We start from the raw sequence: 56,416 nt of genomic DNA, 5'->3' as shown, positions 1-56,416 counted from the left end.
GGGTAAGCAGCGCGCCCATGGCGACATTCGAGATGATCAGACGGGCTCCGAAGCGGCGCCAGGATGCGTCCGGCCTATAGGTGCCATCGGCAAGCAATTTGCCGAACAGCAGCAGCGCATTGAACGAGGCCGCCGCCGCGGTCGCGCCAGCCAGGCCGGCATGGCCCCAGCCATGGGGAGCCAGCAGGAAGGCCAGGACGGGCGCCAGCACGCCATTGGCTGCGATCGCGCGGAGGCCGTACCGCAAAGGGGTGCGGACGTCCCGGCGGGCACTGAATCCAGAGGCCAGCGCCTTGACGGCAATGGCGCCTGGCAATCCGGCTGCATAGGCGATCAGGCTGCGGCTCGCCATTTCCGCGTCGTAGTCGGAAAATTCGTCGTGCTCGAACAGAGTGGATACCAGCGGTTTGGCGAGAATCATCAATCCCACGGTGGCGGGCAAGCCGAGCAGGGCCACCCAGCGCAGGGCCCAGTCCAGCGTCCGGGAAAAACCGTCGCTATCGCGGCCGAGATGGACGGCGGCCAGATGTGGCAGGATGGCCGTTCCGATGGCCACACCCAGAAGCCCTTGCGGCAGTTCCACCAGCCGGTCCGAGTAATATAACCAGGATACGCTGCCGGAGGCCAGGAACGAGGCCACCAGCGTGTCCAACAGCAGATTGATCTGGTTCGCGGACACGCCGAGGATCGCCGGTCCCATTGATCTGAACATGCGCAGGACCTCCCGGTCCCGCCGGGCCGGGCGCGGCAGGGATAGCTGACGAATACCCCAGAGCGAGGGAAGCTGAAATACTAGCTGCAGGATGCCGGCGGTGAATACGCCCCAGGCCAGCGCCTCCACAGGTTGCTTCAATAGCGGCGCCAGCCACAGAGCGGCGGCGATCATCGCCAGGTTGAGCAGAGCCGGGGTGAGCGCCGGGACAGCGAACTGTCCCCAGGTCTGCAGAACACCCCCGGCAAAGGCCGTCAGCATGACGAAGAACAAGTAAGGGAAGGTGATGCGCAGCATGTCCACTGCCCAGCCGTATTGGAAGGGCTGGGCATGGAAGCCCGGAGCGAACAGCAAGGTCAGGATGGGCGCGGCAGCCATGCCCAGGCCGGTGAGCAGGGCCGCAACTAGCCCCAGCGTTCCGGCCATGTGCGCGATGGTTTGCCTCGCAGCCGCAGCGTCTTTGGCCGCGCGCAGTTCCGAGAGGATAGGTACCAGCCCTTGCGAGAAGGCGCCTTCGGCAAAAAGCCGGCGCAGGAAATTAGGTATCCGGAATGCGACGAAGAACGCGTCCGTCGCCGCGTCGGCGCCGAAGGTCCGCGCGATGATCAGGTCGCGGACGAAGCCCAGCAGACGTGAAATCAGTGTCATGGAAGCCACCATCGCGGTGGATTTCAGCAAACGTCGGCTCAGCGTTCAGCTCCGGCTAAAAAAGCTCAGTATAATCAAACGGTGGGTCGAATGCCTCGCCGACGCAGAATTTATGGTTGACACCGGCAGGAAAGCTGAGCACAATCCTTGGCTTTTCTTACAGTTGCAACCCAGAAGAGGTCGACCTTGGCTAATATCGCTTCCGCGAAAAAGCGCGCTCGGCAGGCGGAGAACAACCGTGCACACAATGCCGCTCTGCGCAGCCGTCTGCGCACCTACATCAAGAAAGTCATTCTGGCGGTGGATTCCGGCGATCTGACAAAGGCGCAGGAAGCATTCCGGCAGGCGGTACCCATCATCGATTCGTCGGTGAACAAGGGTTTGATCCATCGTAACAAGGCCGCGCGCAGCAAGAGCCGCCTGAATGCCCGCGTTAAGGCGCTGGCGCTGCAGGCTGCTTCCTGAACCCAAGAAGTACGGGCAGGGGCCGGGCCCGGCCCGTCGCTGCGAGGTCAAACTCGCAGCAACCGGGCTCCCCTCTCGGAGAGGGTCGGGGCAAAGGGCGTTCATTGCCGATAGACGCATCCACCGCCCAGGGTGGATGGCCACCACTATCGTTAGCTCAGTACCAGATTATCGCGGTGGATGAGTTCGGGCTCATCCACATATCCCAGAATCTCCTCGATACGTGTGCTCGGCTGACGCATGATGAGACGGGATTCATCAGAGCTGTAGTTGGTCAGTCCACGTGCGATTTCCCGTCCCGCCTGATTCACGCAGGCCACCAGGTCGCCGCGCCGGAATTCGCCCTCCACTGCGGTCACGCCGATCGGCAACAGGCTTTTCCCGGCCCCCCGCAACACCCGTTCGGCACCCTCGTCGATCACGAAGCTTCCTTTCAACTTGAGTTGTCCGGCCATCCAACGCTTGCGGGCGATCAGGGGGGAAACGTCCGGGATCAACAGTGTGCCCAGGATCTCTCCATCGAGGATGCGCGGCAGTACTCCGCTTTCCCTGCCGCTGGCGATCACGGTGGCCGTTCCCGACCGGGCCGCCAGGCGGGCCGCACGCAGCTTGGTGATCATGCCGCCCCGGCCCAGACCGCTCAGACTGTCGCTGACCATGCCATCCAGGCGGGGGTCGTTGATACCGGCTTGTGAGACCAGCGGCGCGGAGGGGTCGAGCGAGGGGTTGCGCTCGAACAGTCCAGCCTGGTCGGTCAGAATGACGAGCAGGTCGGCCTCGACCGCGTTCGCCACCAGCGCGCCCAGTGTGTCGTTGTCGCCGAAGCGGATTTCTTCTGTGGTGACGGTATCGTTTTCGTTGATGACCGGGATGACGCCGAGCTCGAGTAGTGTGAGTATGGTGCTGCGCGAGTTGAGATAGCGCTCGCGGTTCGACAGGTCGTCATGGGTCAGGAGGATCTGTGCGGTCTGCAGGCCGTGCCGCTTGAACAGACTTGCGTAAGTCTGCACCAGCCCCATCTGGCCGACCGAAGCGGCGGCCTGGAGCTCGTTCAGCCGGTGCGGCCGGGTTTTCCAGCCCAGCCGCGACATGCCTTCGGCGATTGAGCCCGAGGAGACCAGCACCACCTGCATCCCCCGCCGGCGCAGCTCGGCGATCTGTTTTACCCAGTGCGCAATGGCAGGTTGGTCCAGCCCTTTGCCGCCAGCAGTCAATAGGGCGCTGCCGATCTTGACGATAACACGCCGGCTACCCGGGAGCTCACTCCGGCTCTGCATCCGGTCTCCTATCCTGCTGCTCGAGGAAGTGCATGACGTCGTGGGTCAGGCGGTCGAGCCCTTCGCCCTGGATGGCGGAGATCCGGTAGACCCGATCGGTCCAGCCCAGGCTGTCGATGATTTGCCGGCAGCGGCTTTCCCGGACTTCCGGCGCCAGACGGTCGATCTTGTTCAGCACCAACCAACGCGGTTTGGCCTCCAGCCCGTGGCCCCATTTGCACAGCTCGGCGATGACCTTGCGCGCCGCAGTGACGGGATCGAGTCCCGTTTCGTAAGGTTCCACGTCGACCACGTGCAACAGCAGATGGGTGCGGGTCAGGTGCTTGAGAAACTGTATGCCAAGGCCGGCACCTTCGGCGGCACCTTCGATCAGACCGGGAATGTCGGCCATGACGAAGCTGCGCTGATCTCCGACTCGCACGACGCCCAAGTTGGGGTGGAGGGTCGTGAACGGATAGTCGGCAACCTTCGGGCGGGCGGCGGACACTGCGCGGATCAGGCTGGATTTGCCGGCATTGGGCATGCCGAGCAGGCCGACATCGGCGATCAGCTTGAGTTCGAGGTGGAGGGTGCGGCGCTCGCCAGGGGTTCCGGGTGTGGCCCTTCGCGGTGCCCGATTGGTACTGCTCTTGAAGCGGGTGTTGCCGATGCCATGGAAGCCGCCGCGGGCGACCAGGAGGCGCTGGCCGGAGCGGGTCAGGTCTCCCAGGTGTTCGCCGGTGTCCGCGTCCGTCACGATCGTGCCGGTGGGGACCTGGACGATGCAGTCCTCGCCGCTCCTTCCGGTGCAGTTGTTGCCGGAGCCGTTCTCGCCGCGCTCGGCGCGGAAATGGGAGTGAAAGCGAAAATCGGCGAGCGTGTTGAGATTGTTCGAAGCGATCAGGTAAACGCTGCCGCCGTCGCCGCCGTCGCCGCCGTCGGGACCACCGAACGGAATGTATTTCTCGCGCCGGAAACTGATGCAGCCGTTACCGCCGTCGCCGGCGTCGACCCGAATTTCGGCTTCGTCAACGAATTTCATGGAAATCAACTAAAAGGCCCAGACGAGCTGGGCCCAAGCGGTGTTGCACGCCGGTGTCGCTCAGGCGGGAATCACCGAGACATACTTGCGGCCTGCCGGCCCTTTCACCTTGAATTCCACGCGGCCTTCGGTCAGTGCGAACAGCGTATAGTCGCGACCACAGCCGACATTGTCGCCGGGGTGGAAGTGGGTGCCGCGCTGGCGGACGATGATGTTGCCGGCCCGGACGATCTGTCCGCCGAAGCGCTTCACGCCCAGTCGCTTGGATTCGGAGTCGCGGCCGTTGCGGGAGCTGCCGCCTGCTTTCTTGTGCGCCATGGATGTCTCTCCTTAGAATGAGGTGATTACGCCGAGATCTCGTTGATCCGGACTTCGGTGTAGTTCTGGCGATGGCCGGCCTGCTTCATGTGATGCTTGCGGCGGCGGAACTTAATGATCCGGATTTTTGGATGACGGCCGTTAGCGACGACGGTGGCGGTCACCTTGCCGCCCGACACGAAGGGCTGGCCGATCTTGATCCCGTCATCGGACTGGATCATCAGGACATTTTCGAAAGCGATTTCTTGGCCGGCTTCAGCGTCGAGGGACTCGACCTTCACCTTGTCGCCGGGTTGAACGCGGTATTGCTTGCCGCCAGTCTGGATAACAGCGTACATGTTCAGGTGCTCCTGAGATGGATTCGCGTAAACGCGCAATTCTATAGAAGTATGGCGACACCAGTCAATTGCACTGGCGACTTCGTTCGCGCTGTCCTGCGGTGTTCGATGCCCGTTTCCGGGGCTTGCGTTTTTCAAAAATGTGCTTTATAAAATCAGCCGTGCTAACGGCACCAACAATAAAAGTACAACTCTAACCCATTGTTATTTGAGGAGGATCTATGAAGAAAGTACTGTGCGCCCTCGGCGTTGTCATGATGTCTTTGGTCGTTGTCGGCTGCGGCAACTCGCCGGACGGTGACAAGCAGAAGATCTCCAGCACCATCGCTTCCCCGACTCTGTAAAGTTCGTCAGCCCGACCCTGATCCACAATACCCAATAATACGGGTCGGACGCGTACGGAGCGATTCGTCTTTCAAAACCCGGGTGCCGACACCCGGGTTTTTTGTGTTTCTAAGCCGGTTTCTTCCTTGGTTGAGTCGTTTTTCTTGACAGAAGATGAAGGCAAGGTAACATTACGGGCCGGTAGCTTTCAGACCCAATCTGATATCTATTTCTTTCAAATCATTACACTACAAGGCAGGTACATACATGGGAGCTATACTTGATCTGGTTGAAAAGATGAGGTCGCCGACGGGCATCGTCGTCACCATCGCCATCGTCGCGATCGCGTTCTTTTTCGTTCGTTGGGTCTTCAAGGACGAAGACGGCAGCAATCAATAAGAGGTCTCCCCTTGGTGTGGCAAGCTTGGGGCGCGAACCGCTGTTCCTTTCTTGCCACGCGCATATCGATCGCTTTTCTTATCTCACGTGACATGGCGAAAATCCATAATGCGTGAGTCTTCTCAGGGGTGCTGCTAGAGCCCCCGATACAGGTCGGGGATAGCTTGATAAGCTCGGGCCTCGCATTTTCGGCAACTATCCTCCGGCAGGAAGGTGTTCCGATCCAATGATCGGTCATACCATGAGTCCAGCCTGCGAGGGTGCAGGATGCGGAGGGCGTGATGCGAATCCTTGTGACGGGCGGTACCGGTTTCCTTGGCAGCCAGTTGTGCCAGGATCTGGGTGGCAGCGGGGCCAGGCTGGTCGTTCTCAGCCGGCGGCCCGATTGCGTTCGGGACCGTTGTGGTTTGGGGGTCGCCGCCATCACCGCGTTTTCGGACCTTTCTCCTTCTTTGGCATTCGACGCCGTCATAAATCTTGCAGGCGAACCCTTCATTGGTCCGCGATGGACGGAAGCGCGCAAGAAGCTTCTGTGGGACAGCCGGGTCGGCTTAACCCGTTCTCTGGTCGATTACATCGGGCGCGCCGAGGTCAAACCGAAATTGCTGATCAGTGGTTCGGCGATCGGTATCTATGGCGATCAGGGGGATCGTGTTTTGGACGAATCCTCGGTTCCTGTCGATGGCTTCGGGCATCAGTTGTGCTATGCCTGGGAGTCGGCCGCCCTGCGCGCGGCCGAGTTCGGTGTTCGTGTCTGCATCTTGCGCACGGGCATGGTGATGGGGGCCTCGGGCGGTTTTCTTGCGCCCTTGTTGCCGCTGTTCCGTCTGGGGCTCGGGGCCCGCATCGGCAGCGGCGACCAGTGGATGTCCTGGATCTGTCTGCGTGACTACGTTGCCATCGTCCGGTGGCTGATCGCCACACCGGAGCTTTCTGGAATTTTCAATGTCACGGCGCCGAATCCAGTGACCAACCGCCAATTTACCGAAACCCTCTCGGCCCTGCTCCGTAAGCCCGCATTCCTTGTCATTCCCTCCAGAATTCTCCGAGCGCTGATGGGAAGGGAAATGTGCGGGTGGTTGCTGGGCGGCCAGCGGGTTGTGCCGGCCCGTCTGTTGGAGTCCGGCTTTCGGTTTAGATGTCCGGAGCTGGCGATGGCCTTGCGGGATGTGTTGAGCCGGCCACCGGGTGTCACGGGCGTGTCGCCTTAGCCGTTTTGCCTCTTCGCGCCGGTTCCGTTCCGAGGCCGTGCCAGCCGGCGAGTCGGATTCCCCTGAATGTTGGCGGCTTGTAAGGGTATTGCCTGTGGCGGGGCGCTTCAAAGGGTCCGCTAAAAAAGAACCCGTCCGAGGACGGGCTTACACAAGACTTGGTCTCAAGAGGTTGAGACGACTTAGCTCGAAAAGTACTTTAGCGTTCAGGAATGACAACGAAATGACGCTTTCGTTTCCATCCGATGAATTATCACCGCTCATCGGTGCTCAGAATTCAGAATACTGAAACTGTCATCAAATCATGACGGCTTTGTAATACACGGTGGTTACCTTGTGACCGTTTACCGATCCGGCTGAATGAGGTGGCCTTAATGAGTCTGGATTACAGAACGGTGTGGATTTCCGATGTCCATCTGGGTACCCGCGGCTGCAAAGCCGAGTATCTGGTGGATTTTCTCAAGAATGTCCGCTGTGACACGCTCTATCTGGTCGGTGATATCCTCGATTTGTGGAAACTGAAATCGGGATGGCACTGGCCGCCGATGCACTCCGAAATTCTGCGTACGGTCATGGATCGCGCCAAGCGCGGGGTACGGGTTGTCTATGTACCCGGCAACCACGACGAAATGCTGCGCGATTACACCGGCAGCCTGTTCGGGGGCGTGGAGGTCGTCGATCGCGCCGTGCACGAAACGCAAGATGGACGCCGCCTGCTGGTATTGCACGGCGACGAGTTCGATGGTGTGGTCTGCAGCACCAAGTGGCTGGCCGTGCTCGGCAGCGAGGCCTACGAGGTGCTGCTGGCATGCAACCGCTGGTTCAATTGGGGGCGCCGTAGGCTCGGTTTCCCCTATTGGTCGCTTTCCGCTTTCATCAAGCACAAGGTGAAGAATGCTGTGAACGTCATCTGCCGCTTCGAGGAGGTACTGATGCACGAAGCGGCGAGCCGGGGGCTGGATGGTGTGGTGTGCGGGCACATCCATCATGCCGCTCTGCGCGAGATTGACGGTCTGACCTATGCAAACTGCGGCGACTGGGTGGAAAGTTGCACCGCACTGGTGGAAACGGCGGCCGGCGAGCTGAAGGTTGTGCGTTGGGTCGAGGAAAGCGCCTTCCTGCTCGAGGATACCAAGCGTGAAACTGGCACTGATAAGCGACGCCTGGCGACCGCAGGTTAACGGTGTTGTCACGACGTTGAGCCGGATATGCGAGGGGGCCCGACAGCGAGGTTACCAGGTTGAGATGTTCACGCCGGATCGCTATCGGAGCTGGCCTTGCCCGGGGTATCCGGAGATTCGGCTGGCATTGGGCTGTGGCGCCAAGCTGCCGGTCCAGCTTGAGGCATTCGCGCCGGATGCCATCCACATCGCGACGGAAGGTCCGCTGGGAATAGCGGCGCGCCGCTATTGCCTGCAGCGGCGGTTGCCGTTTACGACTTCGTTTCACACCCGGTTTGCGGAATATCTGAATCTGCGAACCAGATTTCCCCTCCGCTGGGGCTATGCGGCCTTGCGCTGGTTTCATCGTCCCAGCGTGCGGGTGATGGCCCCGACGCCGACTCAGGTCAGCGATCTCGGCGCTAGGGGATTCCGCAATCTGGTGCTATGGTCCCGCGGCGTCGATACCGAGCTTTTCGCGCCGCGCGGCAAGGGGCGGATCGACGACATCCGCCCCGTGTTCATGTACGTAGGGCGCTTGGCGGTTGAGAAAGGTTTGGACGACTTCCTCAGTCTCGATCTTCCTGGCGTCAAGTACGTGGTGGGGGACGGCCCATCGAGAGCTGAGCTCCAGAGGCGCTATCCGGAAGTGCGCTTCCTGGGCTATCGCAGCGGCCTGGATTTGGCCGAAACGATCTCGGCAGCAGATGTCTTCGTCTTCCCCAGTCGGACCGACACCTTCGGCTTGGTGATGCTGGAGGCCTTGGCCGCAGGTGTCCCCGTCGCCGCCTACCCGGTACCGGGGCCGCAGGATGTCATCACCGATCCCTCTGTCGGGTGCCTCGACCGCGATCTGCGTGCCGCCGCCTTGCGTGCATTGAAACTGCGGAGTGAGGACTGCCGGAGGTTTGCAGAGCGGTTCACCTGGGACCGTTGTATCGAACAGTTCCTGGGCTACCTCGCACCGATTTCACGCTGATCTGTCGACCAGCATTCTTCAAGGATGCGGAAACCCTGGCAGGGGAGGTGGTGCAGGGAGGGCGATGCGTGGAAGGGGTGGAGGAGCCGGAAGCGTGATCGTCGGCATGGGAATCAGCGGGACCTGGATGACTGGCACCTCCTGTCCGACGTAATGATGATGATAGTAGTGGTGCTGGTGGAAACCAAAATCATGATCATGGCCATGGTGATGGTAATGGTGACCATGGCCGTGGTGGCCCCCTCCGGCCAGAGCGCCATGGCTTTCGATAAGGGAAGCCCAAAGGAGGGCGGCCGAGATAACGGTCTTTTTCATGGTGGCACATCCGAAGGCCTAAGGATGTTCTTTGCTACCCACTTTTCGTGCCACGGCTATCGCGAACGGAAACCTCTGCAGGGTTCCCCCGCCCAAAGCGTATAACCCATCCCCGGGCTGGCGTGGTCCCATGGATTTGCAGTCCAGCGATTGCTCAAGGGTGTCGCATGGGCGCGACAGCATGAATGACCCATGCCGCGGATCGGGAAGGTGTGCCTTGTCCGAGCCGCCGGCAGGCTTGTCCTAGCGGCGAGTCGGGGCCATCGTATCGATCCGGCGACATTCATTATTGTCACGCTACCGGGTTTATTCCTTCGTTCCGGACAATTGGCGCTGGTCCAATCCCGCCTTCTTTGTGCCGATCCCCGATCCTTCCCACAGTCGGGCCCTTCTCTCCGGGATCGCCGCCGGCTGATAGCGGGGTAGCGTGGCAGCCCTTTCGCTTTGCGCGCGAACGGCAAAGCCAACGGTTTTGCCCTCGTTTCTACGGCAGGACCCGATCGGGCAAATTTGAAATCACCTCATGATTCGATCGGTATTCATCCGCGGGGGTTTGGTTTTTTTGCCCTGTCTCTTGGTCGGTGTTGTCACGGCCGAAGCGAAAGTGCGCCTCCAGCCCAGGCTTTCGAGCTTCGTCTTCGTTTTGACCGACGATCTCGACGTACAGGCGTTCCAGGAACAGGACGTCATCGATTCTTTCTTGGTCAAATTCGTCAACATATCCGCGAGCTGTCCTTCCCGGCTGACGACCTTGTGGGGCAGTACGCTCACAACACCAGGATCTGCGGCAACAGTCTTCCGCTGGGCGGGTTCGACAAGGTATACGCCAGAGGTTTGGAAAGCGCGACCATCGCCACCTGGCTGCAGGCGGCCGGATACCGTACCGCGCTGTTCGGAAAATACCTCAACGGTTATCCGGCGGTCGGCGCGCCCGCTATGTTCCGCAGGGCGGGTCGTATTGGCTCAGCCCCAACGGCGGCGATCCTTATCAGGAGTACGACTACTCGCTGAACGAGAACGGCAAGAGCCGAAAATACGGAAACGCAACTCAGGATTATCTGGTTGACGTCCTGTCGGAAAAGGTCAAGGCGTTCATCAAGGACACGGTCAAGTACTTTCCGCGCCAGCCGTTCTTCATCCATCTCGCTCCCTATATTCCGCACGGGCCGGCCACCCCGCGGGTCCGTGATGGAGACTCCCTGCCGGACGCTCGAATGCCGCGCACTGCGGCCTTCAACGAAAAGGACATGAGCGACAAGCTGGTCTGGCTCAAAAATAAACCCGAGCTCACCGCGGAACAGATCGCTGACATGGACGCGGCATACCGCAGGCGCTTGCGGTCCATGCAGGCGGTGGAGGACATGGTAAAGAGCCTGATCGATACCCTGCAGGCGCAGGGGCGGTTGGAAAACACCTATATCTTCTTTACCTCCGACAACGGTTTTCACATGGGCCAGCACCGGTTGCCGATGGGCAAGAACACCGCATTCGAAGAGGACATCCATGTGCCGCTGGTCGTGCGGGGACCTGTGGTTCCGGCGGGGCGGACAGTCAAGGCGATGACCGGCAACGTGGACTTTGCGCCGACGTTCGCGGCGATTGCCCGTCTGCCCGCGCCGCCCTACGTCGACGGGCGCTCGCTGATGCCTTTCCTGAACGGTACGCCCCCCAAGCGCTGGCGCCGCGTCTTCCTGCTCCAGCGCAAGCAGGAGGATGCGGTCACCGCGGCGGCCCGGAAGGTGCTCGAGCCGCGACCCTCAAGAAATTCACGCACAAGCGGCGTCCGGGGAAGTCGCGCCCAACTTCGAGGGGTTGCGCACGGCGGAGGGTTTGACCTATGTGGAGTACGACACCGGGGAGCGTGAACTCTACGACTTGAGGACCGATCCGGAACAAGTTACCAATGCGTATGCCAGTGCGGATCCCGCGCTGACAGCTCGGATAGCGGCTTGGCTCGAGTCCTTGCGCAAGGCAAAAACGAAGGTGCTGCGCAAGGCGGAAGCCGGACCGCCGCAATAACGGGACACCTTGCAGCCACCGCCGGTGCTCTCGTGGCACGGCCTGATCCGGTCGTGTATCCGGCTCGAGGTGGCAACATTACCGCGTCAGGATCTGCCGACATCAGGGTGGGGGATGGGGCGACAGCTCCTTGCAACCAGAGCCCGATCGGCGCTTGGCCGTCGAATTGGCCCCCTCTCGCCGCTTTAGTGCCCGACATCGCTTCATTGGACGGGCTTGATCAGCGAAATTACTCAGTGTGTATACCAATCCTGAATCTTTGGTCAGACTTCATTATGTTAGCATGAACATATCGACGCGCCAGCGACAGCCGATTTGCCGGGTTCACATTTCAGGATCGCGCGATCTGCTCGACCGCCCTTTTTGCGGATTCGGATGTCCCATCGTGTTCGTAACGTTTTCGTAACACGTGTGTAATACGATGAAAGTAATCCCATTAAACACTACGCGTTTCACGGCGCGGCGAGAGATATGAAGACATTGAGGCTGATCGTATTGGTATGCCTGGCCATGGCGCCGGCCATCGCGCTGCCCTGGTGGAACGATGACTGGCGGTCGAGAAAGCAGATTTCCGTGGATGCCAGCATCACGGGGGCGGACACCCGCGACCTGGTGGTCGACTTCCCGCTCCTGATACGCCTCCATACGGGGAATTTCAGCTATTTTGGCGAGCTGGCCGAAGGTGGCAAAGACCTCCGCTTCATGGCGGACGACAAAACACCGCTCAAGTTCCACCTCGAAAAGCTCGATCCGGTCAACGAAATGGCGCTGATCTGGGTCAAGGTGCCGCGCATTCCCGGCCAATCGGCCGACGAGTCGTTCTGGATGTATTACGGCAACGAGGAAGCCCAGGACGGCAGCGATGCCAAAGGAACCTACGATGTCAACCAAGCACTGGTTTTCCATTTCGACGAAAAAGATCCCGTGCCCAGGGATGCCACGGCATACGGCAACGACGCGGCCAGGTCGGCGGCCCTGCCGGAACCAGCGGGCTGGATCGGAGCCGCGGCCCGGTTTACCGGCACCGGGGGCATCGAGATCAACCCCTCGCCGTCACTGCAACTGGACCCGGCGAAAGGTTGGACCTTTTCGAGCTGGCTCAAGCTCGAACCCGGTGCCAATGAAGGCTACGTATTCCGTGCCGCAGAAGGCGAGGCGAGCGCCATCGAGCTGCTGGTGCGCGGGGGAGCGCTGACGGCGCGCTACCTGGCTGCGGGCAAGGTGGTCGAGACGGCGCCGGTGGCGATAACCACCCCGGATCGCTGGCAGCACGTGGCCTTGGTGTTGCGGCCGGACAAGCTGGAGCTTTATTTGAATGGCGACCCTGCGGCTCAGGCTGCCGCCGTACCGTCGGCCATGAATCCGTCGATCACGTTGGGAAGCGCGGCAACGGGAGGCTTTTTGATCGGCCTGCTCGACGAGGTCCAGATAGCGAACACCGCCCGCAGCGCGGAATGGATCAAACTGTCGGCGCGCAGCCAGAGCCAAGATTTCAGCGTCGTTAGTTTCGGTCAAGACGAAGGCAAGGGCAGCGCGGGAGATGTCAGCTCATTCGCAGTCATCATTCAGAACGTGACGGTGGACGGCTGGGTGGTGATCGCTCTGACCGGCGTCATGTTCGTGGTTTCGGTGCTGGTCATGATCATCAAGGCCGTGGTGATCTCCAAGATCAAGAAGGACAACAAGGCATTCCTGGCCCAGTACGAAGCCTTGAGCCCCGATGCCGATCCCGGTCAACTGGATCGTGAGGAAACCGAGGACGAAAAGGAGCTGGCCGACTCGGAGTTCCTGTCGGCCCTGGTGGGCAAGCACGACCATTTTCAGAGTTCGCCGCTCTATCACATCTACCAAGCCGGTATCCGCGAGATGAAGAAGCGCATGGGTCCTGCGGCCAAGCCATTGACTCCGGAGGCCCTCAACGTCGTGCGGGTCAAGCTGGACTCCATCGTGGTGCGGGAGAGCCAGCGCCTCAACAGCAAGATGGTGCTTTTGACCATCGCCATCGCCGGCGGCCCGTTCCTCGGGCTGCTGGGCACCGTGGTGGGCGTGATGATCACCTTTGCGGTCATCGCCGCCACCGGCGACGTCAACATCAACTCCATCGCACCCGGTATCGCCGCTGCGCTGCTGGCTACGGTGGCGGGGCTGGCGGTCGCGATTCCTTCCCTGTTCGCCTACAACTACCTGCTGACCCAGATCAAAGACGTCATCGCCGACATGCGGGTGTTCTCGGACGAGTTCCTCGCCATGCTCTCCGAGCGTGTGGCCGACCGCTATAGGGAGGCTTCGTCGTGAAAGTCGAATCCGAAGAAAAGGTCTACGATGACATCAACATCACGCCCATGCTGGATGTGGCGTATGTGCTGCTTTTGATCTTCATCATCATGACCACGGCGACGGTGCAAGGCATCACGGTGAACCTGCCCAAGGCCAGCAGTACGCCCAGCCTGTCCAAGCCTAAAACCAAAGCGATTTCCATCACTCAGGACGGCACGATCTACCTGGATACCTATCCGGTGTCGCTCGAGGAGTTGGAAACCCGCCTGGCCCAGTACAAGGCGGCCACGCCGGATTTGCCGGTGGTGCTCAAGGCGGACGCCTCGATCCAGTACCAGAAGGTTGTCGAAGTGCTGGATATCGTTACCCGGCTGGAAATCAGTCAGTTGGGTCTGGTGACGCAGAAGTTGGTGAAGTAGGGGCGGACGCGTTCCATGAACATCAAGCTGATACGCCGATATCTGCCCGTCGCTGTCGGTGTGATGTTGGCCCTGCTGGTAGCGCTCGGCGTCTACCTGGCCAGGGATCTGTTTGACAAGCCGGCACAGACCAAGAAACAGATCCAGCAGATCACCGTGGTTCAGCCGCCTCCTCCACCGCCGCCCCCCCCTCCGCAGGAGAAGCCACCCGAACCGGAGGTCAAGGAAGAAAAGATCGAAGAGCCGGAGCCCGAGCCGGAGCCGGAACCCGAGCAGGCCGAGGAGCCGCCGCCGGGCGAGGACCTCGGCGTGGATGCCGAAGGTGGTGCGGGAGGCGATGCTTTCGGTCTGGTTGGTAAAAAAGGCGGACACGGGCTGATCGGAGGCGGAGGCGGCGGTAATGCCATCATTTGGTACGGCCAGCAGTTGCAGCGGACCGTTTCCAGCGAGTTGCAGAAAAAGCTCAAGGACCAGGCCCGTAACAGTCGGTACGAGGCGGTGCTCCACATCTGGATCAGCCCCCAGGGAACCATCAGTCGGGTCGAACTGGGAAAGTCCAGCGGCATCGAAGAGATCGACGAAGCGCTCAAGGCCGCGCTGGCAACCATACACGGACAGCTCGAGCCTCCCCCCGAGCGCATGCCACAACCGGTCAAGATCAGAGTCCGGTCCGAAGGCTAGAGGTCACCTCCTGAAAACAGCCGCACCTTGGATGCGGCGAGGTACATAACTGGGACATTATGAAAAGTGAACACAAATCCCTTGCGCTGCTCGTCTCCTGCGCGCTAGCGGGGATCCCCGCCGCTTACGGCTCGGAGAAAAACGAAAAGGAAGAGTTGCTCAAGCTGCGCAACACTACGCTGAACCTGATCGATCTCTTGGTGCAGCAGGGCATTCTGGACAAAGGCAAGGCTGACCAGATGATCCGCCAGGCCGAGCAGAAGGCAGCCGCCGAAGCCAAAGCCGAGGCACGGCAGGAAGCCGAGCAGCCGGCTGGCGGGGCTGAAAAAAGCGAAAGCGGAGCTTCCGGCAAGGCCGACAAGGGCACCGTGCGGGTCACCTACGTGCCGGACTTCGTGAAGGACGAAATCCGCGCAGAGGTGCGCAAGGAACTCAAGGATGAGGTGGTCAAGGAGGTTAAGGCGAATGCCAGGCAGGAGAAATGGGGCGTTCCGGGAGCCCTGCCGGACTGGGTCAACCGATTCAAGTTTTTTGGGGACTTCATGGTTCGCTCCGAAAACCAGTTCTTCGGCAGCAGCAACCGGCCCAATACCTATTTCAACTGGCCGGCAATCAATGCGGCCGGTGGCATAACCCAGCTTGGTGACCCCTATCGAAATACCACCAGGGATTTCAACCTTTGGAAGCTGCGGGTGCGGCTGGGTTTGGAGGCCAAAATCACTGACGAACTGCAAGCCCAGATCAGGCTGAGCACGAGCAACCAGTACAGCCCCGTTTCAACGAACCAGGTGATGGGGCAGTATGGGACGGGGTACCAAGTGCAGCTCGACCGGGCATTCCTCCAGTACGACTATCTGGACGACAAAGGTCAGGACTGGTTTACGTTGTGGGCCGGGCGGATGGCGAATCCCTGGTTCAGCACTGACAACACGTTCGACCCGGATCTCAATTTCGAAGGGTTTTCTGGCACATTCCGCTTCCCTTTTGGGCATGATTACAATCCTGAAGTCATCGCCTACCATGTGGTCAGCACGGCGGGACGCCAGCAGTTCAACTGGGGTTACACCAAGCCGAACGAGGCCTATCTGACCCTGGGCGCCTTCCCCCTGGAACAGGATACGTTGTTTGGCGCCAGTAAATACCTGTGGGCCGCTCAGGGCGGTATGGACTACCTGTTTAACCGCAACAACCGCTTCAAGTTCGGTATGGCCTATTACGACTACAACAACACCCAGGCAAGGCGTGATCCGCTCGGCAGCACCAAATATGACTGGACGGCCCCCCAATTCTTTACCCAGGGTAACAGCCTGGCACGGATCAGCAACGATCTGAATTCATCGACCGAGCCGCGCCTGGTCGGCCTGGCTTCGAAATTCGAAATTTTCGATGTCACGGCGACTTATGACTATACCGGTTTTTATCCCCATCACGTGATGTTGATCGGAAGTTATTCACACAATTTCGGTTTCGATCAGCAACAAATATTCAACACGTTGGGTGAGGACTTGCAACCTCGAACCAATGCCTTCCAAGCCCGTTTCGAAGTCGGTGAACCGAACATCCAGCGATTCGGGGACTGGAATGTCTGGCTGGCCTACAAATATCTGGAGGCCGATTCTGTTCTGGACGCTTTTACGGATTCCAATTTTCACGCCTATGGTGGCACCAATGCCAAAGGCTGGGAACTGGCCGGCAACTATGCCATCGCCAACAATACATGGCTTGGTGTCAATTGGCTTTCCAGTTCGGTGATATCCGGCCCGACCTATAACGTGAACACCTTGCTGATCGACTTGAATGCCCGTTTCTAGCGTCGCTGTGATGAAGAAAGTAACATCCCTCGCCAAGGACAGCGGAAATGGAGTCAAGGCCACGCCCTGGTTGCCGCTTTCCCTTCCCATGAGGCCCGCCATCGCTCTGTGCTTATGCTCACTGATCTGGAGCGCATCGGTTTTCGCCGAGAAACCGAAGGGAGACGACGGCATCGTCCAGACCTTGCGCAAGGCCCAGGGCATGCTGCGGCAGCTCAGTCAGGAGAAAATCGAACTGGAAGCGAAGAACGCCGCGCTGGAAAAACAGCTCGCCGAGCAGGCCGCCGCGATCAAGGCGCTCGAGGCCAAGGCCGCGAAGCTGGAGCCCCTGGAGGGGGAACTGAAGCAGATCACCGCCGCCCGGCAGAGCCTGGAACAGCAGCTCGGCGGTCAGACCTCGCGGCTGCATGCACTGGCCGAGCAGCACAAGAAAGTTTTGGCGGAATTGCAACGCTACCGCAAGGACAATCAGCTTCTGGTCGATGCGGTCAAGGAGCGGACGCGCTGGATCGAAAGCTGCACAGCCAAGAACCGCGACCTGGTGCGGGCGAACGAGGAAATGCTGGAGAAATTCGGCAACAGCAATTTGTGGGACAAACTGGTGGAATCAGAGCCCTTCACCGGTATCGCCGTGGTCGACAAGGAAAACGCCGTACAGGAATTCCGTTACAAGATCGAAGACCTCCAAGTCACGCCATGGAAGGACGAGCCTGCAACGGTTCCGATGAGCGGCACTTCCCAGATGCCACCGGCGCCTGAAGAAGATGACGAAGAGGAGGAATAGACTCTTTGGCCTTGACGGGCAACCCTTAACGTGAAGTGATGAAGTGACACGAAACGTTCCCTTGCTTCCTCTTCCACTAGCGGAAGCAGGCGCGGTGAGGGAAACGATACTGTGGCGGCAGGGCTGTTCAACGCTATATCCCCTCATAGTCCAAGAGCCGCTGCAGGCAGAGGGCATTGTCGAAAAGGGCTTGTCGGATGTTGGCTTGTCCATTGTGTCGCAAGAGGTTCAAGGCGAAGTGGCGCAGCAGGGCAAAGACGCCGGGATTTCGGCGGATGCGGCTGGAGTCCTCGCCGAGGGAGACGTCGAGCACGTGGTGAAGGCGGTTTTCGATGCCCCAATGGCCGCGGATGACTTGAGCAAACGTGGCCGCCGAGGCGGTGCAGGTCGCCAAATAATAGGCGGGGGGTTCCTGGCGGGGCTCGAAACAGCGGCGGTAGGGGTTGAACACTTCGGTCTGGCGCTGCACCTCGATCACGGTCTGAAAGTGGTCGTGCCAAGGTTCGGTGCCGCTGCCTGGCGGGAGCGGCCACAGGCGCAGGGTGCGCTGTTCGATGCGGTTGCGCCGGCCCAGCTCGACGGTGTAGTGCTGTTCGGCGTGGGCTCGGCTCTGGCATAGCGTCCGCACCGCGGCCAGCCGCTTGGGATGATTGCCTTTGAGCTGCACCAGGAGGTCGTTGCCGGTGGCGATCACGGTTTCAACCGTTTTTTTGAAGGTGGAGGGCATCGAGCGTATAGAGCCGCCCGCTCAATCCTAAGGTTTCGATGAGGCGCTGGGCCGCCTGGATTTCATGGTCCTTGCCCGCATCCTCGATCAGGATCTGGCCCAGCACGATCCGCTCTTCGGTGGCGAAGGCGCTGAGCACCTGGGCGGCCTTGCGGTCCTCGAAACGGTCCAGGCTGCCGCGCAAGGTCTTGCCGTCGAGCGCGATCACCGCCGCCCCTTCGGCCAAGCGCGCGGCATGGGCGCGAAAATGCGGCGCCAGGGCTTGCACGTCCAAGCCCTGCAAGGCATAGCGGATCGAACGGTAAGCCGGCGTGCGGCGCCACCGGCAACCGAAGGCCGCGTTCAAAGCCGCCGGATGGGTCCACAGAAACTGATGAATGCGCCGGTAGGACGTCGCGCCGCTCATGATCGCCAAGATGCTGAACAGGAGCCTATGTGGCCGGTCGAACAGCCGCCCTTGGGCACGGCGATGATCCGGAATGGCCAGCAGGCTTTGTTTCAGGGCGGACAACGGGAACCTCTTTGAAAATCCCGACTTCTTGCAGCAATTTTTTTCAGTGTTGAACAGCACTGACTGCGGCGGGTGGCTGCGCATCATTTGATTCCCCCCGTTCGATTTCCAGCGGCGGCGATACCAGTCCACCCATTCCGCGACTTCGGCGTGGGTCGTCGCTTCGCGGTTGCGGAACAGTCGCCATTCCAACGGTTTTCCCCCGGCGGCGGATTGATCTCCCGCGCCACGATCGCCGTCATCCGGCACTCGCCACTCATTGGGTCGTCTTTATTGGTCGTGTCGGGATTTGCCCGCTGGGCAAAGCCAGCACAAGGTCGGGTTGGGGGAGGGGCCATGAGACAATCTTTTTTTCAGCCCTTGAAAATCCGCCCTGAGCGGTCTGCTTCACCGTTTCAATCCGAAAAGAGCTATCCCCGTGATCAGTGTGGCGATGAACGTCGTGCCGATGAGAAAGGGAAAGAGCAAATCGCGCCGGTGTCGCCGGATATACCGTCTTATTCTTCGTTTGAGTGACTGGGATTCTGCCATGCGGTGGTCTCCCTCCTCTTTGGGAAGATTTCAACAACCATAATCCAGTTGCGGCGAAAGTTATGCGACAATCCAGGGCAATGGTGAGTTTCTTTGATAAGAACAATCACTCTCACGGTACTTGTCCCCGTCGTTTCAGGAGAGCAGGGCGTCTTGTGGCGCGACAAACGTGGCGTGGTCGCCGGATGAGGATTCCAACGCTGTCGAAAGGGGTTTCGCAGTGGGGTCCTGCGGGAGGCGTCACCGGTCGCGGTGCGTGACCTCCTCAGCCAATTTGACCGTGACGATGATGGAGCGGTAGGCGTACGTTGCGCCGGAAGTGGTCAGGGATGCGGTCGCCCTGCTGGAGCGGCAGTCACGATCCGGTCACCTGGAAAATAGAAGGGCTTGCAGGGAATGGCTAAGCCATTGATTAGATTGGTGGGCCATGTAGGGATCGAACCTACGACAAACGGATTAAGAGTCCGCTGCTCTACCAGCTGAGCTAATGGCCCGTAACACGGGGATGGGGTGACCGATGGGGCTCGAACCCACGACAACCGGAATCACAATCCGGGACTCTACCGACTGAGCTACGGTCACCACTGAAATTGGCGCGCCTGGCAGGACTCGAACCTGCGACCCTCGGCTTAGAAGGCCGATGCTCTATCCGGCTGAGCTACAAGCGCTTGATTGGTCGGGGTAGAGGGATTCGAACCCCCGACATTCTGCTCCCAAAGCAGACGCGCTACCAGACTGCGCTATACCCCGGATGAGCTTGCCGAACCTTGTCAATACGCCACTCAAAGAGTAAAAAATTGTATAATTTTAAAACTGGTTCGTCAATCCCGATATCTCTAAAGATTGGTCCTGACCGTTTCGAAAACGGCATTGGCTTTTGCTTCGCCCTCTTTCAGCAGGGCTTCGAGCCGATCCACCCGTTCACGGGCGAAAGCTTCATCTTTCACGCCCTTGGCGTTGACGTAGACATTCAGTGCCGCGCTCTTGAGAGCGGCATGGGCAGCCATGACGGCCACTCCGGCATCGCTGATGAGGTTGCGGTTGCCTTTTTGGGTGGCAATTTCACTCAGCTCGATAATGTCCACGCAGAGCCGGGCGCAAGCCAAGGGGACGTCGGTCGCGGCTTTCAGCGCGTCCTGTATGGCTTGGCTGCGCGTGGCTTTGTCCTCATCCGTCTCACGGGGCAGGGCGTAGGCCGCCATGACGCGGTCGAATGCTTCGATGTCCGCCCGGATCATGCCGATGGACTGTTCCCGCAAGGCATCCGCCCGCGCCAGCACGGCGGCCATTTCGGCTTCGACGGCTTCGTAGTTCTTCTTGCCCACGGTCAGGTTGCACACCATGCCGACCAGAGCCGCCCCCATCGCGCCCATGATGGCCGCCGCACTGCCGCCACCGGGTGTCGCCGATTTACTGGCGAGTTGGTCGAGAAACTGCTGGATCGGCTGGTCCTGGATCATGGCGCGCGCAGTGCTTGAGAAAACGATAGCTGATCATTATAAGCAAGCCTTGCCGCTGGCGTAAAATCACATGTCGACGCGCTGCGTACCGATCACCGGAAACAATCCCTAAAGTACGAACCTCAGACCATGAAAAAACTGCTGTTTCAATTCGATACCGACCTGCATCCGTCCGTTTTCGACACCATCGTGGGCTATGACGGTGGCGCCGATCAGGTCATTGCCCATGGGCGTTTGACCCCCGACAACGTCGGCCCGTTGGTCGAGGGCACCATTTTCACCCGTGCGCCCAAGGACAAGAAGAACACTGCCATATTCGTGGGCGGCAGCGATCTGGTGGCGGGGCAAAACTTGTTACGGGCGGTACGGAAAAAGTTTTTCGCCGATTTCCGGGTGTCGGTGATGCTGGACAGCAACGGCAGCAATACCACCGCGGCGGCCGGGGTCGCTAAGCTGGCTTCGAGCGGGACGCTGGCGGGCAAGAAGGCGGTGGTGCTGGCCGGCACCGGTCCGGTAGGTCAGCGGGTGGCGGTGATGCTGGCGAAGGAGGGTTGTTCGGAGGTGGTGATCACTTCGCGGCAGTTGGCCCGCGCCGAGCACGCCTGTGCCGAGATGAAGGCGCGTTTCGGGGTCGATCTGGTGCCGGTCGAGGCATTCGACGACGACGCACGCGCTGCGGCGATCACCAACGCCCAGATCGTGTTTGCCACCGGGGCGGCCGGGGTGCAGCTGTTGGAAGAACGTCACTGGCGCGACCACCCGAATCTGGAGCTGCTGGCCGATGCCAACGCCACCCCCCCCTTGGGTTTGGGCGGAACCGATATGATGGACCGGGGCACGGACCGGTACGGCAAGATCGTTTGGGGAGCGATAGGATTCGGCACCCTCAAGCTGGCCGTGCATCGGGCCTGTATCGCCAAGCTGTTCGAGCGTAACGATCAGGTGTTCGACGCGGAGGAAATTTTCGCGCTGGCCAAGACCATGGCCTGAGTGGCCGGTCTTCTCATTCGCGCCGCCAGGTCGTGCCGGCGGCGGAGTCCTCCAGGATGATCCCCTGGGCCTTGAGTTCGTCCCGGATGCGGTCGGATTCGGCCCAGTTCTTGGCTTTGCGGGCCTCAAGGCGCGCCTGGATCAGTGCCTCGATGTCTGCATCGCTCAAGCTCGAATCTGCGGCATCGCCCTTGAAAAAGGCTTCCGGGTCGGCCTGCAACAAACCCAACACGCCTCCCAGGGACTTCAGTGTCGCGCCCAATGCCGCGGCCTTGGCCGGCTCCGCCGCCTTGTGCCGGTTGATTTCCCGTGCCAGATCGAAGAGCACGGCGATGGCTTCTGGTGTGTTGAAGTCGTCGTGCATGGCGTCGGCGAAGCGGGCGGAAAAAACCTCGCCCCGGTTCTCTCCCAGGGGAAGGGGGAGAGCCGGATCCAGGCCGCGCAATGCGGTGTAAAGGCGCGACAGTGCCGCGCCGGCCTCGTCGAGGTTTTCGTCCGAATAGTTCAGTGGGCTGCGGTAATGGCTGTTGAGGATGAAGAAACGCACCACCTCCGGCCGGTAGCGGGCCAGTATCTCGCGCACGGTGAAGAAGTTGCCCAGCGATTTGGACATCTTCTCCTCGTTGATCCGCACGAAGCCGTTGTGCATCCAGTAGTTGACGAAATGCTCGCCGGTCGCCCCTTCCGACTGGGCGATCTCGTTTTCGTGGTGGGGGAACTGCAGGTCCATGCCGCCCCCGTGGATGTCGAAATGGGCGCCCAGGCAGCGGGTCGACATGGCCGAGCATTCGATGTGCCAGCCGGGACGGCCCGGACCCCAGGGGGATTCCCAGAACGGTTCGCCCGGCTTGGCCGATTTCCAGAGTACGAAGTCCAGCGGATCACGTTTGGCTTCGTCCACTTCAATTCGTTCGCCCGCCCGCAGCTCTTCCAAATTCTTGCCCGACAACCGGCCGTAGTTCCGGAAGCTCGCCACCGCGTAGAACACGTCGCCGTTACTGCCGACATAGGCATGGCCGCGCTCGATCAGTGTGCCGATCATCGCCAGGATGTCCGCGATGGACTCGGTGGCGCGCGGTTCGTGATCGGGCGGCAGCACGCCCAGCGCGCGCTCGTCTTCGTGCATCGCCTCGATGAAGCGGGCCGTCAGCGCGCCGATGGTCTCCCCGTTTTCCGCCGCCCGCCTGATGATTTTGTCATCGATGTCGGTGACGTTGCGGACATAGGTCACTTTTAGCCCCAAGTGCCGCAGGTAGCGGGCCACCATGTCGAACACCACCATGACCCGGGCATGCCCCAGATGGCAGTAGTCGTACACCGTCATGCCGCATACGTACATGCGGACACGGCCCGGCTCGATGGGGCGGAATTCCTCCTTCTGTCGGGTCAGGCTATTGTAAATCTTGAGCATGTCATTCCGATTCGTAGGTGAATTCGGCCAGCCTGCGGTGCAGGCGCGGCTTGTCGAGAATCTGATAGATCTTTGCCAGCTCCGGTCCGTCCAGGCAGCCGGTCAGCGCCGCCCGCAGCGGCAGGAACAGGTGTTTGCCTTTGGCGCCGCTGCGCCGCTTGAGCCCAGTCAGGAAGGCGGCGAAGTCGTCCGGGGATTCCGTTGCGGCATCGATGGCCGCCAGGTAAAACGCCTCACCGGCCGACTGCGCCACGGCGGCGATGTCGGCCGTCAGTTCCAGCTCGTCGGTGAACAGGATCCGGGCCCAGGCGTCGGCCTGTTTGGGGAACAGGCAGTTACTGCGGACGATGTCCAGGAAATCGGCGCGGTGAGCTGCCGGTACCATGGCCCGGGTTTCGGTATGGAGCCAATGCCAGAGGGCATCGTCGTTGGCGCCGCGTACCGCCAGGCTCTGCCAGTGGTCCAGGTGGGACACGTCGAAACGCGCCGGCGAGCGGCCCAGCCGGCGAATGTCGAAGCCGGCCCGCAGCGCGGTGAGCCCAAGCAGTTCCTCGCTGTCGTAATGGTGGCCGAGCCGGGCCAGCATGTTGACCACGGCTTCGGGGAAATAGCCTTCCTCGCGCAGCTGCTTGATGCTCCGGCTGCCGTTGCGCTTGGACAGCGGGGCGCCGTCGTCGCCGACGATGAGCGAGATGTGGGCGTAGCGTGGCGTGGGCAAGTCCAGGGCGGCGAGGATCATGAGCTGGCGCGGGGTGTTGGCGAGGTGATCTTCGCCGCGCAGTACCCGCGTGATGCCCATCAGCGCATCGTCGATGGCATTGCAGAAAAAGAAGGCGGGGCTGCCGTCGGCGCGGCGGATGATGAAGTCGCCGATGTCCTCGCCGGCGAAGTGCTGCGGCCCGCGGACTTCGTCCTCGAATTCCACCACCCGATCTTTCGGTACCCTAAAGCGCAGGGTCGCGGCCAGCCCTTCATCCCGTTTGCGCTGGATTTCCTCTGCCGAGAGATGGGCGCACCGTCCCGAATAACGCGGCGGCCGGCCGGAACTCAGCTGGGTCCTCCGCGAGACCTCGAGTTCCAGTGGGGTGCAGAAACAGGGATAGGCCAGGTTTTTTTCCTCCAGGAGCTGGTAATAGTTTGCATAGATCTCGCCGCGCTGCGATTGATACCAACGCGGATCCGGTTCGGCGCTGCGCGGTCCTTCCTGCCAGTCCAGGCCGAGCCAGCGCAGGTCGTCGATCAGTTCGGCGACGAATTCGGCACGGCTGCGTTCGAGGTCGGTGTCTTCGATCCTGAGGACGAAGACGTCGCCTCCGAGAGCGCTGAGCAGGGCGGTGCGCGCATTGCCGAGATGGATCAGCCCGGTCGGGCTGGGCGCGAATCGCGTCTTGATGGGGGGCATGGGCGGGTGGAGGAACGGACAACAACGCCAAAGAGTAACGGCAAGGGGCAAGCGCCCGCAAGCTGAGGCGGCTTGTTTCCGCAGTTTGCCATCCTCGGGGAGCATGTTAACCTTCTGCGCTTTATGGCAGGCACCGTCCCTGGAAGGACGGGGACCGGGAAGCAGTCGGCAACCCCTTTCGAAACGATACCATCGACAAAATCGCGGGATACCGGTCGTCGTGAAAATCTTGAGCTGCCTCCTCTGGACGCCTCTCGCAGGCGCTCTGGTGCTGGCCTTCCTGCCGCAACGTTCACACCGGCAGTCCTGCAGCATTGCTCTGGGATTCAGCGGACTGACCCTGCTGTTGACGCTGCTCGTCGCCAGCCGTTTCGAGACGACTTTGCCGGACATCCAGTTCGGCGAAATGCTGCCCTGGAATCCCGGCATGGGCAGTTTCTATGCTTTGGGAGTCGATGGTTTCTCGCTGCCCATGGTGCTGCTGTCGGCCTTCCTCTGCGTCGTGGCCTTGCTGGCAGGACGGGGTGGCGTCCGGCCGCGCGGCTATTACGTCGCTTTCCTGAGCCTGGAGTTCGGGATGCTGGGTGTGTTCCTCGCCCGTGACTGGGCGTTGTTCTACCTGTTCTGGGAGCTGACGCTGATCCCGCTGTTCTTTCTGATCGATCAGTGGGGCGGCCAGCGCAGGCACGGCGCCGCCCTGAATTTCGTGCTCTACACCATGGGCGGCTCGGTGTTCATGCTGATCGCCCTGCTCATGGTCTACACCGCCTCCACCGAGCATTCGACCCTGATGGATTCGATGCAGTCCACGGCCCGGGGGCTGCCGCACGGCCGCCAGGTCTTGATCTTCCTCGGCCTCCTCATCGGCTTCGGCGTGAAGATGCCGGTATTTCCCCTGCACGGCTGGCTGCCGCTGGCGCATGTCGAGGCGCCCGGTCCCATCAGCATTCTGCTGTCCGGTGTCTTGCTGAAGATGGGGGCTTACGGCCTGATCCGCGCCTGTGCCATGCTGCCGGACGCGGTGCTCCTGATGCAGCCGTGGCTGGCGGCGATCGCCCTGATCGGGATTGTGTACGGTGCGCTGCTGGCCTGGCGCCAGAGCGACCTGAAGGCCATGGTTGCCTATTCCTCGGTCAGCCACATGGGCTTCGTGCTGCTGGGGCTCGCTACGCTGAACCCGGTGGGTCTGACCGGCGCGGTGATGCAGATGACCGCCCACGGCCTGGTCGCGGCTGCGCTGTTTCTTTTGATCGGCCTCCTGTATGAACGCACCCATACCCGCGAACTCGCCGATTACGGAGCCCTGGGCCGAACCGCGCCCAGCTTCGCGGCGTTTACCGTGGTGGCTCTGCTGGCTTCTATGGGGCTGCCCGGTTCGGCCAGCTTCGTTGCCGAATTGCATGCAATGCTCGGCGGCTTCCAGAGTTTCGGTGCCTGGATGCTGGTCGCCAGCTTCGGGGTGCTGGTCGGCGGTGCCTATGCGCTGCGGAGTGTCGCCGCGCTGGTTGCCGGGCCGGCCAAACCGGCGATGTCCGGCTTGGCAGATATGCGCCCGGCGGAATTCGCCGGTGCGCTCTCCCTGGCTGCGGCCATCGTCTGGCTCGGTCTCGCCCCGGCTGCGATGCTCGATCTGAGCAGGGTTTCGATCGGTCATTATCTGGCAGCCTTCCAGCCCGAATTCCTTTGAGCCGGACATGAGCCAGCCGAGCGGCGCCGCCCCAACTGACGTCAAGACGCGCCTGGCCGAGGCCGTCCGGCGCATGGAACACGTGCTGCCGGGTCAGGCGCCACTCCGGGATTTTGTGCATCACAATACGCTGCACGGCTTCCAGCACTTGCCTTTCGCAACCGCGCTGGAGGAGGCCGAGCGGCTCACCGGTATCCGCGGCTATCTGCCGGAAAGCCAATTCCGCGTGCTGTACCGGCAAGGCCGCATCGATGATGCCGACCTCGATGCGGTACTCGATCGGCACCTGGGGGGCGGAGGTGAGGAAATTCTCGCCGTGACCGGCGGCGGCGAGCCGATCATCCGCCGGCAGATCCATCGTCTGCGGCTGACAGTGGATCTCGAGCCCTTGGATCCCGCCCGTTTCACCTGGATGGTCGATGAACTCGAGGCACTCGACCGCTTCGATCCGGAAGTTCCGGCCGAAGCCCGGCGCCGCCTCATGGAGTCCGCCAAGCTCGGCCGCCAGGACGCCGTGGCCTCGCGCCGGCTGGTGCGGGATCTGTGGGAAGCCTGTCTGGAGCGGCTGGGCCTGGACGAACGCGCCGCGGCGCATCCGGAAGACTTGATGGAATACGCCATCGCCCAGGCCGAAGCACTGTATGCCGATTTCAAGGCCGACTCCTCCGGCAGTGGCCTTTCGGCGTTGCATCGCGCCATGCGCGAGGAGGCGCGTGCCTTGCTCGCCGAAGAGATCGATGCCGTAGGCCGGGAGCGGACCCTCCGTGGCTTCATACTGAATCTGACCGGGCAGGACGTGCTCGACCCGGTGCGGCCCCAGCTCATCCGTCACTGCGCTTCATATCTCGACGAAGGGCTGGCGGCCTGGCATGCTCCCGACCGAGCGCATGGCTTCTACACCGCATGGAAGCTTTCCATGCGGTATGGTGCCGAACGGGGGCTTGGCGAGGTACCGCTGGACCACACCGAGCTGGACGGTCTGCCCGACGATCCGGCCGAGGCGGTCGTCTTCGAACTCGAGCAGCGCGGCATCCCCCAGCCTTACTGGGAAGGCTATCTGGAACGCCTGGCGCTGGAGCTGCCCGGCTGGTCCGGAATGATGAACTGGCGGGCCCACCACCCGACCTATCGGGCCAACCGGACTGCGCCCGCGAGTCTGATGGACTATCTGGCGGTCCGTCTCATCCTGGACCGCTGCTATCTTCGCCGGATCTGTTCGGAAACCTGGGGCATCGGAGGCCACGTCGGCGAACTGGCACGCTATTTCGAGCGACATCTTTCGGAGTTCGTGGTGCGTCACGCCTTGTACCGCGGTGATTTGCCGGAATTCCTGGCCGCGACTTGCGCCGATTTGGTACGGCGCGCCGGCAGCGAGCGCGCCGACAGGAAACCCTGGCGTGTCGCCGCCGACATGATTTTTTCCTGGCGCCATGCGCCGGGTGGGGGGCAGGACTTCCGCTTTGGCTTCCATGGCAGCGGCTGGCGGCTGTTCAAGCTGGCCCAACATCTGGGCCTTTCGGCGCATGATGTCCGGGCATTGTCGGCCGGTGAAATCGCTCGGCTGCTCCGCGCCTTGGACGAATTGACGCCCGCACGCCGCGGTTACCTCTGGCTGTGCGCCTACGAACGCCACTACCGCGAGCCTCTCTTCAACGCGCTGGTGAACAACCACGGCCGCGGCCGTTGGGCTGTCCGTGACGAGCGCCCCCAAGCGCAGATCGTGTTCTGCATGGATGACCGGGAAGAGGGACTCCGCCGCCATCTGGAGGAACTGAACCCGGCCGTGGAGACCCTGGGGGGCGCCGGATTTTTCGGAATCCCCATGCACTGGCGGGGACTGGACGATGCCGAACCCACGGCTCTGTGCCCGATTGTCGTCACACCCTCCCATGAGGTGCGCGAGATTCCCCGCCCCGGTGCGGAAGCGACTCGACAATTACGCGACCGGCGGCGGGGAGCCATCCGGTTTCTCGGCCGGATCTTCCACCAGGAGATCCGGCGTAACCTGTTCGGCTCCCACCTGCTGATCGACCTGGTGGCCCCGGTCGTCGCGGCTGGTTTGATCGCGCAGATCCTGCTGCCGCGCCGCGCGGCTAAGTTTTTCCGGCGGCTGGTGGAACTCTGGATGCCCGAAGTGCCGACCACGCTGGCTGTGAATGCGGCGGACGACGCGGCTCCGGCCAGTCCGGAGCGGCCCCGCCCGGGACTGACCGCGGTCGAACAGGCGGACGGGGTGGCGGCTTTCCTGCTGAACATCGGCCTGATCCGGGGCTTCGCTCCCATCATCGTGCTGATGGGACACGGCTCTGCCAGCCGGAACAATCCGCATCTTGCGGCATACGACTGTGGCGCCTGTAGCGGGCGCCACGGCGGCCCCAATGCGCGGGTGTTCGCGGCCATGGCGAACCGGCCCGAAGTCCGGGCGCAACTGGCGCAGCGGGGCTTGCCCATCCCGGATGACACCTGGTTCGTCGGTGCCGAGCACAACACCTGTAGCGAGGAAATCACCTGGTTCGACGTACAGGACATTCCCCCTTTGAACCGTATCGGTTGGCATGCCTTGGCGGCGCAGCTGGACGAGGTCTGCCGCCTTTCGGCCCAGGAGCGCTGCCGCCGTTTCGCCTCGGCGCCCAAACGGCTCTCGCAAGGCCGGGCGCTGCGCCATGTCATCGCGCGCTCGGTGGATTTCAGTCAGGCCCGGCCGGAACTGGGCCATGCGACCAATGCCGCTGCTCTGATCGGCAGGCGTTCGGTCAGCCGGGGTCTGTTCCTGGACCGCCGGGTGTTCCTGATCTCCTATGATCCGACCCATGATCCGGAAGGTCGCATCCTGGAAGGCATCCTGCTCGTGGCGGGTCCCGTGGGGGCGGGTATCAACCTCGAATACTATTTTTCCACGGTGAACAACGAGCGCTATGGCTGCGGTTCCAAGGTCGCCCACAACGTGACCGGGCTGTTCGGCATCATGGAAGGCACCGCCAGCGATCTGCGCACCGGTCTGCCGCGGCAGATGGCCGAAGTCCACGAAGCCATGCGGCTGCAGATCGTCGTGGAGCAGACACCGGAAATCCTGATGGCGATCTATCGCCGCCAGCCGCCGATCCGGGAACTGGTCGGCAACGGCTGGATCCTGTTGTCTGCCTATCACCCGGTGGACGGTACGATCTCGGTGTTCGATCCAGAGCGGGGCTTCGTTCCCTGGACCGGCATGATGGCTGAAATGGCGCTGTGCGACCGTTCGGCCGACTGGTTTGAAGGCCACGCCGAGCCGCTGCCCCCCGCCTTGATCGCCGTCTGACGCCCCGCATGGCCTATCTCGAAAAAGCCGCTGTTCTGATTCCGATCCTGCCCGCCGCAGCTGCGGCGGGCATCGCCGCGGGCATAGCGCTCGGGCGTCTGGAGGGGGAGTCCTGCGAACGGATGAGCGGCCGATTCGTCCGATCGGCGCTGGGGGCATCCGGACTGCTGGCTCTGCTGCTGCTGGTGCTGGAATCGGCCGGCACGCTCGATGCCCGAACGGTGCTAGGTACCTGGCTGGCCAGCGCGGACTACCGCGTGCTTCTCAGCCTCCAGCTCGACCGCCTGAGCCTGGGTTTGTCCGTGCTGATCGCCCTCATGGCCGATCTGGTCGCGCGCTTTTCCGTCAACTACTTGCACCGCGAGCGGGGTTTCCACCGGTTCTTCCTGGTGCTCAGCCTGTTTGCCGGGGCGATGCAGCTCCTCGTGCTGGCCGGGAATCCGGTGCTGACGTTGTTCGGCTGGGAACTGGCCGGCGTTTGCTCCTACCTCCTGATCGCTTATGCCTACGACCGTCCGGTCGCGGCGGGTAACGCCACTCGAGCCTTCGTGACCAACCGCGTGGGTGACATCGGTTTCGTCCTGGCGATCGCCCTCGGTTTCGTCTGGACCGGTCAGATCGAGTGGCCGAAGTTACTGGTCGGCCTGGCGCAGCTCCCGCCGGAGAAGCAGAACCTCGTCGCCGCCTGCTTCTTGGTTCCGGCTTTCGCCAAGTCCGCCCAGGTGCCGTTCTCGCCCTGGCTGTCGCGCGCCATGGAGGGGCCGACCCCCTCGAGCGCGATTTTCTACGGAGCACTGATGATCCATGCCGGGGTCTATCTGGTGCTGCGCCTCGAACCGCTGTTCGTCCATGCGGAGGTGGCTTCGGCGCTGATGGCGGTGGCGGGACTCTTGACCGCGCTCTACGGCTATTTTTGCGGACTCAGTCAGACCGATGTCAAATCCGTTCTGGCGTTTTCGACTCTCGCCCAGGTGGGATTGATGTTCCTGGCCTGCGGCCTGGGGCTCTGGCAGCTTGCAGCCTGGCATCTGTTCGCCCACGCCGTGGTCCGGGGCTACCAGTTCCTCGCCGCGCCCGGGCTGATGCATGCGCTATGCGGTCAGCCGACCCGACCTTTGCCGGCCTGGTTGGCCAACAGCCGCCGGGGCTACGCCGCCTCGCTGAACCGGTTCTGGCTGGAGGCGGCGGTGGACCGTGCCTGCGTCCTGCCAGTGCAGAGTCTGGCGGAGGATTTCGACACCTTCGACCGCCAGGTGCTGGACCGTCTCGTCGACGCTCCGGAACCTGCGGTCCGGGGGCTCGCCGCACTGGCCAATTGGGAGGAGCGGCGCTTCGGGGTGCCCCTGGATGCTGAGGCGGGCCAGGGGATTGGCGGCCTTCCGGGCTGGATCGTTGCCCGGACCGCCAGCGGCCTGCATTGGTTCGAGGACCGCCTGGTCCTCAAAGGGGGCGGCGTCGATCTGTGGCGGGCGGGACGGTGGTTCGGGCATTCCCTGCAGCGGCTCGAAGTCCTGCTCGCCCAGCCGCGCTATGTCTGCCTGGTGCTGCTGATTTCGCTGTTTGCCATCGGATGAGGCGGGTGCCATGACGGGTGAGCCATCCTGGGCCGACGTCACCGGTTTTCCGGTGCTCAGCACGCTGATCGGCTTGCCGTTGGCGTTCATGCTTGCGGCGCTGCGGGCGGAAAACCGGGGTCTGGCGTGGATCATCGGCTTTGTCGGCACTCTCGCCGAGTTGGGGGTGGCCCTGTTCCTGTTGGCCCGGTTTGACGCGGCGACCGCCGATTTCCAGTTCACGGAACACACCGTGTTTCTGTCCTTCCTGAATTACCACCTCGGCGTCGACGGCATCAGCTTGGGGTTCGTGCTGCTGACCGCGCTGTTAACGGTACTGGTCCTGTTGTGCCGGGAAGTCGGAAAGGACGGGCCTTCCGGGCTGTACGTGGCGACAGTGCTGGCCTGCGAGGCTGCCGCGATGGGTATGTTTCTCACCTTGGATCTGGTCCAGTTCTGGGTTGCCGCCTGTCTGGAGCTGTGGCCGATCGCTTTGATCCTGGGGCGCTGGGGTGGCGGAGGCGGCGCCGCGGCCCGGCGTGTCTACCTGCGCTTCGCCGGTACGGGACTGGCGCTGCTGGGGGGAGGTATTTTCCTGTTGGGGTTGGGGCATGCGCGGGTCACGGGAGTCTGGTCTTTTGATTTGGCGGCGCTGCTGGAAACCCCGCCTACGGGTAGGCTCGAATCCCTGGTGTTCCTGCTGCTGTTCTACGGATTCTCGGTGCGCCTGGCGCAGTTTCCGCTGCACGGCTGGCTGCCCATCGTCGCGGCACAGGGCCTGCCGGTCACCGCCCTGGCTTTGCTGGTGGGCATGAAGATAGGCATCTATGGTCTGCTACGCTTCGTTTTGCCGCTCTTGCCCAACGCGGTCCACGAGTGGAACGCGTGGACGTTGGGCCTGGCGCTGGCCGGTCTGTTCTATGGCGCGGCGCTCGCGCTGATGCAGCTCGATTTCCGCCGCCTGCTGGCTTTCGCCACGGTCAGCCAGACGGGAATGCTGGTGGCCGGTGTTTTCGCGCTGAACCTCGAGGGTTTGAGCGGTACGCTGCTGCTGACTTTCGACTTCGGCGCCGCGGGTGCGGGCCTGTTGTTCCTGGCCGGCATGCTTCGGTGCCGCACCGGTACGCTGCTGCTGCCGCGTCTGGGTGGCCTCTTCGAATCCTTGCCGGGGCCGGGTCTGCTGTTCCTGGTCGCCGCCTCGAGCACCATCGCCATGCCGGGGACGCCCGGCTTCGATGCCGCCCATTTGCTGCTGGAAGGGTTGATCGAGAACCGAGGTCTCGCCGCGGCGACCGCAGTCGCTGTCGGCAACGTATTGGGGGCCGGCTTTTTGCTGTGGGCGTTCCAGCGCATCTTTCTGGCTCATCGCCGCTCGCGCCGGCCCTATCCCGAATGGCCGCGGCCGCTCTGGCCGGAACACACGCTGATCGCCTTTTTGTGCCTGGTGCTGATGGGAGTCGGATTCTATACGGCTCCCTGGGTCCATCTCGCCCGCCAGTCGCTGCTCCGACTGGCACAAGCGCATGCCTCGCCGTCCGTGGCGCTGCCGGCCGCTTCGCGGCCATCCGCCCACCCCTCATGACCCAAGCGTTGACGACACCATGATTTCCGATGCCTTGCCGTTGCTCAGTCTGCTGATCGGTTTGCCATTCGCGGCGGGTCTTGCGATGGCCTTCGTGCGGAACCCGGAGACCGTCCGGAGGCTGGCTCTGGCGGCCGCGGCGCTGGAGCTGCTGCTGGCCACGGTGCTGCTGTGGGGATTCGATCCGATCGCCCCCGGCCTGCAGTTTGTCGAGCGCCATGCCTGGATTCCTTCACTCAACGTTTATTACCAGCTCGGCGTGGATGGTGTCACGGTGCTGTTTCCGTGGCTCGGCGCCGTGCTCAACGTGGCCGTGATCGTGGCCTCCTGGACGGCGGTGCAAAACCGGGTGCGGCTGTATTACGGCATGATCCTGATTTTGGGGGGGGCGACCGTCGGCGTGTTTTGCGCCACCGACCTCATGCTGTTTTTCCTGTTCTGGGAGTTGACGATCGTTCCGGTCTACCTTCTGGCCGGTTTTTCCGGCACCGGTCCGCAGCGCCGCTACGCCGCCGTCAAGTACGCCATGTTCATGCTGGCGGGCGGCATCCCCTTGCTGTTCGCCATCCTGACGCTGGCTTTGAATCACACCCGCTTCCTCGGCGTTCCGGCCCCTGCCGGCCTGAGCTTCGATTATCTAGCGCTGCTGGATACCCCGCTCGACGGACAGCTGGCGACGGCAGTGTTCCTTCTGTTTGTGCTGGGCTTCGCCGTCAAGGCGCCACTGTTCCCTTTCCACGGCTGGCTGCCGACCCTCGCCATGGAAGGACCGGCGGGGCTCACTGCCTGGCTGGCCGGCCTGAAACTCGGCGCCTTCGGCATCGTGCGTTTCGCCGTGCCCCTAAGCCCCCAGGCCGCACTGGAATACCGGGGGCTGGTGGCGGGGGTCGGCGTCCTCACCGCCGCCTATGGTGCCATCGTGGCGATGCGGCAAACCAATCTGCGCAGGCTGCTGGCGTTTTCCAGCATCAGTCATGTCGGCCTGGTCGTCGCCGGCATCGCGGCTCTGAACTTCCAGGCCGTGCAAGGCGCGCTGTTCCAGCTCGCCAATTTCGGCATCGTGGCGGGCGGGCTGTTCCTGGTCGCCGGATTCATCCAGCACCGGACCGGCTCGACGGAAATCGACCAATTGGGCGGCCTGGCGAAGCCGATGCCGCTGCTCAGCGCGCTGTTCTTCGTTCTGGGGCTGGCCAGCCTTGGCGCGCCCGGAACCGGTGGGTTCGCAGCCGAGCATCTGATCCTGATCGGCCTGCTGCGACAATACCCAGGACTGGGACTCGCAGCTCTGTTCGCCGGTATCGTCGCCGCGGCCTGCGTGCTCGGCTACTTCCGACGGGCCTTCCTCGGTCAGGACAGACTGGGGACGGCGCCCGGCGAATTGGATCTTAGGCCGCGCGAACGTCTGGTTGCGGCGGCGCTGGTGGCTTGGGTCATCGTTCTGGGATTGTTTCCGCGGCTGGCACTCGATCTCAGTGACGGTGCTGTCAGCGCCTTCCTGGCCCGGGTCCACGAATCCCTGCCGGAAGGGCCGACCTCGGTGGCCGATGCGGAATGAACCCGATCCACGCGCCGTAAGGTCGAGTCCGGTCCCATTTGCCGATACAATACCGCGCGCCATACGATCGATCCTTATTCGTGCAGGTATCCCGATGCTCAACAGACATCCCATGCGCCGCCTCATTTTTGCAACTGCATTGTTTACCGCCTTCGTTCCCCTCACTTCCATCGCCAAAGAAACCGGAAAAGCCAAGAAGATGACCGCTCTGCCGACCCCGACCCAAGTGCAACTCCACACCAACCTGGGCGATATCGTGATCCGCCTCGACGCCGACAAGGCGCCCGTCAGTACTGCCAACTTCCTGAGCTATGTCAAGGAAGGCTTTTACGACGGCACCATCTTCCACCGCGTGATTCCTGGCTTCATGGCCCAGGGGGGCGGCTTCACCCAGGATTACAAACAGAAGAGCACCCATGCACCGATCAAGAACGAGGCCGACAACGGGCTCACCCACAAGCGCGGCACCGTCGCCATGGCCCGCACGCCGGATCCGAATTCGGCCACGGCACAGTTCTTCATCAACTACGTCGACAATAACTTCCTCAATTACAAGAGCCCGACCCCGCAGGGGTGGGGCTACGCCGTATTCGGCGAGGTCGTGAAGGGTATGGAAGTCGTCGACGAAATGGCCAAGGTGCCGACCGGTGCCGGCGGTCCGTTCCCGACCGATGTCCCGCAGAAGGCCATCGTGATTGAGAAAGCGACCGTCGTTTCACCCTGACCATCCGTGTTCCGGAGGGCCGCGGTGCGACCCTCCTTCCCCTCGTCGTTTCCCGCGACCTGCGAAGTCTGCGCCCTTGAAAGGAATTCTTGCCTGTGCAGGCGCATTCTGTTATCAATTGCCGATTTAATCCGATACGGCCAAGGAGCTAGTGGATGTCGAACGTCAAAGCCCCAGAAACCCCGTTCAGTTTTACTCCTTACGAGCCCGCCGAAGGCGAGGAGTACATGAGCCCGGGGCAGGTCGCTCACTTTCGCCGGATACTCCAGAACTGGAAGTCCGAGCTCATGGCAGAGGTTGACCGCACCGTCCACCACATGAAGGACGAAGCGGCCAACTTCCCCGACCCGAACGACCGCGCAACCCAGGAATCCGAATTCAGCCTCGAACTGCGCACCCGGGATCGGGAACGGAAGCTGATCAAGAAGATCGAAGAAGCCCTGGAAAACCTCGAGCGCGGCGAATACGGCTACTGTGAGACGTGCGGCGTGGAAATCGGCCTGCGCCGGCTGGAGGCACGCCCGACGGCCACCCAGTGCATCGACTGTAAGACCCTGGATGAAATCCGTGAGCGTCAGCTCGGTTGACGGTCCCTCCGTGCCGGCTTGAATTCCTGCCATCCGTCAGTCCCTTACCGGGGGCGCTTCGCCCCCTCTCCCACCGGTCCTCTTCACCTAGGCTCGCTCTATACTGCCCTGGTCGGTTTCTGTGAGGCCCGCCGGCGCGGCGGCGTCTGGCTGGTCCGTATCGACGACGCCGACCGGCAGCGCTGCCGGCAGACCCACGCTGACGGTATCCTCCGCACCCTGGAGACACATGGGCTGTGGTGGGACGAGGCTGTCCTGTTCCAGAGTCGTCGGGACGAAATCTACCGCGGGGCGCTGGAGCGGCTCGCGGCCGGCGGCCGGGTATTTCCGTGCACCTGTCCGCGCCGCGAACTCTCCGGTTCCGGCCAGGTCTATCCCGGCCGCTGCCGGGCCCGTTATCCGCATCCGCCACCCGGTCAACATGCGCTGCGGCTCCGGGTGGACGACGCGGTCATCGGTTTCCACGACCGGCTCCAGGGCCGGATCGAGCAGGACCTGGCCAGCGCAGTGGGCGACTTCGTCGTCCGCCGCCGCGATGGTCTTCCTGCCTATCATCTCGCCACCGTCATCGACGACGCCGAGCAGAGAGTGACCGAAGTGCTAAGGGGCGTGGACCTGCTCGACTCCACTCCCCGCCAGATCCTGCTGCAGGAATGCCTCGGCCTGCCGCGGCCGGACTACTGCCACATCCCGGTGCTGACCGACCACGGCGGCATCAAATTGAGCAAGCAGGCGGGGGCCCTCCCGGTGGACGCGGCTGCCCCGTCGGAAAACCTGTGGACTGTGCTGGCTCTGCTGGGTTTCGCTCCGGAGCCGGCTCTCATCGGGGCCAAGCCGGCCGACATCCTGGACTGGGCAGTGGCGCGCTGGGATATCCGGCGCCTGCCATCGGGGCGAGGGATAGACGTCGGTGGCCTGGCGGCTTGAAATCCGCGGCGGTTTTCCTCAAGCGATCCGCAACGGCGCAAGTTGCCCCTGTTCGCGGAACCGGCGGTAATCGGCGAGCACCTGGGCATGGTCGAACACCAGTGGGCCCGGCAGAGCGTCCAGACTGACGACCCGGCAGGTCTTGGCGTCGTCCGCGGCCTGCGGGTCACCGGCGGCTTCGGCGACGTAGACGGCGGTGACAGTATGTCCGCGGGGATCACGCGCCGGGTCGGAATAAAGCCCGAGCAGGGCGCGAAGGTCGACGGCGAGGCCGGTTTCTTCCAGCGCCTCGCGGATCGCGGCATGCTCCACCGTTTCGCCGAGGTCCACGAAACCGCCGGGGATGGCCCAACCCAGCGGTGGGAAGCGGCGCTCGATCAGGACGATGGGACGGCCGGGGCGGTCGATCAGCTCGATGATGGCATCGGCGGCAAGGGCGGGTGTTTCGGGACGGGGCATGGTCTTTGTACCTGGTGAGTGTGTTAGGAGTAAAATCGCCGGTCACTGCGGGCAAGCCCGCGGATTTTCTCGAAAGTGGTTGCGACGATGCGTAAATCGGCTTCCGGTAGCGGAAATTATTTTACCTTGAAGGGGCTGCTGAGCCCGATCATTCGGCTCATCGGCGGAAAATTCCAGAAAATCTATTTCCAGATGGTCGAATCGGCCGGCCGGCACAAGCGCGACATTCTGGTGGCGCGTGTCGACAACGCCCGCGGCAGTTTGGAGGAAGCCAAGGAGCAGTTCCAGACCGCCCTGGAAAAATTCAGCGCCTTGACCCAATTCGACGGCGGCGCCCTGGAGGACGTCTATCGGCAGCTCAAGATCGAATTCGACTATTCCACTTCCAAGGCACTGGCCGTGCGCGACCGGATCGACGCGGTCCAGGACGTGGCCGAAGCGCTTTTTCGCGAATGGGAGGAGGAGCTCGACCAGTACACCAACCGCAGCCTGCGGGCGGCGAGTCGACAGAAGCTGAAGTTGACCCAGCAGCACTATGCCCAGCTGATGAGCGCCATGCGCCGCGCCGAGGGCAAGATCGACCCCGTCCTGCGGGTGTTCCGGGATCAGGTGCTGTTCCTCAAGCACAATCTCAATGCCCAGGCCATCGCCTCTCTGGAAGGTGAGCTGGCCGGTATGAGTCATGGCGTGGCCGGACTGATTCAGGCGATGGAACGCTCCATCGATCATGCCGATGCGTTCATCCGCACCCTCAGCGGTCCCAAGGTCTTGCCGGCGGGTCTGTGATGGCGGAGGCTCCTTTCTGGCGCGTCAAGACCCTGCCCGAGCTCAGCCAGGCCGAATGGGAGTCGCTCTGCGACGGCTGTGGCAAGTGCTGCCTGCACAAGCTGGAAGACGAGGACACCGGCGAGATTCTGTACACCCGCGTGGCCTGCCGCTTGCTCGACATTGCGGCTTGCCGCTGTACCGCGTATCCGGATCGTTTCCGTCTGGTGCCCGACTGCATGGATTTGCGGCAGGTGCTGGACCGCTTCCAGTGGCTGCCCGCCAGTTGCGCCTACCGCCTCCTGTCGGAGGGACGTCCGCTGCCGGAGTGGCATCCCCTGATGTCGGGCGCGGAGGGTTCGGTGCATCGCGCCGGCAAGTCCGTGCGCGGGCTGGCGGTTTCGGAAACGGTCGTGGCTTGTATCGAAGATCATATCATCGAGGGATTGGGCGATGCAGTATGATGCCGTCTTTTGCGATTTGAGGATGTGATGGATTCCAAAACTGTAGTCGATGCCACCCTCGCCAGGCTCGATACCTTGCTGGCCGAGGGTTATGGCGCCAAGGGCGGCAGCCTTGCGGAGCGGATTCGCGGCCTGGCCGCAGCGCTGCCGGCGGACTGCCGCAAACGTCTGCTCGATCTGGCGGCGCGGGGCGAATCCCTGGCGCGGACGGATGCCGGAGAGCTGGCGTTGGCCGAATTCGTGTTCGACTGCGGGGTGGCATACGAGCAGATCGATTTCCTGCGCAAGGCGCAACTGGCGGAGGACCTGGGGCTGGTCGAGATGAACGGGCTGCCGCCGGGCGAGCTGGAGCGCAGCGACCTCGATGCCATGGCTCGGTTCATCGCTGCGCGCGACCATCTGGTGGCCAAGGTGGCGGGCTTCACGCTCAAGGCGCTGGCCGTCATGGGGGCACTGTTCGTGATCGGATTGGTTTTCGGGATCGTTTAAAAGCGGCGAGGGGGTAGGATGTTTTCGGCGGCAAAATCGAGGCGGCGCAGGCTGTTGCCGGCCTTTTTCGCAATCGGCCTGGCTGCATGCGGGCCTTCATTCGATGGAGAGAAGAATCTTATGGAAGCCAGGCAGTTCATGGAGGCCAACGGGCAGAAAGCTGGCGTGGTCACGACGGCCAGCGGCTTGCAGTATCAAGTGATCCGCGAGGGTGCGGGCGAATCGCCCAAAGCGACGGACACCGTGACGGTCAACTACAAGGGCGGCTTTCCCGACGGTTCGATCTTCGATGCGGGAGACGGTGTCAGTTTCCCGCTGAACGGGGTGATACCGGGCTGGACGGAAGGGCTTCAACTGATGAAGCCAGGGGCGAAGTACCGCTTTTTTATTCCGCCGGAACTCGGTTATGGCGAATACGGCGCCGGGCGGGTCATTCCGCCGAACGCCGCGCTGATCTTCGAGGTGGAACTGCTGAAAGTGGGAGGCTGACCGCGCCGGTTCGGATCCGGCCCTTCACCCGCCGCCTGGTTTCGCGATGGGCGGCGGGACAGCCATACGTTTACGGCAGCTTGGCCGGATGAGTAAAGACATAGTCGGCGGCTTTGGCGCCGCTGTGGCAGCCCATGCACTCCTGGGCGAAATCGGCATTCGCGCCGTAGGGCTTCTGTTCCATTCCCAGCCAGCGGGCGTAGCCCCAGCCGCCGGTCGAAGCATACTTGGCGGCGTCCTTCACCATGAAATCGGCCTGAGTGAAGTCACCGGGTACCTCGGCCGAGGGAAACAGCTCATGGGTGCTCTTCTTCCACGACAGCTTGACCAGAATCGCGCCGTCCGGCCAGGGGTTGGTGTTGCCTTCACGCGCGGCCTTGACCGCGATATCGTTGCCGAGGATCGCCCGCAGATTGTTCTGCTCGATCCGGGAGGACACGCCGATCATCTTCCAGTCTTTGTAACCGGCGGGCAGCGTAATCCCATTGGGTGCGGGTGCCGGCTCGGCGAGGGCGGCGACGGGTATCAACAGGGCGATGGCGAGTTTGCGCATGGGTGGTCTCCTAGTGAAGTTGACGTTGCTGTAGGACTCAAAATCGGCTCAGGAACTGGGCCCCCCCACATTGACATAAAAGGCGTGAACGCGTTCGCAGCCATCCTTGCTGAATCCGCTGACCAGTATCCGTACTCGGGAGCCGGGCAGACCGATCGGGGATGCGGGTCGGCCTTCGACGGTGAGGCGACCGCTGCGCTGGGATGTGATCTCAGGCGTAACCGGCTTGCCGTCCACCCAGATTTTCAGCGTGCCGCCGTCGGTGTTGTCGGAAGCTGTGAAGGAAAACCGGTCGAAGATTTCCACGCTCGAATCGTTCGCGGGCGATTCTTCGAAAAACAGGGGCGGGGTGCAGTCGAGGATCAGGCCGCCGTGATGGCTGAGGGCGGCGCCCGTGGCCATCACGGGGATGAGCGGCAGCGGAAGACAGGCGATGATCGTCTCGAATCTCATGGCGTGGTTCCTAGTTGCGATGTGGTTGCCGGTTGCCCCGGTGCTGAGGAGTAGTCGTCCAGTTGCAGGGCTTCAGCGAGATAACTTATCAGAATTCTGGCAGTGGTTTCGACCGTCCCGCCGTAGGCAATGACGCCGTCGGAGTGGCCCAGCATGGCGATCAGCGGCACACCGGGTCTCGCGGCCAGGGCTTCCACCGCCAGAGCCATCGCCGGTGTGCCGTACTCGATCTCCGGATCCGTGGCCCGCAGGCCGAGCGCCCTGGCGTGGCGCCAGATTTCAGGGGAATGGGCATGCATGACGCAGCGCCATGCCGGATCGGCGCGATAGACTGCGGCGTGGGTCAGGGCTTCGGACGACGGCGGGATGGGGCCGAGCGCTTCCAGCCGGTTCGTCTCCAGATCGAAGTCGCGCACCTCGCAGTAATCGTCGGCAGTCAGATGCATGCGTCCGCCGGTCTGGGTTCCGCTGATCAGGAAGCGGACCCCGTCGTTGGGGAGGCGGAGGCTGACGTTTCCATAAGCAAGGCCGCCGTAACGCCCTGGATCGAGCCCGTTGAGACCCAGCATCCTGATGATGCTGCGCCAAGCGTTCAGTTCCCGGATGCGGTCGGGTTGCGGCAGGGGGGCTGGCGTGAAACTCAGCCTGTATTTGGTGACGCCTTCGCGGCCCGTCATCATCGGGCGTTTGTTCCCGAACGGGTAGCGAACAGGAAGAGCAGTGTGCAAGCGCTGATCCAGCCCGCGGAGAGATAGCCGATGATGGCGTCGTAGGAACCCACTAGTATGCCGAACGGTCCCGCGTTGCCGTCATAGGTGAAAGACTTGCACGTCTTGATGACAAAAACCCATCCGGCATGGATGCCGATGCAATAGCCGAGACCCTGTACGGTCCGTGCACGCACGCAGCCCAGGAACACGCCGGCGCAGAACAGCGCCAGAAATGAGCTGAAATCGGCTTCCGCGATGGCTTTACCCACCGCATCGGCCAGTACCGTGAAACCGCTGTCCCAGCTCAGCTCGTTGTCGCCCGGTTTCAGCCGGCTCCGGAGGAAATGCGGCAGCGTGTAATAAAAGGACGTGATGGCGATGACGTGGGCGGGAGTCACGAACCTTGCCAGTATCGCGAAGGTCAAACCTCGAAACAGCAGCTCTTCGCTGGTCGCCAGCAACAGAGCGACGCCAACGTGCTTGAGCAGCAATATCGGAATGGAAGGGTGGCGGGCCGCCTGGATCTCGCTGAACACGCGGATGTCGAGCGCCATGATCACGGCGACGTGCAGCCCCAGCATCAGCAAGCCCAGACCCAGGCCCTGGCCAATCTGGCGGAAGAAACGGGTGTGACTGGCGGAAAAGCCTGCCGAACGCCAACCGATCCCCAGCCGCCGCGCGCCCAGGATGAGACCGCCGAACACCAGCAGCAAGGTACCGCGGCTCAGGATCGCGGTAATGCCGAGCGCGCCACCCGTGAGGCGGGCCAGGGGGTAGCTCAGGGCGGCGACGAGGATCAGGGCGAAGGCGAGGCAGAGGAAAGGCGCAAGCCAAGCGGCAAGAACGGAAGGAAGGCGCATTGGGAGGATGTGAAAATTTGTTGAAATCCCTATAATACGGCGTGATTTTTTGCCGAAACCGGCCCAATCGTCTGCCATTTCCGCGCTTCCCTGGCGCCCGTCTTGCCAGACGTCGCGAGTATAATTGAACCATGATTTCATTGCGAATGTGGCGAAACTGGTAGACGCGCTGGATTTAGATTCCAGTGGGGAAACCCTTGAGAGTTCGAGTCTCTCCATTCGCACCACTCTTGTCAGCCTGTCCGTCATCCGCGTTTGAGCGGTGATGCGGGTCCGGCATATCCCCGATTGAACGCACCCACGCCCAAGTTGAACCCGAGGTATTTCGAGTATGCAAGTGTCCGTTGAAGCCGTCTCCGAGTTGAACCGGAAAATGACCGTGAACGTCCCCGAAGAGAAGATCCGGGAACAGGTCGAATCGCGCCTGAAATCCTTGACCCGTGAGGTCAGGCTGGATGGCTTCCGCCCCGGCAAGGCGCCCGCCAGCCTGGTCCGCAAGCGCTATGGCGCGCAGGTGCGGGAAGAGGTGCTGTCGGAGATGATCCAGTCCAGTTTCCATCAAGCCGTGAGCGACGAAAACCTGAGACCGGCCGGAATGCCACGGATCACGGCGACGGTCATCGGGGAAGGCGAAGGACTCTCATACACCGCGGACTTCGAAGTTCTTCCGGACTTCGAACTGGCCTCCCTGGAGAACCTGCAGTGCCCGCGTTTCACCTGTGAAGTGACGGATGCCGATCTCGAAGCGATGGTGCAAAAGCTGCGGGAACAGCGCCGTACCTGGAGCGCCGTGGAGCGTCCGGCCGCCATGAACGACGAGGTGGTGATCCATTTCGAAGGCAAGGTGGGGGAAGAAAGCTTCACCAATGGCCGGCTCGAAAATTTCCACGTCGTGCTGGGGGGAGGGCCATTGATCCCGGGGTTCGAGGAAAAACTGATCGGGGCTGAAGTGGGAAGCCGGCTGGTCTTTGAACTGGACATACCCGCGGACTTCAGCAACGAGAAACTGGCCGGCAGGACGGCTTCGTTCGATGTCGAAGTCGTCGCGGTCAACGAGAGCGTGCTGCCGGAAGTCGATGCGGATTTCGTCAAGGCTTTCGGTGTGGATGGCGATGTCGAGGCGTTCAAGGCCGACGTCCGGGCCAACATGGAGCGCGAAATGCGGCGAGCCCTCAAGGTCCGCACCAAATCGGCCGTCCTGGACGCCTTGCTGGCGGCCAATTCCTTCACCTTGCCCGAAGTGCTCGTGGCGGACGAACTGAATGACCTGTTGCAGCCCTATTTCAAGTTGGCCGAGCGGGGGGATGCGGGGGTCGAACTGGACACCCTGAAAGATCGCTACACCCCGCTGGCGAAACGGCGCGTGGCTCTGGGCTTGATCCTGAGCAAGCTGATCGAGGACAACAAGCTCAGCGTGGACCGTAAGCGGGTGCGGTCCACCGTCGAGGAGCAGGCCCAGAGCTATGAAAATCCGGAGCAGGTCGTCAACTGGTACTATTCCGACAAGAGCAACCTGCGCGAAATCGAAAACCTTGTGCTGGAGGAGCAGGTCGTAGATCTGATTCTGTCCAAGGCGTCAGTGACGGAGCAGCGTGTGGATTTCGCTAAGCTCATGGCGCCGGCCGGTGCCACGGAACAGCAACCCCAATTGTGAGAGGGTCGAGGATGATGGGCAACATGGGTCTGAAGCAGGCCGAAACTGCGGCGGGTGGGCTGGTGCCCATCGTGATCGAGCAATCGGCGCGCGGCGAGCGGGCCTTCGACATCTATTCGCGGTTGCTGAAAGAGCGGGTCATCTTCCTGGTGGGGCCGGTCGAGGACTACATGGCCAATCTGGTGATCGCGCAGTTGCTGTTCCTGGAATCGGAGAATCCCGACAAAGACATCCATCTCTACATCAATTCGCCGGGTGGTGTGGTGACGGCGGGCCTGGCGATCTACGACACCATGCAGTTCATCAAGCCCGACGTCAGTACGCTGTGCGTCGGCCAGGCCGCCAGCATGGGTGCGCTGCTGCTGGCCGGTGGTGCGGCCGGCAAGCGCTACTGCCTGCCGCACTCACGGATCATGATCCACCAGCCGCTGGGCGGCTTCCAGGGCCAGGCATCGGACATCGACATCCATGCCCGGGAGATTCTGGCGGTCCGCGACCGTCTCAATAAGATTCTCGCCCGCCATACCGGCCAACCCCTCGAAAAGATCCAGATCGACACCGATCGCGACAACTTCATGGGTGGAGACGATGCGGTGAGTTATGGTCTGATCGACAGGGTGTTGACCCACCGGACCGTGACAGCGGCGTGAATGTCGGATAGATTGGAGCCCGTAAGAGGGGTACCGGCTGCAGTCGCGGGTCCGTCCAGTGGGCGGATTCTGCTGCGGAAAACGAAGAGGTAAAGCGATGAGCGAGGATAAACACGGCAAAGACAGCGGCGGTAAGCTCCTATATTGCTCATTCTGCGGGAAAAGCCAGCACGAGGTCCGCAAGCTGATTGCGGGTCCGGCGGTGTTTGTCTGCGATGAATGCGTCGAGCTGTGCAACGATATCATCCGCGAGGAGTTGCAGGAGAGCGTCTCGACGGGTGCCGATAAGCTGCCCAAGCCGAAAGAGATCAAGAAAGTTCTGGATGAATATGTGATTGGCCAGGAGAAGGCCAAGCGGATTCTTTCGGTCGCCGTCTACAATCATTATAAGCGGCTGCGTGCCCATAGCCACGGCAAGAAGAACGAAGTCGAGCTGGCCAAGAGCAACATCCTCCTGATCGGTCCGACCGGTTCGGGCAAGACCTTGCTGGCGGAAACGCTCGCGCGCCTGCTCGACGTGCCTTTCACCATCGCCGACGCCACTACGCTGACCGAAGCGGGCTATGTGGGGGAAGACGTCGAGAACATCATCCAGAAGATCCTGCAGAAATGCGACTACGACGTCGAAAAGGCGGAGCAGGGCATTGTCTACATCGACGAGATCGACAAGATTTCCCGCAAGGCAGACAATCCTTCGATCACCCGTGATGTCTCCGGCGAAGGCGTGCAGCAGGCCTTGCTCAAGCTGATCGAAGGGACCGTGGCTTCCGTGCCGCCGCAGGGTGGGCGTAAACACCCGCAGCAGGAATTTCTGCAGGTCAACACCGCCAACATCCTGTTCATCTGCGGCGGCGCCTTCGCGGGGCTGGAGAAGATCATCCGCTCGCGTTCCGAGCAGGGCGGCATCGGGTTCGCCGCGGACGTCAAGAGCAAGGATGACAGTCGCAACGTCGGTGAGGTGCTCGCCGATGTCGAGGCGGAGGATCTGATCCGCTACGGTCTGATTCCGGAATTCGTCGGGCGCCTGCCGGTGGTGGCGACGCTGGAAGAGCTGGATGAGGCGGCGCTGGTGCGTATCCTGACCGAGCCGAAGAATGCTTTGGTCAAGCAGTACCGGCGGCTGTTCGAAATGGAGTCCTGTGAACTGGAAATCCGTGAAGACGCGCTGGGTGCCATCGCCCGCAAGGCGATGGCACGCAAGACCGGCGCACGGGGGCTGCGGACCATACTCGAGCACACGCTGCTGGACACGATGTATGAGCTGCCTTCCTCGGACCGGATTTCCAAGGTGGTCGTCGACGAAAAAGTCATCAACGGCGAAAGTGAGCCTCTGATGATTTACGACAACAGTCTGGAAAAGCAGGCGGCAGCAGCGGAGTGATCTGCCGCGGGATCCTCGCCGGCGTGTGCGCATTTTGTCACGAACCATGCTTGTAATTGCGCGCCTTGGCCTCAACTCACTGACGTGACTTTAAGACAATCGAGAAGGTGCTTCCGATGGAAAATTCAGGCGTCGAACACGGCATGAGCGGCGGGCGGTGGGTTCCGGTATTGCCTTTGCGCGATGTGGTGGTCTATCCCCACATGGTTATCCCCTTGTTCGTCGGGCGGGAAAAATCGATTTTTGCGCTGGACAGCGCGATGCGGGACGGCAAACAGGTCTTGCTGTTGGCGCAGAAAGATGCGGAGGTCGATGATCCCGGATTCGACGATCTCTACCGGGTAGGTACGCTCTCCAATATCCTGCAATTGCTGAAATTGCCGGACGGCACCGTAAAGGTGCTGGTGGAAGGGGCTCAGCGCTGCCGGGTGGAGGACATCCGCCTCACGGACAGGCATTACAGCGCCAGCGTGTCCGAGATCCGGGAGGTTCCCGGCATCGATGAGCGGGAGCTGGATGTCCTGATGCGCACAGCAACCAATACCTTCGACCAGTATGTCAAGCTGAACAAGCGTATCCCTCCTGAAGTGCTCAACTCGCTATCCGGGATCGACGATCCGGCGCGGCTCGCCGACACCATCGCCGCCCATATGACGATCAAGATCGAGGACAAGCAGGCGATCCTGGAAAACAGCGCAGTCTCGGCCCGGCTGGAAAAGCTGATCAGCCTGATGGAAGCCGAAGTCGACATGCTGGAGATGGAGCGGCGTGTGCGCGGCCGCGTCAAGCAGCAGATGGAGAAGAACCAGCGCGAGTACTATCTGAATGAACAGATGAAGGCCATTCAGAAGGAGTTGGGCGAGATGGAGGAGGTGCCCAACGAATTCGAGGAGCTGGCCCGGAAGATCGAAAAGGCCGGCATGCCGCAGGCGGCCAGGACCAAGGCGGAAACCGAGCTCAACAAGCTGAAGCTCATGTCCCCCATGTCGGCAGAAGCCACGGTGGTCCGCAACTACATCGACTGGATCGTGAACCTGCCATGGAAGAAGCGCACCAAGGTGCGTCACGATCTGCAGCAGGCGGAGGAAATCCTCGAAGCCGAGCACTATGGGCTCGAGAAGGTCAAGGAGCGCATCCTGGAATATCTGGCGGTGCAGCAGCGCGTCAAGAAGATCAGAGGGCCGATTCTTTGTCTGGTAGGACCGCCCGGCGTCGGCAAGACATCCCTGGGGCAGTCCATCGCCCGCGCGACCAATCGAAAATACGTCCGCATGGCCTTGGGCGGCGTCCGTGACGAGGCCGAGATCCGCGGTCACCGGCGGACCTACATCGGTTCGATGCCGGGTAAGATCCTGCAGAATCTGGTCAAGGTGAAGACGCGGAACCCGATGTTCATGCTGGACGAGATCGACAAGATGGCCATGGACTTCCGTGGCGATCCAGCATCTGCCCTGCTCGAGGTGCTGGACCCGGAACAGAACCATGCCTTTGCCGACCATTACCTGGAAGTGGACTTCGATTTATCCGAGGTCATGTTCGTGGCCACGGCGAATACGCTCAACATCCCGCCGGCGCTGCTGGATCGCATGGAAATCATCCGCCTTGCCGGTTACACCGAGGATGAGAAGGTCAACATCGCGATGCGCTATCTGGTGCCCAAGCAGATGAAAAACTGCGGACTGAAGGACAGCGAGCTGCATATCAGCGAAGTGGCCGTCCGCGACATCATCCGCTATTACACCCGCGAGGCCGGGGTCCGTAGTCTGGAGCGGGAAATCGCCAAGATCTGCCGGAAGGTGGTCAAGAATCTGCTGCTCAAGCCCAGCCACAAGAAAGTGTCGGTCACTCCACGCAATCTGGCCGATTACCTCGGCGTGCCGCGCTTCCGTTTCGGCCGCGCCGAAGAAAGTGACCAGGTCGGGCAGGTCACGGGGCTGGCCTGGACCGAAGTGGGTGGGGAACTGCTGACGATCGAGGCTGTGGTCATGCCGGGTACCGGCAAGCAAACCTATACCGGCAAGCTCGGCGAAGTCATGCAGGAATCGATTCAGACGGCGGTGACCGTGGTCCGCAGCCGCGCCGAAGCGCTGGGTATCGATCCAGCCTTTTACCAGAAGCACGATGTCCACATCCACGTACCCGAAGGCGCGACGCCCAAGGATGGACCGAGTGCGGGTATCGGTATGTGCACGGCCCTCGTTTCAGCGCTCACCGGCATCCCGGTGCGTTCGGACGTAGCCATGACCGGTGAAATCACTTTGCGTGGCGAGGTGCTGCCCATCGGCGGACTGAAGGAAAAGCTGCTGGCGGCACACCGCGGCGGTATCACGACGGTCCTGATTCCCAAGGAAAATGAAAAAGACTTGGCCGAAATACCCAGGAACATCAAGCAGGACCTGGATATCCGGACTGTCAGGTGGATCGATGAAGTGCTAGCCGTAGCTTTGCAGCGATTGCCGGGACCTGCCGAGCGGGTACCGCCTCCAGCTGAGGAGTGTGCTCCGAAAACGGTGGGGGCGAACGGTGGTCTGACTGCGCATTGAAGGGCCGGAGGGCAAGAATTCCGGGGCTTGCGCGCCTTGACATCACTTTTTTTGCACTGCTAAAGTGCGGCAGCTACGGGGAACGCCAGTTCCACTGGATTCACGGCCCGGCTTTTCGATGCAGCGGTGCAGTCAACTCAAATAGGGGAAAGAAATGAATAAAGCGGAACTGATTGAAGCTATCGCCGATGCGGCCAATCTCACTAAGGCCGATGCGGGGCGTGCTCTGGATGCCGTGATCGACGCAATCACCGGTGCGTTGAAGAATGGCGATACGGTCTCGTTGGTCGGGTTCGGTTCGTTCGTGGTCAAGGAACGCGCAGAGCGTCAGGGGCGTAATCCGCAGACGGGCGATAGCATCACCATCAAGGCTGCAAAAATTCCGTCGTTCAAGTGTGGCAAAGCGCTCAAAGATGCTGTAAACTAGTTCTTCTTCAGTTGGGGTGCTTAGCTCAGCTGGGAGAGCATCGCCCTTACAAGGCGAGGGTCGTAGGTTCGATCCCTACAGCACCCACCAAGAGAATCGGATCATTGGAGCGGTAGTTCAGTTGGTCAGAATACCGGCCTGTCACGCCGGGGGTCGCGGGTTCGAGCCCCGTCCGCTCCGCCATATCGAAACCCCAGGCATTCGCTGGGGTTTTTTTTTGGCTCTAGTTTGTCGTATCCATCAACGATAGTCATTTCGGTACCGATATATGCTGCAGGCCATTCGTGACAAAGCGCAGGGGATTTTCGCCTGGGCGATGTTGATTCTGGTGGGTATTCCTTTTGCCTTTTGGGGAATCAACAACTATTTCGATTCGAGCAAGGAAGCACCTGTAGCGGTCGTCGGTGACCGGGATTTCTACGAACGCGACGTGGTCCAGGCTTATCAGCAGGATTTGGCCAATCTGGTCGGTCTGGGGGATGTCGACGAAAAGCAGCTGAAACGGCAGGCACTCGAACGTCTGGTGCGCGATGAGCTGATTTCGCAGGCCGCGGCGGGTGAAGGGCTGGCCGTCCCGGAATCGGCGGTGCGTGCTTTCATCCAGACGCTGCCGTATTTCCAGACCGACGGCAAATTCGACAAGGACAAGTACAATGTCATGCTTTCGGCGCAAGGGATGAATTCGCCCGTTTTCGTCGAGCAGGTCAAGCGTGCTCTCTTGATGGAGCAGTTTCGTCGGGGCATCACCGATACCGCTTTCGCCAGCCGGCAACAGGTGAGGGCATTTTTCCGCCTGATGAACCAGGAGCGTGAAATCGAGTTCGCGACGGTGCCGCTGGCGAAGGCCGATGAAGAGGTGGCCGAGTCATCGATCGAGGCGTATTACCGGTCGCACCCGGACGAGTTCCAGTCCCCCGAAACCGTCACCGTCAGTTACCTTTCACTGAGCCTCGACGATGTGGCGAAAGAGGTGAAGCCCAGCGAGGAGGATCTGAGGAACTTCTATGAGGAACAAAAGGCCGCCTTCACCACGGAAGAACGGCGGAAAGTGAGCCACATCCTCGTCACCGTGGATCCAGCCAAGCCCGGGGACGAGGCCGCTGCGCTGGCCAAGATCCAACAGCTCCGGGATCGTGTGCTCAAAGGAGAGGATTTCGCCACGCTCGCGAAGGATACTTCCGACGATCGGGTGTCTGCCGAGAAGGGGGGCGACCTCGGCGTGGTGACCAAGGGGGCCATGGAGCCGAACTTCGAGAAAGCAGCATTGGCGCTGTCGCAGGGTGAGGTGTCCGAACCGGTCCGAACGTCCTTCGGCTACCATTTGATCAAGGTGACGGAGCTCACGCCCGCCACCATCAAGCCGTATGATGAGGTGAAGGACGAAGTCGCCGCCGGTTTTCGCAGGAATGCGGCGGAGAATCGGTTCTACGACTTGGGACAGAAGCTCACCGAATCCGCCTTCGAACACCCCGATACGCTGGAGCCGGCGGCTCAGGCGCTGGGGCTTAAGGTCGAGGAGAGCGGGCCGTTCACCCGGGAGAGCGGGGAGGGAATTTTTGCAGAGGAGAGTGTGCGCAAGGCGGCTTTCAGCGACGAGGTGCTGGGCGGCAAGAACAGCGATGTCATCGAGATCGGGGCGGACAAGGTCGTCGTACTCAGGCTGAAAGAACATCGTCCCGCCGAAACCCGCCCACTTGCGGAAGTCCGCGACCGGATCGTCACCTTGTTGCGCGTTCGGGCGGCTAGGCAGAAGACCAAAGATCTCGCGGAGGCTGCGCTTAAACAGATCGGAACAGGGAAGAGCCTGGGGGATGTGGCGAAAGCCCAAAACTGGAAGGTCACCGGACCTCTCACCATCAAGCGGGATGCCTCCGGAGTGGCAGCTCCCATCGTGAATGCTGCGTTCGGAACCCGGGAGTTGAACCATCCGATCCTGGTGGAGCTCGAAAACGGCGACCAGGCGATCCTCCGGATTGCGGCGATCAAGGAAGGCGAGGTGTCGCCCGAGGCTGAAAAGGACATGGACACCGTGCGCCAGTCTTTGGCGCGGGGTGCCGGCCAGAGGGAGTTCGCCGCCTTCGTGGCGGAGATGCGCAGAAGCGCGGATGTCTATATCAAGCCCGAGCTGGACTGATCCGAGTCGCAGTCATCGACGCGGGAGGAAGTGACAGGTAATGGGGGGGTGGAATTCGACGTTCTGCTGGTCGTTGGCATCGACGCCGTCGGCATCGCCCGGTTCCCTCGTCTTCTGCACGATGCCGGCTGCCGGGTGACGCTGTTGGCGCCGCATGGGCTGGCGGTGGCGCGTTCGCGTTTTGTCACCCGCCACGTTGTCACGGCGGCCGAACCGGAAGCGCTGACCGGTCGGCTCCGGACTTTACTGACCGAGCGGCATTTCCACCACGTCATCGTCGGCGACGAACCGACCCTCACGGTCATCGCACGGCATCGTGGCGAGGCATGGCTGGATGGCTGGTTTCCGGTCGAGCACCGCAGCAGCGACGCCGTCGAAGTGATCCTGTCGAAATCGGCCTTTCAGCGGGCGGCTGGCGCAGCAGGTCTAACCATTCCGAAATTCGAAGTCTGCACCGGTCTGGCCGAAGTCAAGGCCGCGGCGCGGGTCTTGGGCTATCCCGTCATGCTCAAGAGTCCGTACGGTTCCAGCGGTTCGGGCGTCCGCAAAGTGGCGGGAGAGGCTGAACTGGAGGCGGTCTTCCATCTGTTGGACGAAGGCAATGGCGTGATGCTGGTCCAGCAGTTTGTCGACGGCCAGGTCGGTTCCTCCGACGTGCTGTTCGACCGTGGCGTGCCGGTGTGCTGGCACTCCTGGTATTCCCGGCTGTGCTGGCCGAGGCCGATGGCATCTTCCTGCGCCCGCGAGGCGATGGTCCACCGCGATATCGGGCCGATGCTCGCCGGCGTGGGCGCGCTGAGCGGATTTCGCGGTTTCGCCGGCGTGGACTGGATCCACGATGTGGAACGGAATCGTGTGTATCTGATTGAATTCAACCCCAGACCCACACCGACCTATCACCTCGACGTGCATTCGGGGGTCCGCTTTGCGGACGCCTTCCGCGCCATGCTCGCCGGCACGCGCGGTGCTGGATGCCGGGAGCCATCCGCAGCGGCATGCGGCCGGGTGATCCACCTGTTCCCGCAAAGCCTTTACCGTGCCGTCAGCGAACGCGACCTTGACAGTCTCTTGCGGTGCTGGAGCGATGCGCCCTGGAGCGACCCCGTCCTGATGGCCGCCCATCTGCGCCGGGTTTTCACCCATTTCCTACCCATGCGTTGGCGGCGGGCGGTGAAGCGCCTCCTGTGCCGATGAGCCCCCTCAGCGGGTGGCGACAAAGGCGAGAATGAGACCGGCCACCACGTTGCCGACGATGCTCACGACCAGTTCCCGGGTGAAGAAAGCGCCAGGTCTCATCTTGCCGATACGGGGATTCTTGTGTTTGGCCGTGATCTCAATGCTTCCCGTCGAAAGGTTTGCCACCGTCGACCGCACCAGTTCCACCACCTGGGCCTCGCTGTGAATGGCCGGATGATACTTGACCAGGAGGGTTCCGGTCGTGATGTTGGGCTCGGCGTGGTAAATGCCCTTGGCCGCTGAATCCTTGAGAATCGACTGTTTGAGGATTTCGGCATAGGTCTGCCGGTAGCGGATGAGCGGCACCCGGAAGCGGATCCGGTTGGGAACCTTGTCGTGGACGATGGAAACGAGTTCTGCCGTCGGCTGCGTCATGGAAGGGTCCGGTATTGAAATCTAAGGGCAGTCGGGATACCCGGCGGTCACCCGCCACGTTCCCGTCCGGTTACGAATGTTATCATTGTTGCCAATCATCCATGATGACGGAATGTTCGCCCGTGCTGTCCCGAATCCGGCCCCCGCTTTCCTTGCTGCTGCTGCTGGGCTCTGCCTTGGCTGCGGCAGGGCTCACCGGTCCCTCGAACTATTGGGAATGCATCCTTCAAGGTATGGAGGACGTGAAAAACGAGCCGGTGGCACGGGAAATCATGAAAATCTGTCTCTCGGACTTTGCCGACGGTTTGTCCGTGGAAGAGCCGCTGGAAGGAACCCCTGCGGAATGCATTCTGAAGCATGGCGAAAATGTGTCCAGCGCCTTGGCCGCCCAGCAGATCCACATTGCCTGCAACGTCCTTTATTCCCGGCCGTGAGCCTCAACCGCCGCTGAATTCCGCCGTTCCTGCCCGCTCCAGCAGTTTGAGATAGCGCTCATAGCGGGCCGGCGAAAGCATTCCCGCTTCGACGGCTTCACGCACAGCACACCCCTTGTCCTTCGTATGGCGGCAATCGTTGAAGCGGCATTTGCCCAGATGAGGGTGGAAATCGCGGTAGGCCTGTGCCAGTTCGGCCGGATCGACCTCCGCCAGTCCGAAAACGGCCACGCCTGGGCTGTCTATCAGTTCACCGCCTCCGGGCAAGGGGTACAGAGTGGCCGAAGTGGTGGTATGCCGGCCCAGGCCACTATGGGCCGAGAGTTCACCGATCCGCAGGTTGCGGTCCGGGAGTAGGGCATTGGTCAGTGAGGATTTACCCACGCCAGACTGGCCGCTCAGCATACTGCAGCCCGTATGGAGGACGGATTGCAGGGCGTCCAGTCCCGCCCCGCTCCGCGTGCTGATTCGGAACACGTCGTAGCCGGCGGCTTGATAGTCGCGTAAGGCACCTTCCAGAGCGGACACGCCCTCCAGGTCGATCTTGTTGAGGATGAGAGCGGCCGTGATGTGTCGGCATTCGCAGACCGCCAGAATCTGGTCCGCGAGCAGCCAGTCCGGCTCGGGCTCCGGCGCCAGGACCACGAAGACCCGGTCCAGATTGGCCGCGACCACGCGAATCCGGCCGCCGTGGGCGGGTCTGACGAGGCTGGACCGGCGCGGCAGTATCTCCAGCACCCGGCCTTGATCGCCTTCGCAGGGCTCCCATGTCACACGGTCACCGACGGCGGCGTCCCCCAGCCGCCGCCGGGTGTGGCAGAGGACGATGCGGCCGGTCTCATCCGCCACCGCCAGCCCTTTGCCGAGGTGGCAGACCACCCGGCCCTGTCTTATTGTCTGCATGACGGCAGGGGCCGCCGCTAGATTTTCGCGCTCAGGTGATCAATGCGTATCGCGGCGGGCGGATGGCTGTAGTGAAAGGCGGCGTACAGCGGGTCCGGAGTGAGCGTGCTGGCGTTTTCCCGGTACAACTTGACCAGGGCATGCACCAGGTAGCGGGCACGGGTCTGGCTGGCGGCGAAATCGTCGGCCTCGAATTCATAGCGTCGCTGCACATAGGCCACGAGCGGCTGCAGGAAGACAGCGAACACCGGCGACACCAATATGAACAGTAGCAGAGCGGTGGCATGCGACTGCTCCCTGACGCCGAGGCCCTGATAGAACCAGTCCTCGCTGCTCAACCAGCCGAGCAGGGCGAAGCCGGCCAGTGTCACCAGTGAAGTGCCGGCCAGCATCTTCAGCACATGGTGGCGCTTGAAATGGCCGAGTTCATGGGCCAGAACGGCTTCGATCTCGTCGTGGTTGAGCGAATCGACCAGGGTGTCGAAGAACACGATGCGTTTGTTGTTGCCCAGTCCTGTGAAATAGGCGTTGCCATGGCCGGAGCGTCTGGAGCCGTCCATGACGAAGATGCCTTGTGCGCGGAAGCCGCAGCGTTCGAGCAGGGCCTCGATGCGCGCCTTCAGTGTTGTGTCCGTGAGCGGGGCGAATTTGTTGAACAAGGGTGCGATGAAGGTTGGGAAGGCCCAGCTCATCAGGATCGAGAAAGCCATCAGGATGGCCCAGGCGGGGATCCACCACTGCGCGCCGGCGCTATCCATCACCCAGAGGATCAAGGCCAGCAGCGGGGCGCCGATGACGATGGAGAGGGCCGTTTGCAGGCCCAGGTCGATGGCGAACTGGCGCGGTGTGGTGCGGTTGAAGCCGAAGCGCTCCTCGATCCGAAAGGTCTGGTAAAGGTTGAGCGGCAGTTCCAGTAACTGGGAAGCCAGCAGCGTCGTCAGGACGATGCCCACGCCGGTGGCGATCGGTCCAAGTCCCAAACCGTTCCAGAATGCGGCGATGGCGTCGATTCCCCCCCCGAGGGTGAATCCGAGCAGGATCGCGATGCCGACGATGCGACCGACGTTGTCCAGGTTTCCCTTGGCCAGGGTGTAGTCCGCTGCTTTCTGGTGGTCCTCCAGCGACACGCTGTCCCGGAACGCATCCGGCACCCGGTCGCGGTGCAGGCGCACGTGGCTGGCCTGGCGCCGGGCCAGCCAGTATTCGATGCCGGAAGAGACGGTCACGGCCGCCAGGAACAGGGTGGTGAAGGTATTCATGCGCGGTTATCGGTATGGATTGGGGGAAATCGGCGCTAGAGGGTAGCCTCTGATAAAATCCCTGACAAGTTTGGAATTCTCCCAGGCACTTGGAAGGACGGCATGGCTCAGGACGCAAAAAACCTTATCTGGATCGATCTGGAGATGACCGGGCTGGACCCCCAGAACGACGCCATTATCGAGATCGCCACCATCGTCACCGACGGCCAGCTCAATGTGCTCGCCGAGGGCCCCGTGCTGGCGATCCATCAGCCGGAATCGGTGCTGGACCGCATGGACGACTGGAACCGCAAGCAGCACGGCGAATCCGGGCTGATCGAGCGGGTGCGGCGCAGCGCGATCGACGAAGCCGAGGCCGAGCGGCTGACGCTGGGTTTCGTCAGCGAGTGGGTGCCGCCGAACGAATCCCCCATCTGCGGCAACAGCATCTGCCAGGACCGCCGTTTCCTTGCCCGCTGCATGCCCCGGTTGGAGGCCCATTTCCATTACCGTAACCTCGACGTGTCGACACTGAAGATCCTGGTCGAGCGCTGGGCACCGGCGCTCAAGGAAGGACTGCAGAAGCAGAGCACTCATCGGGCGCTGGACGACATCCGCGAATCCATCGCAGAACTGCGGTATTACCGCGAAACCGTGCTCAAGATCTGAAGGCATTGACGCGAACGGTCCTCATTGTCGGCTGCGGCGACATCGGCCGCCGGGTGGCCCGGCTGGAGCGGGCTGGAGGGCACAGCGTCGAGGGCTTGGCGCGTTCGGCGGAAACGGCGGAGCGGCTCGCTGGGCAAGGCATCACCCCCGTTCGCGGCGATCTGGACAGCCCCGCTTCTTTGACCGGCCTGAAAGGCGGCTGGATCACCCTGTATTATTTCGCTCCTCCGCCTGCCGACGGCGAGGTCGATCCGCGGCTGGCGGCACTGCTCGAAGCCTTGCCGCCGAGGCACCTGCCCGGCAAGGTGGTCTATCTCAGCACCAGCGGCGTCTACGGCGACTGCGGGGGGGACTGGGTGGGTGAGGACCGTCTACCCCACCCTCAAACCGGCCGCTCCCGCCGGCGCCTGGCCGCAGAGGGGGCGCTCGCGGCCTGGAGTCGCCGCTACGGCGTCACGGCGGTGATCCTGCGGGTGCCCGGCATTTATGGGCCGGGGCGTCTGCCGCTCCAGCGCCTCCGCGCCGGGGTGCCGGTGGTGCGGCAGGAGGAGAGTCCTTATTCCAATCGCATTCACGCCGACGATCTGGCCCAGGTCTGTGTCGCTGCGGGGCGGCGGGCCACAGCCGAAGGCGTATACAACGTCAGCGACGGCCATCCTACCAACCTGACCGATTTTTTTTATGCCGTTGCCGACCGTTTCGGCCTGCCGCGGCCGCCCGCGATTTCGCTGGAGGAGGCGCAGCGAGTCCTGAGCCCGGCCATGCTATCGTTCCTGGCAGAGTCCAAGCGCCTCGATAATGGCCGGATGCTGCGCGAGCTTCACCCGAGGCTGCGCTATCCCGATCTGGAACGGGGCCTTGCCGCCTGCTCAGGGGGCGATCCCTAACGTTTCCAGGTATCGCCGCGCGCTGACGGATTGTGTGTATTCGGCCACCGCCCGACGCAGGCATTCAGCCGGCAGCGGGCGATCCAGCGCGTGCGCCATAGCCGCGGCCAGCGCCTCGACCTCGCCGACCGGCACCAGCGCCCCATATCTGCCATCGGCCAGCAATTCCGCTGGACCGCTCGGGCAGTCGGTCGAGACCACTGGCCGGCCCAGGGCCATTGCTTCGGTCAGTGCGTTCGGTGAACCCTCCCACAGCGAGGAGAGCACGAACAGGCTGCAGCGCGCGACCAGCGCATGCGGATTCTTCAGGAAGCCGGTGAAAGCCACGCACTCGCTCACGCCGAGGTCTTTCACCAGCCGCTCCAGTTTATCCCGGTCGCCGCCGTCGCCGATGACGACGAGCCGGCAGACGCGGTCCCGGCGCAACCGGGCGAAGGCGGCGATGAGATCGGGGAATCCCTTCTGCCGGGTGAGCCGGCCCATACCGACGATGACAGGGACGGCCGGATCGTTCAGCCAGGGGTGATCGCAGGGCTGGGC

General features: G+C 62.1%; 53 protein-coding genes, 7 tRNA genes and 1 pseudogene (2 of these 61 cut by a window edge). 39 read left to right on the top strand and 22 right to left on the bottom strand.

Annotation, left to right across the window (positions count from 1 at the left end):
- Positions 1–1,360 carry the 5' portion of a murein biosynthesis integral membrane protein MurJ gene (gene murJ, locus N4J17_RS01280; RefSeq protein ID WP_277458501.1) on the bottom strand. The gene continues 152 nt to the left of window position 1, outside the view, so only the first 1,360 of its 1,512 coding nucleotides appear in the window; the start codon lies at positions 1,358–1,360; its stop codon lies beyond the left edge, outside the window.
- Between the two features lie 186 nt (positions 1,361–1,546).
- Between murJ and rpsT the strand changes: the two genes are divergently transcribed.
- Complete coding sequence (gene rpsT / locus N4J17_RS01275; RefSeq protein ID WP_010961480.1) at positions 1,547–1,825, top strand: 30S ribosomal protein S20; 279 nt, start codon at positions 1,547–1,549, stop codon at positions 1,823–1,825.
- Positions 1,826–1,977: 152 nt separating this feature from the next.
- Here the strand turns inward: rpsT and proB are convergent, their stop codons facing one another.
- Genes proB through rplU form a run of 4 tightly spaced genes read right to left on the bottom strand, consistent with a single transcriptional unit; the run spans position 1,978 to position 4,779 of the window.
- Positions 1,978–3,102, bottom strand: a complete 1,125-nt coding sequence (proB, locus tag N4J17_RS01270) for a glutamate 5-kinase (protein ID WP_198323714.1) — start codon at positions 3,100–3,102, stop codon at positions 1,978–1,980.
- Positions 3,086–4,123, bottom strand: a complete 1,038-nt coding sequence (gene cgtA / locus N4J17_RS01265) for an Obg family GTPase CgtA (RefSeq protein WP_198323713.1) — start codon at positions 4,121–4,123, stop codon at positions 3,086–3,088. Before cgtA ends, proB begins: the two co-directional genes overlap by 17 nt.
- Positions 4,124–4,183: 60 nt before the next feature.
- Entirely contained in the window at positions 4,184–4,441 is a 258-nt protein-coding gene (gene rpmA, locus N4J17_RS01260) for a 50S ribosomal protein L27 (protein WP_198323712.1), read from the bottom strand.
- Between the two features lie 26 nt (positions 4,442–4,467).
- Complete coding sequence (gene rplU / locus N4J17_RS01255; RefSeq protein WP_198323711.1) at positions 4,468–4,779, bottom strand: 50S ribosomal protein L21; 312 nt, start codon at positions 4,777–4,779, stop codon at positions 4,468–4,470.
- A 221-nt stretch (positions 4,780–5,000) separates the two neighbouring features.
- Here rplU and N4J17_RS01250 point away from each other — a divergent pair, with 221 nt between their 5' ends.
- From N4J17_RS01250 to N4J17_RS01195, 12 genes are all read left to right on the top strand, one after another.
- Positions 5,001–5,123, top strand: coding sequence for a hypothetical protein (locus N4J17_RS01250; RefSeq protein WP_255527272.1), 123 nt, complete (start codon positions 5,001–5,003; stop codon positions 5,121–5,123).
- A 660-nt stretch (positions 5,124–5,783) separates the two neighbouring features.
- A complete protein-coding gene (locus N4J17_RS01245) occupies positions 5,784–6,713 on the top strand; it encodes a TIGR01777 family oxidoreductase (protein WP_198323741.1) in 930 nt (309 codons plus the stop codon).
- Positions 6,714–7,087: 374 nt separating this feature from the next.
- A complete protein-coding gene (locus tag N4J17_RS01240; RefSeq protein ID WP_198323710.1) occupies positions 7,088–7,894 on the top strand; it encodes a UDP-2,3-diacylglucosamine diphosphatase in 807 nt (268 codons plus the stop codon).
- On the top strand, positions 7,851–8,852 hold the full coding sequence (locus N4J17_RS01235; RefSeq protein WP_198323709.1) for a glycosyltransferase family 4 protein: 1,002 nt from the start codon (positions 7,851–7,853) through the stop codon (positions 8,850–8,852). Before N4J17_RS01240 ends, N4J17_RS01235 begins: the two co-directional genes overlap by 44 nt.
- A 171-nt stretch (positions 8,853–9,023) precedes the next feature.
- Complete coding sequence (locus tag N4J17_RS01230) at positions 9,024–9,272, top strand: hypothetical protein (RefSeq protein ID WP_277458500.1); 249 nt, start codon at positions 9,024–9,026, stop codon at positions 9,270–9,272.
- Positions 9,273–9,677: 405 nt separating this feature from the next.
- Positions 9,678–10,178: a sulfatase-like hydrolase/transferase gene (locus N4J17_RS01225; RefSeq protein ID WP_277458499.1), complete on the top strand. Its 501-nt coding sequence runs from the start codon at positions 9,678–9,680 to the stop codon at positions 10,176–10,178.
- A complete protein-coding gene (locus N4J17_RS01220) occupies positions 10,067–11,032 on the top strand; it encodes a sulfatase-like hydrolase/transferase (RefSeq protein ID WP_338457680.1) in 966 nt (321 codons plus the stop codon). The genes N4J17_RS01225 and N4J17_RS01220 overlap by 112 nt, the downstream gene beginning before the upstream one ends.
- 625 nt (positions 11,033–11,657) lie before the next feature.
- The gene (locus tag N4J17_RS01215) at positions 11,658–13,481 is read left to right on the top strand and encodes a DUF2341 domain-containing protein (RefSeq protein WP_198323707.1); all 1,824 of its coding nucleotides are present in this window, start codon (positions 11,658–11,660) and stop codon (positions 13,479–13,481) included.
- On the top strand, positions 13,478–13,882 hold the full coding sequence (locus tag N4J17_RS01210) for an ExbD/TolR family protein (RefSeq protein WP_169603540.1): 405 nt from the start codon (positions 13,478–13,480) through the stop codon (positions 13,880–13,882). The genes N4J17_RS01215 and N4J17_RS01210 overlap by 4 nt, the downstream gene beginning before the upstream one ends.
- Positions 13,883–13,897: 15 nt before the next feature.
- Positions 13,898–14,563 (top strand): TonB family protein, encoded by a 666-nt coding sequence (locus tag N4J17_RS01205; protein ID WP_198323706.1) that lies wholly within the window; start codon positions 13,898–13,900, stop codon positions 14,561–14,563.
- A gap of 59 nt (positions 14,564–14,622) precedes the next feature.
- A complete protein-coding gene (locus N4J17_RS01200; protein WP_198323705.1) occupies positions 14,623–16,374 on the top strand; it encodes a putative porin in 1,752 nt (583 codons plus the stop codon).
- Between the two features lie 10 nt (positions 16,375–16,384).
- Positions 16,385–17,158, top strand: a complete 774-nt coding sequence (locus N4J17_RS01195; RefSeq protein WP_198323704.1) for a hypothetical protein — start codon at positions 16,385–16,387, stop codon at positions 17,156–17,158.
- A 133-nt stretch (positions 17,159–17,291) separates the two neighbouring features.
- On the opposite strand, the pseudogene N4J17_RS01190 reads toward N4J17_RS01195, so the two are convergent.
- The 6 genes and pseudogenes from N4J17_RS01190 to fchA all read right to left on the bottom strand — a co-directional run bounded on the left by N4J17_RS01190 (position 17,292) and on the right by fchA (position 20,387).
- Positions 17,292–18,480 (bottom strand): annotated as a pseudogene (locus N4J17_RS01190) (ISAs1 family transposase).
- Positions 18,481–19,345: 865 nt separating this feature from the next.
- A tRNA-Lys gene (locus N4J17_RS01185) sits at positions 19,346–19,421 on the bottom strand.
- Positions 19,422–19,433: 12 nt separating this feature from the next.
- Positions 19,434–19,509, bottom strand: a tRNA-His gene (locus N4J17_RS01180).
- Positions 19,510–19,518: 9 nt separating this feature from the next.
- Positions 19,519–19,595 (bottom strand) — tRNA-Arg (locus N4J17_RS01175).
- Between the two features lie 5 nt (positions 19,596–19,600).
- A tRNA-Pro gene (locus N4J17_RS01170) sits at positions 19,601–19,677 on the bottom strand.
- Positions 19,678–19,763: 86 nt separating this feature from the next.
- Positions 19,764–20,387 (bottom strand): methenyltetrahydrofolate cyclohydrolase, encoded by a 624-nt coding sequence (gene fchA / locus N4J17_RS01165; protein WP_198323701.1) that lies wholly within the window; start codon positions 20,385–20,387, stop codon positions 19,764–19,766.
- A gap of 129 nt (positions 20,388–20,516) precedes the next feature.
- Here fchA and N4J17_RS01160 point away from each other — a divergent pair, with 129 nt between their 5' ends.
- Positions 20,517–21,377 (top strand): NADP-dependent methylenetetrahydromethanopterin/methylenetetrahydrofolate dehydrogenase, encoded by an 861-nt coding sequence (locus N4J17_RS01160; protein ID WP_198323700.1) that lies wholly within the window; start codon positions 20,517–20,519, stop codon positions 21,375–21,377.
- Between the two features lie 13 nt (positions 21,378–21,390).
- On the opposite strand, the gene cysS is transcribed toward N4J17_RS01160, so the two are convergent.
- Both cysS and gltX read right to left on the bottom strand, forming a co-directional pair.
- The gene (cysS, locus tag N4J17_RS01155; protein ID WP_198323699.1) at positions 21,391–22,788 is read right to left on the bottom strand and encodes a cysteine--tRNA ligase; all 1,398 of its coding nucleotides are present in this window, start codon (positions 22,786–22,788) and stop codon (positions 21,391–21,393) included.
- Between the two features lies 1 nt (position 22,789).
- Positions 22,790–24,190, bottom strand: a complete 1,401-nt coding sequence (gene gltX, locus N4J17_RS01150; protein WP_198323698.1) for a glutamate--tRNA ligase — start codon at positions 24,188–24,190, stop codon at positions 22,790–22,792.
- Positions 24,191–24,410: 220 nt separating this feature from the next.
- Here gltX and N4J17_RS01145 point away from each other — a divergent pair, with 220 nt between their 5' ends.
- From N4J17_RS01145 to gluQRS, 8 genes are all read left to right on the top strand, one after another.
- The gene (locus tag N4J17_RS01145; protein WP_198323697.1) at positions 24,411–25,877 is read left to right on the top strand and encodes a complex I subunit 4 family protein; all 1,467 of its coding nucleotides are present in this window, start codon (positions 24,411–24,413) and stop codon (positions 25,875–25,877) included.
- 7 nt (positions 25,878–25,884) lie between these two features.
- On the top strand, positions 25,885–29,175 hold the full coding sequence (locus N4J17_RS01140; protein ID WP_232470630.1) for a DUF2309 domain-containing protein: 3,291 nt from the start codon (positions 25,885–25,887) through the stop codon (positions 29,173–29,175).
- An 8-nt stretch (positions 29,176–29,183) separates the two neighbouring features.
- Entirely contained in the window at positions 29,184–30,749 is a 1,566-nt protein-coding gene (locus N4J17_RS01135; protein WP_232470629.1) for an NADH-quinone oxidoreductase subunit L, read from the top strand.
- A 10-nt stretch (positions 30,750–30,759) separates the two neighbouring features.
- Positions 30,760–32,310, top strand: a complete 1,551-nt coding sequence (locus N4J17_RS01130) for a complex I subunit 4 family protein (RefSeq protein WP_198323696.1) — start codon at positions 30,760–30,762, stop codon at positions 32,308–32,310.
- Positions 32,311–32,329: 19 nt separating this feature from the next.
- Complete coding sequence (locus N4J17_RS01125) at positions 32,330–33,865, top strand: complex I subunit 4 family protein (RefSeq protein WP_198323695.1); 1,536 nt, start codon at positions 32,330–32,332, stop codon at positions 33,863–33,865.
- Between the two features lie 112 nt (positions 33,866–33,977).
- Entirely contained in the window at positions 33,978–34,589 is a 612-nt protein-coding gene (locus N4J17_RS01120) for a peptidylprolyl isomerase (RefSeq protein WP_370525915.1), read from the top strand.
- 155 nt (positions 34,590–34,744) lie between these two features.
- On the top strand, positions 34,745–35,176 hold the full coding sequence (gene dksA / locus N4J17_RS01115) for an RNA polymerase-binding protein DksA (protein WP_010959865.1): 432 nt from the start codon (positions 34,745–34,747) through the stop codon (positions 35,174–35,176).
- 18 nt (positions 35,177–35,194) lie between these two features.
- The gene (gene gluQRS, locus N4J17_RS01110; protein ID WP_198323694.1) at positions 35,195–36,103 is read left to right on the top strand and encodes a tRNA glutamyl-Q(34) synthetase GluQRS; all 909 of its coding nucleotides are present in this window, start codon (positions 35,195–35,197) and stop codon (positions 36,101–36,103) included.
- Between the two features lie 18 nt (positions 36,104–36,121).
- On the opposite strand, the gene N4J17_RS01105 is transcribed toward gluQRS, so the two are convergent.
- Positions 36,122–36,562, bottom strand: coding sequence for an NUDIX domain-containing protein (locus N4J17_RS01105; protein WP_198323693.1), 441 nt, complete (start codon positions 36,560–36,562; stop codon positions 36,122–36,124).
- Positions 36,563–36,688: 126 nt separating this feature from the next.
- Here N4J17_RS01105 and N4J17_RS01100 point away from each other — a divergent pair, with 126 nt between their 5' ends.
- The 4 genes from N4J17_RS01100 to N4J17_RS01085 all read left to right on the top strand — a co-directional run bounded on the left by N4J17_RS01100 (position 36,689) and on the right by N4J17_RS01085 (position 38,769).
- Entirely contained in the window at positions 36,689–37,348 is a 660-nt protein-coding gene (locus N4J17_RS01100; protein WP_277458498.1) for a DUF2959 domain-containing protein, read from the top strand.
- On the top strand, positions 37,348–37,791 hold the full coding sequence (locus N4J17_RS01095; RefSeq protein WP_198323691.1) for a YcgN family cysteine cluster protein: 444 nt from the start codon (positions 37,348–37,350) through the stop codon (positions 37,789–37,791). The genes N4J17_RS01100 and N4J17_RS01095 overlap by 1 nt, the downstream gene beginning before the upstream one ends.
- A gap of 27 nt (positions 37,792–37,818) precedes the next feature.
- Entirely contained in the window at positions 37,819–38,280 is a 462-nt protein-coding gene (locus N4J17_RS01090) for a hypothetical protein (protein ID WP_198323690.1), read from the top strand.
- Positions 38,281–38,400: 120 nt separating this feature from the next.
- Positions 38,401–38,769 carry an FKBP-type peptidyl-prolyl cis-trans isomerase gene (locus tag N4J17_RS01085; RefSeq protein ID WP_232470627.1) on the top strand — a complete coding sequence of 123 codons (369 nt, stop codon included), beginning with the start codon at positions 38,401–38,403 and terminating at the stop codon, positions 38,767–38,769.
- 70 nt (positions 38,770–38,839) lie between these two features.
- Here the strand turns inward: N4J17_RS01085 and N4J17_RS01080 are convergent, their stop codons facing one another.
- From N4J17_RS01080 to N4J17_RS01065, 4 genes are read right to left on the bottom strand one after another with little or no spacing between them, the layout of a single operon-like run.
- The gene (locus N4J17_RS01080; protein WP_198323688.1) at positions 38,840–39,322 is read right to left on the bottom strand and encodes a cytochrome P460 family protein; all 483 of its coding nucleotides are present in this window, start codon (positions 39,320–39,322) and stop codon (positions 38,840–38,842) included.
- Positions 39,323–39,370: 48 nt separating this feature from the next.
- Complete coding sequence (locus N4J17_RS01075) at positions 39,371–39,775, bottom strand: hypothetical protein (RefSeq protein ID WP_198323687.1); 405 nt, start codon at positions 39,773–39,775, stop codon at positions 39,371–39,373.
- Entirely contained in the window at positions 39,772–40,455 is a 684-nt protein-coding gene (locus N4J17_RS01070) for a class II aldolase/adducin family protein (protein WP_198323686.1), read from the bottom strand. Before N4J17_RS01070 ends, N4J17_RS01075 begins: the two co-directional genes overlap by 4 nt.
- Positions 40,452–41,345 carry a CPBP family glutamic-type intramembrane protease gene (locus N4J17_RS01065; protein ID WP_232470626.1) on the bottom strand — a complete coding sequence of 298 codons (894 nt, stop codon included), beginning with the start codon at positions 41,343–41,345 and terminating at the stop codon, positions 40,452–40,454. The genes N4J17_RS01070 and N4J17_RS01065 overlap by 4 nt, the downstream gene beginning before the upstream one ends.
- A 142-nt stretch (positions 41,346–41,487) precedes the next feature.
- On the opposite strand from N4J17_RS01065, the gene N4J17_RS01060 reads away from it, so the two are divergent.
- From N4J17_RS01060 to N4J17_RS01015, 10 genes are all read left to right on the top strand, one after another.
- Positions 41,488–41,572: transfer RNA gene (locus N4J17_RS01060), tRNA-Leu, on the top strand.
- A gap of 104 nt (positions 41,573–41,676) precedes the next feature.
- Positions 41,677–42,999, top strand: a complete 1,323-nt coding sequence (gene tig, locus N4J17_RS01055) for a trigger factor (protein ID WP_198323684.1) — start codon at positions 41,677–41,679, stop codon at positions 42,997–42,999.
- A gap of 23 nt (positions 43,000–43,022) precedes the next feature.
- Complete coding sequence (gene clpP / locus N4J17_RS01050) at positions 43,023–43,649, top strand: ATP-dependent Clp endopeptidase proteolytic subunit ClpP (protein WP_338457623.1); 627 nt, start codon at positions 43,023–43,025, stop codon at positions 43,647–43,649.
- 97 nt (positions 43,650–43,746) lie between these two features.
- Complete coding sequence (gene clpX / locus N4J17_RS01045) at positions 43,747–45,030, top strand: ATP-dependent Clp protease ATP-binding subunit ClpX (protein WP_198323899.1); 1,284 nt, start codon at positions 43,747–43,749, stop codon at positions 45,028–45,030.
- Between the two features lie 116 nt (positions 45,031–45,146).
- Positions 45,147–47,573 (top strand): endopeptidase La, encoded by a 2,427-nt coding sequence (gene lon / locus N4J17_RS01040; RefSeq protein ID WP_198323898.1) that lies wholly within the window; start codon positions 45,147–45,149, stop codon positions 47,571–47,573.
- A 154-nt stretch (positions 47,574–47,727) separates the two neighbouring features.
- Complete coding sequence (locus N4J17_RS01035; RefSeq protein ID WP_198323897.1) at positions 47,728–48,000, top strand: HU family DNA-binding protein; 273 nt, start codon at positions 47,728–47,730, stop codon at positions 47,998–48,000.
- Between the two features lie 14 nt (positions 48,001–48,014).
- Positions 48,015–48,090 (top strand) — tRNA-Val (locus N4J17_RS01030).
- 16 nt (positions 48,091–48,106) lie between these two features.
- Positions 48,107–48,183 (top strand) — tRNA-Asp (locus N4J17_RS01025).
- Positions 48,184–48,268: 85 nt separating this feature from the next.
- The gene (locus N4J17_RS01020) at positions 48,269–50,134 is read left to right on the top strand and encodes a SurA N-terminal domain-containing protein (protein ID WP_198323896.1); all 1,866 of its coding nucleotides are present in this window, start codon (positions 48,269–48,271) and stop codon (positions 50,132–50,134) included.
- 48 nt (positions 50,135–50,182) lie between these two features.
- Complete coding sequence (locus N4J17_RS01015; RefSeq protein ID WP_198323895.1) at positions 50,183–51,328, top strand: ATP-grasp domain-containing protein; 1,146 nt, start codon at positions 50,183–50,185, stop codon at positions 51,326–51,328.
- A gap of 6 nt (positions 51,329–51,334) precedes the next feature.
- Here N4J17_RS01015 and N4J17_RS01010 read toward each other — a convergent pair whose 3' ends face one another.
- Positions 51,335–51,745: a hypothetical protein gene (locus N4J17_RS01010; RefSeq protein WP_198323894.1), complete on the bottom strand. Its 411-nt coding sequence runs from the start codon at positions 51,743–51,745 to the stop codon at positions 51,335–51,337.
- Between the two features lie 122 nt (positions 51,746–51,867).
- On the opposite strand from N4J17_RS01010, the gene N4J17_RS01005 reads away from it, so the two are divergent.
- Positions 51,868–52,179, top strand: a complete 312-nt coding sequence (locus N4J17_RS01005) for a hypothetical protein (RefSeq protein ID WP_277458507.1) — start codon at positions 51,868–51,870, stop codon at positions 52,177–52,179.
- Positions 52,180–52,182: 3 nt separating this feature from the next.
- Here N4J17_RS01005 and rsgA read toward each other — a convergent pair whose 3' ends face one another.
- Positions 52,183–53,082, bottom strand: coding sequence for a ribosome small subunit-dependent GTPase A (gene rsgA / locus N4J17_RS01000; protein ID WP_198323892.1), 900 nt, complete (start codon positions 53,080–53,082; stop codon positions 52,183–52,185).
- A gap of 17 nt (positions 53,083–53,099) precedes the next feature.
- Positions 53,100–54,341 carry a M48 family metallopeptidase gene (locus N4J17_RS00995; RefSeq protein ID WP_198323891.1) on the bottom strand — a complete coding sequence of 414 codons (1,242 nt, stop codon included), beginning with the start codon at positions 54,339–54,341 and terminating at the stop codon, positions 53,100–53,102.
- 102 nt (positions 54,342–54,443) lie between these two features.
- Here N4J17_RS00995 and orn point away from each other — a divergent pair, with 102 nt between their 5' ends.
- Entirely contained in the window at positions 54,444–54,989 is a 546-nt protein-coding gene (gene orn / locus N4J17_RS00990) for an oligoribonuclease (protein ID WP_198323890.1), read from the top strand.
- 5 nt (positions 54,990–54,994) lie between these two features.
- Entirely contained in the window at positions 54,995–55,876 is an 882-nt protein-coding gene (locus N4J17_RS00985; RefSeq protein ID WP_198323889.1) for an SDR family oxidoreductase, read from the top strand.
- Here N4J17_RS00985 and N4J17_RS00980 read toward each other — a convergent pair.
- Positions 55,859–56,416, bottom strand: partial view of a glycosyltransferase gene (locus N4J17_RS00980; protein ID WP_232470681.1) — the 3' end only. 567 nt of this gene lie beyond the right edge of the window; only the last 558 of its 1,125 coding nucleotides appear in the window; its start codon lies beyond the right edge, outside the window; the stop codon is at positions 55,859–55,861. The genes N4J17_RS00985 and N4J17_RS00980 overlap by 18 nt on opposite strands.

Origin of the sequence: Methylococcus capsulatus (assembly GCF_036864975.1) — a bacterium.
In the GTDB taxonomy this organism is placed as follows: domain Bacteria; phylum Pseudomonadota; class Gammaproteobacteria; order Methylococcales; family Methylococcaceae; genus Methylococcus.
The sequence above is the reverse complement of the archived record's forward strand: the minus strand, read 5'-3'. Positions and strand labels throughout refer to the sequence as shown.

Excerpts from the sequence above, each read along its gene's own strand:
- rsgA (WP_198323892.1), bottom strand. The coding sequence starts at position 53,082 with ATGCAGACAATAAGACAGGGCCGGGTGGTCTGCCACCTCGGCAAAGGG.
- N4J17_RS01120 (WP_370525915.1), top strand. The coding sequence starts at position 33,978 with ATGCGCCGCCTCATTTTTGCAACTGCATTGTTTACCGCCTTCGTTCCC.
- N4J17_RS01200 (WP_198323705.1), top strand. The coding sequence starts at position 14,623 with ATGAAAAGTGAACACAAATCCCTTGCGCTGCTCGTCTCCTGCGCGCTA.
- N4J17_RS01250 (WP_255527272.1), top strand. The coding sequence starts at position 5,001 with ATGAAGAAAGTACTGTGCGCCCTCGGCGTTGTCATGATGTCTTTGGTC.
- N4J17_RS01130 (WP_198323696.1), top strand. The coding sequence starts at position 30,760 with ATGACGGGTGAGCCATCCTGGGCCGACGTCACCGGTTTTCCGGTGCTC.
- N4J17_RS01160 (WP_198323700.1), top strand. The coding sequence starts at position 20,517 with ATGAAAAAACTGCTGTTTCAATTCGATACCGACCTGCATCCGTCCGTT.
- rpmA (WP_198323712.1), bottom strand. The coding sequence starts at position 4,441 with ATGGCGCACAAGAAAGCAGGCGGCAGCTCCCGCAACGGCCGCGACTCC.
- N4J17_RS01080 (WP_198323688.1), bottom strand. The coding sequence starts at position 39,322 with ATGCGCAAACTCGCCATCGCCCTGTTGATACCCGTCGCCGCCCTCGCC.
- tig (WP_198323684.1), top strand. The coding sequence starts at position 41,677 with ATGCAAGTGTCCGTTGAAGCCGTCTCCGAGTTGAACCGGAAAATGACC.
- N4J17_RS01085 (WP_232470627.1), top strand. The coding sequence starts at position 38,401 with ATGGAAGCCAGGCAGTTCATGGAGGCCAACGGGCAGAAAGCTGGCGTG.
- orn (WP_198323890.1), top strand. The coding sequence starts at position 54,444 with ATGGCTCAGGACGCAAAAAACCTTATCTGGATCGATCTGGAGATGACC.
- N4J17_RS01140 (WP_232470630.1), top strand. The coding sequence starts at position 25,885 with ATGAGCCAGCCGAGCGGCGCCGCCCCAACTGACGTCAAGACGCGCCTG.
- N4J17_RS01105 (WP_198323693.1), bottom strand. The coding sequence starts at position 36,562 with ATGCCCCGTCCCGAAACACCCGCCCTTGCCGCCGATGCCATCATCGAG.
- dksA (WP_010959865.1), top strand. The coding sequence starts at position 34,745 with ATGTCGAACGTCAAAGCCCCAGAAACCCCGTTCAGTTTTACTCCTTAC.
- N4J17_RS01090 (WP_198323690.1), top strand. The coding sequence starts at position 37,819 with ATGGATTCCAAAACTGTAGTCGATGCCACCCTCGCCAGGCTCGATACC.
- N4J17_RS01245 (WP_198323741.1), top strand. The coding sequence starts at position 5,784 with ATGCGAATCCTTGTGACGGGCGGTACCGGTTTCCTTGGCAGCCAGTTG.
- clpP (WP_338457623.1), top strand. The coding sequence starts at position 43,023 with ATGGGTCTGAAGCAGGCCGAAACTGCGGCGGGTGGGCTGGTGCCCATC.
- N4J17_RS01035 (WP_198323897.1), top strand. The coding sequence starts at position 47,728 with ATGAATAAAGCGGAACTGATTGAAGCTATCGCCGATGCGGCCAATCTC.
- N4J17_RS01195 (WP_198323704.1), top strand. The coding sequence starts at position 16,385 with ATGAAGAAAGTAACATCCCTCGCCAAGGACAGCGGAAATGGAGTCAAG.
- fchA (WP_198323701.1), bottom strand. The coding sequence starts at position 20,387 with ATGATCCAGGACCAGCCGATCCAGCAGTTTCTCGACCAACTCGCCAGT.
- N4J17_RS01240 (WP_198323710.1), top strand. The coding sequence starts at position 7,088 with ATGAGTCTGGATTACAGAACGGTGTGGATTTCCGATGTCCATCTGGGT.
- clpX (WP_198323899.1), top strand. The coding sequence starts at position 43,747 with ATGAGCGAGGATAAACACGGCAAAGACAGCGGCGGTAAGCTCCTATAT.
- N4J17_RS01070 (WP_198323686.1), bottom strand. The coding sequence starts at position 40,455 with ATGATGACGGGCCGCGAAGGCGTCACCAAATACAGGCTGAGTTTCACG.
- N4J17_RS01010 (WP_198323894.1), bottom strand. The coding sequence starts at position 51,745 with ATGACGCAGCCGACGGCAGAACTCGTTTCCATCGTCCACGACAAGGTT.
- N4J17_RS01215 (WP_198323707.1), top strand. The coding sequence starts at position 11,658 with ATGAAGACATTGAGGCTGATCGTATTGGTATGCCTGGCCATGGCGCCG.
- N4J17_RS01205 (WP_198323706.1), top strand. The coding sequence starts at position 13,898 with ATGAACATCAAGCTGATACGCCGATATCTGCCCGTCGCTGTCGGTGTG.
- N4J17_RS01095 (WP_198323691.1), top strand. The coding sequence starts at position 37,348 with ATGGCGGAGGCTCCTTTCTGGCGCGTCAAGACCCTGCCCGAGCTCAGC.
- gltX (WP_198323698.1), bottom strand. The coding sequence starts at position 24,190 with ATGCCCCCCATCAAGACGCGATTCGCGCCCAGCCCGACCGGGCTGATC.
- N4J17_RS01075 (WP_198323687.1), bottom strand. The coding sequence starts at position 39,775 with ATGAGATTCGAGACGATCATCGCCTGTCTTCCGCTGCCGCTCATCCCC.
- cysS (WP_198323699.1), bottom strand. The coding sequence starts at position 22,788 with ATGCTCAAGATTTACAATAGCCTGACCCGACAGAAGGAGGAATTCCGC.
- N4J17_RS01065 (WP_232470626.1), bottom strand. The coding sequence starts at position 41,345 with ATGCGCCTTCCTTCCGTTCTTGCCGCTTGGCTTGCGCCTTTCCTCTGC.
- N4J17_RS01125 (WP_198323695.1), top strand. The coding sequence starts at position 32,330 with ATGATTTCCGATGCCTTGCCGTTGCTCAGTCTGCTGATCGGTTTGCCA.
- proB (WP_198323714.1), bottom strand. The coding sequence starts at position 3,102 with ATGCAGAGCCGGAGTGAGCTCCCGGGTAGCCGGCGTGTTATCGTCAAG.
- cgtA (WP_198323713.1), bottom strand. The coding sequence starts at position 4,123 with ATGAAATTCGTTGACGAAGCCGAAATTCGGGTCGACGCCGGCGACGGC.
- N4J17_RS01135 (WP_232470629.1), top strand. The coding sequence starts at position 29,184 with ATGGCCTATCTCGAAAAAGCCGCTGTTCTGATTCCGATCCTGCCCGCC.
- N4J17_RS00995 (WP_198323891.1), bottom strand. The coding sequence starts at position 54,341 with ATGAATACCTTCACCACCCTGTTCCTGGCGGCCGTGACCGTCTCTTCC.
- lon (WP_198323898.1), top strand. The coding sequence starts at position 45,147 with ATGGAAAATTCAGGCGTCGAACACGGCATGAGCGGCGGGCGGTGGGTT.
- rplU (WP_198323711.1), bottom strand. The coding sequence starts at position 4,779 with ATGTACGCTGTTATCCAGACTGGCGGCAAGCAATACCGCGTTCAACCC.
- N4J17_RS01020 (WP_198323896.1), top strand. The coding sequence starts at position 48,269 with ATGCTGCAGGCCATTCGTGACAAAGCGCAGGGGATTTTCGCCTGGGCG.